The 56,752-nt window shown below is 64.5% G+C and carries 54 protein-coding genes (1 of these 54 cut by a window edge); 24 read left to right on the top strand and 30 right to left on the bottom strand.

All coding sequences use genetic code 11. From position 1 onward, the window contains the following. The first annotated feature begins 538 nt into the window (after positions 1-538). The 4 genes from QEG70_RS10370 (at position 539) to spt (ending at position 5,129) form a co-directional block, all read left to right on the top strand. Complete coding sequence (locus tag QEG70_RS10370; protein ID WP_308720594.1) at positions 539-1,672, top strand: sensor domain-containing protein; 1,134 nt, start codon at positions 539-541, stop codon at positions 1,670-1,672. Between the two features lie 53 nt (positions 1,673-1,725). Next, positions 1,726-3,468, top strand: coding sequence for a fatty acyl-AMP ligase (locus QEG70_RS10375; protein WP_308720595.1), 1,743 nt, complete (start codon positions 1,726-1,728; stop codon positions 3,466-3,468). A gap of 200 nt (positions 3,469-3,668) precedes the next feature. Next, positions 3,669-3,920, top strand: coding sequence for an acyl carrier protein (locus QEG70_RS10380; RefSeq protein WP_007400085.1), 252 nt, complete (start codon positions 3,669-3,671; stop codon positions 3,918-3,920). Positions 3,921-3,926: 6 nt separating this feature from the next. Then, entirely contained in the window at positions 3,927-5,129 is a 1,203-nt protein-coding gene (spt, locus tag QEG70_RS10385; RefSeq protein ID WP_308720596.1) for a serine palmitoyltransferase, read from the top strand. Here spt and QEG70_RS10390 read toward each other — a convergent pair. Beyond that, positions 5,113-6,075, bottom strand: coding sequence for a hypothetical protein (locus QEG70_RS10390; protein ID WP_374762588.1), 963 nt, complete (start codon positions 6,073-6,075; stop codon positions 5,113-5,115). The two genes, spt and QEG70_RS10390, sit on opposite strands and share 17 nt — an antisense overlap. 12 nt (positions 6,076-6,087) lie before the next feature. After that, complete coding sequence (locus QEG70_RS10395) at positions 6,088-7,080, bottom strand: diacylglycerol/lipid kinase family protein (protein ID WP_308720598.1); 993 nt, start codon at positions 7,078-7,080, stop codon at positions 6,088-6,090. Positions 7,081-7,227: 147 nt separating this feature from the next. Here QEG70_RS10395 and QEG70_RS10400 point away from each other — a divergent pair, with 147 nt between their 5' ends. From QEG70_RS10400 to QEG70_RS10435, 8 genes are all read left to right on the top strand, one after another. Further along, positions 7,228-8,097, top strand: a complete 870-nt coding sequence (locus tag QEG70_RS10400; RefSeq protein WP_308720839.1) for a metallophosphoesterase family protein — start codon at positions 7,228-7,230, stop codon at positions 8,095-8,097. Between the two features lie 44 nt (positions 8,098-8,141). Beyond that, positions 8,142-9,374, top strand: coding sequence for an LptF/LptG family permease (locus QEG70_RS10405; RefSeq protein ID WP_374762589.1), 1,233 nt, complete (start codon positions 8,142-8,144; stop codon positions 9,372-9,374). Beyond that, entirely contained in the window at positions 9,371-10,477 is a 1,107-nt protein-coding gene (locus QEG70_RS10410; protein WP_308720599.1) for an LptF/LptG family permease, read from the top strand. The genes QEG70_RS10405 and QEG70_RS10410 overlap by 4 nt, the downstream gene beginning before the upstream one ends. Further along, a complete protein-coding gene (locus tag QEG70_RS10415) occupies positions 10,474-11,256 on the top strand; it encodes a sterol desaturase family protein (protein ID WP_308720600.1) in 783 nt (260 codons plus the stop codon). The genes QEG70_RS10410 and QEG70_RS10415 overlap by 4 nt, the downstream gene beginning before the upstream one ends. An 8-nt stretch (positions 11,257-11,264) precedes the next feature. Continuing rightward, positions 11,265-12,038, top strand: a complete 774-nt coding sequence (locus QEG70_RS10420) for a nucleotidyltransferase family protein (RefSeq protein WP_308720841.1) — start codon at positions 11,265-11,267, stop codon at positions 12,036-12,038. 18 nt (positions 12,039-12,056) lie between these two features. Further along, the gene (locus QEG70_RS10425) at positions 12,057-12,557 is read left to right on the top strand and encodes an MmcB family DNA repair protein (RefSeq protein WP_308720601.1); all 501 of its coding nucleotides are present in this window, start codon (positions 12,057-12,059) and stop codon (positions 12,555-12,557) included. Positions 12,558-12,583: 26 nt separating this feature from the next. Beyond that, positions 12,584-13,372 carry an inositol monophosphatase family protein gene (locus QEG70_RS10430; protein ID WP_308720602.1) on the top strand — a complete coding sequence of 263 codons (789 nt, stop codon included), beginning with the start codon at positions 12,584-12,586 and terminating at the stop codon, positions 13,370-13,372. A 126-nt stretch (positions 13,373-13,498) separates the two neighbouring features. Then, a complete protein-coding gene (locus QEG70_RS10435; RefSeq protein WP_308720603.1) occupies positions 13,499-14,311 on the top strand; it encodes a lipid-binding SYLF domain-containing protein in 813 nt (270 codons plus the stop codon). A gap of 100 nt (positions 14,312-14,411) precedes the next feature. On the opposite strand, the gene mltG is transcribed toward QEG70_RS10435, so the two are convergent. The 10 genes from mltG to QEG70_RS10485 all read right to left on the bottom strand — a co-directional run bounded on the left by mltG (position 14,412) and on the right by QEG70_RS10485 (position 23,467). Then, entirely contained in the window at positions 14,412-15,416 is a 1,005-nt protein-coding gene (gene mltG, locus QEG70_RS10440) for an endolytic transglycosylase MltG (protein ID WP_308720604.1), read from the bottom strand. A gap of 57 nt (positions 15,417-15,473) precedes the next feature. Next, complete coding sequence (gene fabF / locus QEG70_RS10445; protein ID WP_308720605.1) at positions 15,474-16,757, bottom strand: beta-ketoacyl-ACP synthase II; 1,284 nt, start codon at positions 16,755-16,757, stop codon at positions 15,474-15,476. 74 nt (positions 16,758-16,831) lie between these two features. Then, positions 16,832-17,071: an acyl carrier protein gene (locus QEG70_RS10450; RefSeq protein WP_003618476.1), complete on the bottom strand. Its 240-nt coding sequence runs from the start codon at positions 17,069-17,071 to the stop codon at positions 16,832-16,834. Between the two features lie 256 nt (positions 17,072-17,327). After that, positions 17,328-18,083, bottom strand: a complete 756-nt coding sequence (fabG, locus tag QEG70_RS10455; protein ID WP_308720842.1) for a 3-oxoacyl-[acyl-carrier-protein] reductase — start codon at positions 18,081-18,083, stop codon at positions 17,328-17,330. 67 nt (positions 18,084-18,150) lie between these two features. After that, on the bottom strand, positions 18,151-19,077 hold the full coding sequence (fabD, locus tag QEG70_RS10460) for an ACP S-malonyltransferase (RefSeq protein ID WP_374762590.1): 927 nt from the start codon (positions 19,075-19,077) through the stop codon (positions 18,151-18,153). 117 nt (positions 19,078-19,194) lie between these two features. After that, positions 19,195-19,722 carry a YdcF family protein gene (locus QEG70_RS10465; RefSeq protein WP_308720607.1) on the bottom strand — a complete coding sequence of 176 codons (528 nt, stop codon included), beginning with the start codon at positions 19,720-19,722 and terminating at the stop codon, positions 19,195-19,197. A gap of 6 nt (positions 19,723-19,728) precedes the next feature. Next, positions 19,729-21,003: a class I SAM-dependent methyltransferase gene (locus tag QEG70_RS10470; RefSeq protein ID WP_308720608.1), complete on the bottom strand. Its 1,275-nt coding sequence runs from the start codon at positions 21,001-21,003 to the stop codon at positions 19,729-19,731. An 8-nt stretch (positions 21,004-21,011) separates the two neighbouring features. Then, positions 21,012-21,770 carry a glycine betaine ABC transporter substrate-binding protein gene (locus QEG70_RS10475; RefSeq protein WP_308720609.1) on the bottom strand — a complete coding sequence of 253 codons (759 nt, stop codon included), beginning with the start codon at positions 21,768-21,770 and terminating at the stop codon, positions 21,012-21,014. Positions 21,771-21,807: 37 nt separating this feature from the next. After that, positions 21,808-22,605, bottom strand: a complete 798-nt coding sequence (locus QEG70_RS10480) for a Dabb family protein (protein WP_308720610.1) — start codon at positions 22,603-22,605, stop codon at positions 21,808-21,810. Positions 22,606-22,642: 37 nt separating this feature from the next. Further along, a complete protein-coding gene (locus QEG70_RS10485; protein ID WP_308720843.1) occupies positions 22,643-23,467 on the bottom strand; it encodes an acyl-ACP desaturase in 825 nt (274 codons plus the stop codon). Between the two features lie 185 nt (positions 23,468-23,652). Between QEG70_RS10485 and sucC the strand changes: the two genes are divergently transcribed. The 7 genes from sucC (at position 23,653) to QEG70_RS10520 (ending at position 30,328) form a co-directional block, all read left to right on the top strand. Next, positions 23,653-24,852, top strand: coding sequence for an ADP-forming succinate--CoA ligase subunit beta (gene sucC / locus QEG70_RS10490; RefSeq protein WP_308720611.1), 1,200 nt, complete (start codon positions 23,653-23,655; stop codon positions 24,850-24,852). 5 nt (positions 24,853-24,857) lie between these two features. Then, the gene (sucD, locus tag QEG70_RS10495; RefSeq protein ID WP_308720612.1) at positions 24,858-25,730 is read left to right on the top strand and encodes a succinate--CoA ligase subunit alpha; all 873 of its coding nucleotides are present in this window, start codon (positions 24,858-24,860) and stop codon (positions 25,728-25,730) included. Positions 25,731-25,839: 109 nt separating this feature from the next. Beyond that, the gene (gene bioB / locus QEG70_RS10500) at positions 25,840-26,850 is read left to right on the top strand and encodes a biotin synthase BioB (protein WP_308720613.1); all 1,011 of its coding nucleotides are present in this window, start codon (positions 25,840-25,842) and stop codon (positions 26,848-26,850) included. Between the two features lie 87 nt (positions 26,851-26,937). Further along, positions 26,938-27,573, top strand: a complete 636-nt coding sequence (gene queE, locus QEG70_RS10505; protein ID WP_308720614.1) for a 7-carboxy-7-deazaguanine synthase — start codon at positions 26,938-26,940, stop codon at positions 27,571-27,573. Positions 27,574-27,575: 2 nt separating this feature from the next. Beyond that, the gene (queC, locus tag QEG70_RS10510; protein WP_308720615.1) at positions 27,576-28,316 is read left to right on the top strand and encodes a 7-cyano-7-deazaguanine synthase QueC; all 741 of its coding nucleotides are present in this window, start codon (positions 27,576-27,578) and stop codon (positions 28,314-28,316) included. Continuing rightward, positions 28,309-28,836, top strand: coding sequence for a 6-pyruvoyl trahydropterin synthase family protein (locus QEG70_RS10515; RefSeq protein WP_308720616.1), 528 nt, complete (start codon positions 28,309-28,311; stop codon positions 28,834-28,836). The genes queC and QEG70_RS10515 overlap by 8 nt, the downstream gene beginning before the upstream one ends. Before the next feature lie 31 nt (positions 28,837-28,867). Beyond that, a complete protein-coding gene (locus QEG70_RS10520; protein ID WP_308720617.1) occupies positions 28,868-30,328 on the top strand; it encodes a SulP family inorganic anion transporter in 1,461 nt (486 codons plus the stop codon). Between the two features lie 301 nt (positions 30,329-30,629). Here the strand turns inward: QEG70_RS10520 and QEG70_RS10525 are convergent, their stop codons facing one another. The 9 genes from QEG70_RS10525 to QEG70_RS10565 all read right to left on the bottom strand — a co-directional run bounded on the left by QEG70_RS10525 (position 30,630) and on the right by QEG70_RS10565 (position 39,531). Continuing rightward, entirely contained in the window at positions 30,630-31,526 is an 897-nt protein-coding gene (locus QEG70_RS10525) for a hypothetical protein (protein WP_308720618.1), read from the bottom strand. Further along, positions 31,523-32,473: an MlaD family protein gene (locus QEG70_RS10530; RefSeq protein ID WP_308720619.1), complete on the bottom strand. Its 951-nt coding sequence runs from the start codon at positions 32,471-32,473 to the stop codon at positions 31,523-31,525. Before QEG70_RS10530 ends, QEG70_RS10525 begins: the two co-directional genes overlap by 4 nt. Next, positions 32,473-33,168: a P-loop NTPase family protein gene (locus QEG70_RS10535; RefSeq protein ID WP_308720620.1), complete on the bottom strand. Its 696-nt coding sequence runs from the start codon at positions 33,166-33,168 to the stop codon at positions 32,473-32,475. The genes QEG70_RS10530 and QEG70_RS10535 overlap by 1 nt, the downstream gene beginning before the upstream one ends. A gap of 2 nt (positions 33,169-33,170) precedes the next feature. Next, positions 33,171-34,067, bottom strand: coding sequence for an MlaE family ABC transporter permease (locus QEG70_RS10540; protein WP_308720621.1), 897 nt, complete (start codon positions 34,065-34,067; stop codon positions 33,171-33,173). After that, a complete protein-coding gene (locus QEG70_RS10545; RefSeq protein ID WP_308720622.1) occupies positions 34,064-36,406 on the bottom strand; it encodes an adenylate/guanylate cyclase domain-containing protein in 2,343 nt (780 codons plus the stop codon). Before QEG70_RS10545 ends, QEG70_RS10540 begins: the two co-directional genes overlap by 4 nt. Positions 36,407-36,502: 96 nt before the next feature. Continuing rightward, positions 36,503-37,183, bottom strand: a complete 681-nt coding sequence (gene dnaQ / locus QEG70_RS10550; protein ID WP_308720623.1) for a DNA polymerase III subunit epsilon — start codon at positions 37,181-37,183, stop codon at positions 36,503-36,505. Next, on the bottom strand, positions 37,180-37,809 hold the full coding sequence (coaE, locus tag QEG70_RS10555) for a dephospho-CoA kinase (protein ID WP_308720624.1): 630 nt from the start codon (positions 37,807-37,809) through the stop codon (positions 37,180-37,182). The genes dnaQ and coaE overlap by 4 nt, the downstream gene beginning before the upstream one ends. Positions 37,810-37,814: 5 nt before the next feature. Next, positions 37,815-38,684, bottom strand: a complete 870-nt coding sequence (locus QEG70_RS10560) for a shikimate dehydrogenase (protein ID WP_308720844.1) — start codon at positions 38,682-38,684, stop codon at positions 37,815-37,817. A gap of 28 nt (positions 38,685-38,712) precedes the next feature. Further along, positions 38,713-39,531: an N-formylglutamate amidohydrolase gene (locus tag QEG70_RS10565; RefSeq protein ID WP_308720845.1), complete on the bottom strand. Its 819-nt coding sequence runs from the start codon at positions 39,529-39,531 to the stop codon at positions 38,713-38,715. Between the two features lie 249 nt (positions 39,532-39,780). On the opposite strand from QEG70_RS10565, the gene argH reads away from it, so the two are divergent. Together argH and QEG70_RS10575 are read left to right on the top strand one after the other, a co-directional pair. Then, positions 39,781-41,211, top strand: coding sequence for an argininosuccinate lyase (gene argH, locus QEG70_RS10570; RefSeq protein ID WP_308720625.1), 1,431 nt, complete (start codon positions 39,781-39,783; stop codon positions 41,209-41,211). After that, positions 41,208-41,369: a hypothetical protein gene (locus QEG70_RS10575; protein ID WP_308720626.1), complete on the top strand. Its 162-nt coding sequence runs from the start codon at positions 41,208-41,210 to the stop codon at positions 41,367-41,369. Before argH ends, QEG70_RS10575 begins: the two co-directional genes overlap by 4 nt. A gap of 15 nt (positions 41,370-41,384) precedes the next feature. On the opposite strand, the gene QEG70_RS10580 is transcribed toward QEG70_RS10575, so the two are convergent. Next, positions 41,385-41,783, bottom strand: coding sequence for a cytidine deaminase (locus tag QEG70_RS10580; protein ID WP_308720846.1), 399 nt, complete (start codon positions 41,781-41,783; stop codon positions 41,385-41,387). A gap of 78 nt (positions 41,784-41,861) precedes the next feature. Here QEG70_RS10580 and lysA point away from each other — a divergent pair, with 78 nt between their 5' ends. Continuing rightward, a complete protein-coding gene (gene lysA / locus QEG70_RS10585; protein ID WP_308720627.1) occupies positions 41,862-43,232 on the top strand; it encodes a diaminopimelate decarboxylase in 1,371 nt (456 codons plus the stop codon). After that, the gene (locus QEG70_RS10590) at positions 43,229-45,976 is read left to right on the top strand and encodes a DUF4175 domain-containing protein (protein WP_308720628.1); all 2,748 of its coding nucleotides are present in this window, start codon (positions 43,229-43,231) and stop codon (positions 45,974-45,976) included. The genes lysA and QEG70_RS10590 overlap by 4 nt, the downstream gene beginning before the upstream one ends. 112 nt (positions 45,977-46,088) lie before the next feature. Here QEG70_RS10590 and QEG70_RS10595 read toward each other — a convergent pair whose 3' ends face one another. The 7 genes from QEG70_RS10595 to glmU form a co-directional block, all read right to left on the bottom strand. Then, positions 46,089-48,710 (bottom strand): cation:proton antiporter, encoded by a 2,622-nt coding sequence (locus tag QEG70_RS10595; RefSeq protein WP_308720629.1) that lies wholly within the window; start codon positions 48,708-48,710, stop codon positions 46,089-46,091. A 226-nt stretch (positions 48,711-48,936) separates the two neighbouring features. Next, positions 48,937-49,560: a thiamine phosphate synthase gene (locus QEG70_RS10600; RefSeq protein WP_308720630.1), complete on the bottom strand. Its 624-nt coding sequence runs from the start codon at positions 49,558-49,560 to the stop codon at positions 48,937-48,939. Beyond that, entirely contained in the window at positions 49,557-50,333 is a 777-nt protein-coding gene (locus tag QEG70_RS10605; RefSeq protein ID WP_174520901.1) for a thiazole synthase, read from the bottom strand. The genes QEG70_RS10600 and QEG70_RS10605 overlap by 4 nt, the downstream gene beginning before the upstream one ends. Further along, positions 50,333-50,533, bottom strand: coding sequence for a sulfur carrier protein ThiS (thiS, locus tag QEG70_RS10610; RefSeq protein WP_308720631.1), 201 nt, complete (start codon positions 50,531-50,533; stop codon positions 50,333-50,335). The genes QEG70_RS10605 and thiS overlap by 1 nt, the downstream gene beginning before the upstream one ends. A 22-nt stretch (positions 50,534-50,555) precedes the next feature. Beyond that, entirely contained in the window at positions 50,556-51,551 is a 996-nt protein-coding gene (gene thiO / locus QEG70_RS10615; RefSeq protein WP_308720632.1) for a glycine oxidase ThiO, read from the bottom strand. Between the two features lie 68 nt (positions 51,552-51,619). Continuing rightward, positions 51,620-53,443, bottom strand: coding sequence for a glutamine--fructose-6-phosphate transaminase (isomerizing) (gene glmS / locus QEG70_RS10620; protein WP_308720633.1), 1,824 nt, complete (start codon positions 53,441-53,443; stop codon positions 51,620-51,622). Beyond that, on the bottom strand, positions 53,443-54,810 hold the full coding sequence (gene glmU, locus QEG70_RS10625; RefSeq protein ID WP_308720634.1) for a bifunctional UDP-N-acetylglucosamine diphosphorylase/glucosamine-1-phosphate N-acetyltransferase GlmU: 1,368 nt from the start codon (positions 54,808-54,810) through the stop codon (positions 53,443-53,445). Before glmU ends, glmS begins: the two co-directional genes overlap by 1 nt. 291 nt (positions 54,811-55,101) lie before the next feature. Between glmU and gph the strand changes: the two genes are divergently transcribed. Continuing rightward, positions 55,102-55,782, top strand: a complete 681-nt coding sequence (gene gph, locus QEG70_RS10630; protein ID WP_308720635.1) for a phosphoglycolate phosphatase — start codon at positions 55,102-55,104, stop codon at positions 55,780-55,782. Between the two features lie 6 nt (positions 55,783-55,788). On the opposite strand, the gene gyrB is transcribed toward gph, so the two are convergent. Beyond that, on the bottom strand, positions 55,789-56,752 hold the 3' end of the coding sequence (gyrB, locus tag QEG70_RS10635) for a DNA topoisomerase (ATP-hydrolyzing) subunit B (RefSeq protein WP_308720636.1). 1,505 nt of this gene lie beyond the right edge of the window; only the last 964 of its 2,469 coding nucleotides appear in the window; the start codon falls outside the window, past its right edge; it ends in the stop codon at positions 55,789-55,791.

The raw sequence follows: 56,752 nt of genomic DNA on the forward strand, positions 1-56,752 counted from the left end.
CTTGTCAAAGAACCGCCGGAGCAGCATCGCCGTCCGGTGAAGGGGCTTTTACGGATATTAGCCCCCCCTGTCAACGCCATGCCAAAAACCCGAAAAACACACGGTATTCAGCCATAAAACACACTTAACATTCACAATCCGCACCAAAAAAAATGCACGCAAAGTGAAAATTATACGAAAAAAGGAGGGGCAAGCCCCTCCTTTCCTCAAATCCGGGGCCACTACCATGAGAACAGCTCTCCATCACGCTGGGCACGCCAGACAGTTCACTCTACCCAAACCACGCGACGGGCACTGATAAAGCGCGCCACTCGCGCGGCAAGCATCGGGCATTGAAACATATTTATATAATAAGACCCGAAAGCGCCCGCGGACTCACTCCGCTTCGAATTGATTTATCGCAAGGCAGATTTCATTAAATGTCACACCCTTATAGGTGGCAGTTTGTGCTACCTTGCAAAACCTTCTTTATAGGGTTGGCAAACAGGGATAGAACCATGTCATCTTGTCTTTAAGCGCGCTGACAGGCTTACTTTAAGTGTATCATATCCTTTTTCCGTATATTGCCCAGCCTCATCAGGAGTTCCATTCATTCCCGATCGCGCTGGAAATGGCGCGCCTGTATAAAGATGTTCGGGTTCACATTGCCAGCCTGACAGATGAACGCGCAGACCGGCTTCACGAGCTTTCGCGTCTCTATCCGGAGTCTTCCGTTACCTTTGATATGCTGGCCATGCCCCAGTGGATCCGCAACCACATAAAGCAGCATGGGCCGACGCCACTGAGCAAAATGGCCGTGCTTTTTCTGAACAGAAATTATTTCAACAAGTTTCAGGCCATTGTCATTCCCGAGCGCACCTCGCTCTATTTACGCAAGATGGGAGTGCACAACCCCCGCCTTATCTGGACCCGGCATGGCGCCGGAGACAGGGCCATCGGCTTTACCAATGACGTGCGGAAATTCGACTATATCCTGATGGCGGGCCACAAGGTTGAAGAGCGGCTGCTCCATGCGGGCACATTGCGCAAGGGGCACTATACCACTGGAATCTATGCAAAATTTGACATGGTGCGACGACTTCACGTTCAGGCACGCCCGCTTTTTGATAATGGGCGCCCCACGGTTCTCTACAACCCGCACTTCAGTCGCAGCCTGTCTTCATGGCCACGATTTGGCATGAAATTGCTGCGATATTTTGCGCAGCAGGAAAAATATAACCTCATCTTTGCCCCGCATTACCGGCTTTTCGATACAAATCGTGAGAAAAGCATGGAAATCCTGGCGCCTTTTACCCAGTTTCCCCATATGATCATTGACCTTGGCAGCGACAAAAGCGTCGACATGACCTATACCATGGCTGCCGATCTCTATCTGGGTGATGTCAGCAGTCAGGTCAGTGAATTCCTTATAAAACCGCGCCCCTGCCTTTTCCTTAACGCGCACCGGACCCCATGGCGCGGCGACCCCAATTATGAGAACTGGACCCTTGGCCCGGTCGTGGAAAACGTGGAAACAGCAGGCAATGACCTTGACAATGCTTTCCTGTCACATGCAAATTTCCTTGATCGGCAAAAAGAGTATATACACGACACATTCGGGTTTGAGCCGCCGGCAGATACGGCGGCCAAAGGCGCGAAATCGATTATTGACTTTTTGAGGGTAATTGGTTGAACACCGCCCATTCGCCGTTTCAAGATACGTCTGTGGAAGTCAAATTACCGGAAATGATAAGCCTCCCGACCCCCTCCGATTCTGGTCTGCCTCGTCGTTACGGCGATTTTTCGTCGTTTCCGGCTGCGCTGGACTATGCCGCCCAGGGCAAGAGCGGCTTCAACATCTATTCCGGCAAGGGCGTCCTGCTCGAAACGCTGCCTTACAGCACGTTGCGCGAACAGGCGATCGAGACCGGCAGGCGCCTACTGTCACTCGGGCTTGAACCGGGCGACCGGGTGGCCGTCGTAGCGGAAAGCGATGGTGACTTTGCCCGTATCTTCTTTGGCTGCCAGTATGCAGGCTTGGTGCCCGCGCCCCTGCCGCTGCCGGTCGCCTTTGGCGGGCGCGAGGGCTATGTCGGCACCCTGCGCGGCATGATCGAGGGCGCTGCGGCATCGGCCGTGGTCATCGCCTCGATCATCGCATCATGGACTGATGAGATCACGACCGGGCTGGACCTGAAGTTCTCCGGCACGCCAGCCGAACTGCTGCAAACGCCCATTACGGTCGAAACCCTGCCCCCGGTCGGGCCGGATGACCTGTCCTATTTGCAGTTTTCCTCGGGTAGCACGCGTTTCCCCATGGGCATTGCCGTAACCCAGCGTTCGGGCATGGCCAATGCACACGCCATTGCGCTCAACGGGCTCAAGGTGCGCGAAACCGGCGATCGCTGCGTGTCGTGGCTGCCGCTTTATCATGACATGGGACTCGTTGGTTTTTTCTTAACGCCCATGACCTGCCAGCTCAGCGTCGACATGCTACCCACGCGTGAGTTCGCCCGTCGCCCCCATGTATGGCTGGACCTGATCAGCCGCAATCGCGGCACGATTTCGTACAGCCCCTCCTTTGGCTATGAGCTGTGCGCGCGTCGCGCCACCTCGATCGAGCTTGATCTCTCATCGTGGCGCGTGGCGGGCATTGGCGGCGACATGATCCGCTATCATATCCTTGAGGATTTCGCCCAGCGCTTCGCGTCCGCCGGTTTTGACAGCGGTGCCTTTACCGCCAGCTACGGCATGGCCGAGGCGACGCTGGCCATCAGCTTCGCTCCGCTTGGCAAGGGCATCTGCACCGATACGATCGACCTGCGCGCGCTCGAGACACAGGGCAAGGCCGTAGCCTCCAATGATCCGGCCCGCGCGCTGCGCACCTTCGTGCTTTGTGGCGAGGTGCTGCCGCATCACGAGCTTGAAGTCCGTGATGCGCAGGGCCGTGTGCTGGGCGACCGCGAGATCGGCACCGTCTATGTGCGTGGCCCGAGCCTGATGCAGGGCTATTTCCGCCGCCCGCAGGAAACCGCCCGCGTGGTCGATGCCGAAGGCTGGCTCAATACCGGCGATCTTGGCTACATGCTCAACGGGCAGGTTGTCATTACCGGGCGCGCCAAGGATCTGATCATCATTAACGGTCGCAACATCTGGCCGCAGGATCTGGAATGGTCGGCCGAGACCGAGATCAGCACGCTGCGCAGCCGTGACGTGGCCGTGTTCTCAGTTGATGAGGATGAAGGCGAAAAGATCGTGGCCCTCGTGCAGTGCCGCGCGACCTCGCCCGAAGCCCGTGAAACGCTGAAAACCGAAACAGCCAGCCTGTTCCGTCGGCAGCATGGGGTGGATGTGTCCATCATCTTGGTGCCGCCCCACACCCTGCCGCAGACTTCATCGGGCAAGCTGACGCGGGCTCGGGCTCGGGCCATGCTGCTTTCCGGGGCGTTCCAGCCGCTGGAAACATCCTCTTCCGTTTCCGTGGTCTGACAAGTCTGGCAACGCATCTATATGCGTTGCCATGTCAGTTCAGGATGGAAAGCAGGACTGGCCAAAAACCTGTTTTTCGCGCATAAGGCTTTGCAATGAAGGGGACCGGTTGCAGTCCCCGTCCCCGCCGCATGCGCGGGGCGACCATTCATGCTGATCCGCTGCCTCTGGCAGGCTGGACATGCCATAAGGATGTAGGAATGAGTGAAACGGTAGCGAGCGTCTCCGCGCTGATCGTGAAGACGCTGCTGGCGAACCCGAAGGTTCCCCGTGATATCAATGGCAGCAGCAAGATCGTTGAGGATCTGGCCTTCGATTCACTGGCCGTCATGAATTTCGTCATGGAAATCGAGGATACCCTCGATGTTTCCGTGCCGCTTGACCGGCTGGCCGATATCCGCACCATTGATGACCTGGCTGCCTGCATCGTTTCCCTCAAGCAGGCTTCCTGACGCATCATGTCGATTTTTTCCAAATATGAAGGGCTGGCCTCCGCCCTTGCGTCCGTAACCGCTGGTGGCGGCCGCAACCCCTTCAATGTCGTGATCGAAAAGCCCATTTCCTCAACGGTGGGGCTGATCGAAGGGCGCGAGACGCTGCTGTTCGGCACCAATAACTACCTGGGGCTGAGCCAGTCACCTGCGGCAATCAAGGCTGCGATAGCCGCAGCAGAAGCCTATGGCGTGGGCACGACCGGCTCGCGCATTGCCAATGGCACGCAGGGCCTGCACCGCCAGTTGGAGGAACGGCTTTGCGCCTTCTTCCGGCGCAGGCACTGCATGGTATTCTCCACGGGCTATCAGGCCAATCTTGGCACCATTTCCGCCCTTGCGGGTAAGGATGACTACCTGCTGCTCGATGCCGACAGCCATGCCAGCATCTATGATGGCAGCCGCCTTGGCCATGCGCAGGTGATCCGCTTCCGCCATAACGATGCCGATGACCTGCACAAGCGCCTGCGCCGCCTTGAGGGCACGCCGGGTGCGAAGCTGGTTGTGGTTGAAGGCATCTATTCCATGATGGGCGATGTGGTGCCCATGGCGGAATTCGCTGCCGTCAAGCGCGAGACCGGGGCCTGGCTGCTGGCCGATGAAGCCCACTCCGTTGGCGTGATGGGCAAGCATGGGCGCGGCGTGGCCGAGGCCGATGGCGTGGAAGATGATGTGGACTTCGTAGTCGGCACCTTCTCCAAAAGCCTGGGCACGGTGGGGGGCTACTGTGTCTCCAACCATGACGGGCTGGACCTGATCCGCCTGTGTTCACGGCCTTACATGTTCACGGCCTCGCTGCCGCCGGAAGTCATTGCCGCAACCATGGCGGCCCTGACCGAACTGGAAAACCACCCGGAGCTACGCACCCGCCTGATGGACAATGCCCGCAGGCTGCATGCGGGCCTTCAGGCGGCGGGCCTGCGCACTGGCCCGCAGGCAAGTCCGGTCGTATCGGTCATTCTGGATGACGTGGCGGTTGCCGTGGCGTTCTGGAACCGGCTGCTTGACCTTGGGGTTTACGTCAACCTCAGCCTGCCGCCCGCAACGCCGGACCAGCACCCGCTGCTGCGCACCTCCGTCATGGCAACGCATACGCCTGCGGAAATTGACAAGGCTGTTGATGTCTTCGCGACAGTCGCGCGCGAGATGGGACTCAGCCACGCCGCCTGAAGAATCCTGCCTGCCGGAGCTTCCATAACAGGTACGGCAGGCAGATCAGCGGATGCTGCTCGGAAAATGGTCCAAGCGGCAGTTCAATGCCGGAGTGCCGCCTGATCTTCCAGGCAATATAGCGCGCGCCCCCTTCAAACGTGAAGGCGCCCTTGAACAGGCGGCTGACATTGAGCACCCGCCCCAGCCGACCGCGCAGCCACCAGCCTTCATGCATGCTGCGCCGCAATTGCGGGGTCAGGCGCGGGGCAAGGCGATCCCCCTCTCGCGAGAACGGCAGGCCATCGGCCAGCCATATATCAGGCAGCAGCGCGCGATAACGCGCTTCACGCCCCTCAAGCAGGGCGGATGGCCTGCGCCCGTTCTCCACCCGCAATTCCGCGCCATAGGTGTGCGCGAACAGCGCCAGCCAGAATGCATCCGCCGTGCCCTGTTCAGGGCCAAGAGCCGCCGCCCAGCGCCCGGCCTGCCCCATGGCGCGCACCAGGCAGCCCAGTATGGCGTCAGCCGCCTCTGGCCCACGCACCCAGACCAGCCTGACCGGCTGGCAGAACCGCGCCCAGATGGTGGTGTCAAGCGTGGCCCGCCCCGTCATGCGCCGGAACTGGGCAATCGACAGGATGGCCACCTTGGCGCGGATGATGCGCCCGCCCACCGGGATCTCGTGGTATTCAACATTGGGCGGCAAAAGGCGATTGGCCTCACGCGCGAAGTAACCAGAGGTCCAGTCTTCCAGCCGTTCCACGATGACATAAAAGTCCAGCACGCCATCAGGGTCGGGTTCGCGCAGCACGGAGCCGTAAAACAGCACGCCCAGGGGCTGCGTCTTACCCAGCAGCTCGCATACAAACTGCGTGACAAAGGCAGGAACCGGCTGGACCAGTTCATTGGCCAGCGTATGGGCAATGCGCCCTGCCGCGGCAAGGCGGCTGGAAGGATCAGCCATGGTCAGCATTCCTCAGGCGTGGATAAAGTCGATGGGTGCCGTGGCGGACAGCATGATCCGGCCAGACGCGCCGGGGGAAAAGACTTCCCCATCCAGCACGAAATCGGATTCAAGCGCCATTTCGATCCGCTCTTCGCAACCGCTGCAGTAATCCGGGTTATGACGCAGCCAGGCCGGGTGCCGCCCCCGCAGCAGCGCCCAGGCCGCAGCACCGAGGCGCGAGGGCTGGCCTGCCACATGCAGGTAATTGATTACATCGGTGCGCCCGCCCGCCACGTTCCAGAACGGCCATATGCCATGCGGCAGGCGCTGGAGCGTGCTGGACAGGAACAGAAAGCAGTTTCCATGCCGCACCGACTTCTCACCCGCCCTGAGCGTAATCGGGTTGCCCTGCATCCATTCCCGCCGTGAGCGACGGGTGAACAGATGCGCGACCGAAGACAGGAACGAGACGACAACCGCCATTTCATGGGAGTAATTGTTCAAGATGGCGGGCTGGTGGGCGAGTTCAATGCCGCGCGTAAAGGCGGCGGCCCCGTGGAACATGCCTACGACCGCAGGCTTGGCCTCGGCCTCGGGCCATTCCACAACAAGCCCGCAACGCCTGCGCACCTTCTGCCGCAGCGTGCCCGCCTCCGCAAGGCTGAGCAGCAGGTCAAGGGCCTTGCGCCCGCGCAGGCCAAAGCCCACGTCACCCGCGATCAGGTTGGTATTGCCCGAAGGCAGGATGGCAAGGGCAGGGAAACGCGCGGGGTCGTAATGGCGATGGATGGCGGTCAGCACATCGCTGACCGTGCCATCCCCCCCATCGACCACGATACAGCCCATGTCGCGCGCGGCCAGTTGCGCGATTGCGGCATCGAGAAGGGAACGGTCGGCCGGATCAATGAAATTCTCTCCCAGAAGGCTACGGGCCATCGGGGCATACGAACTCTTGTCGCCCATATTCCGCCGGCTGCGCGGGTTATAAACAAGCGCAAAACGTCCGGTCACTGATGATTCCATCCCTGTCTGAAATTTGACTTACAGGCCATAAGCAACCATCTGCCTTCTATTGCAAGGCACGAAACGATGGAACGCATCACCACACTGGCAGGCATAACACCGCCCGGCCCGGTTACTGACCGGCCTGATGCAGGGAAAGACACCAGCTTGAACACCATCACCATAGCCCATCTTTCTGACCCGCATCTGCCGACGGAAATGTCGCCCCCGCGCCTGCGCGAGAAGCTGAACAAGCGCGTGTTCAGCCATCTTTCATGGAAGCGGCGCCGCCGTTTTTTGCACCGCCCGGAAATTCTGGCCCGCGTGATGGCCGATATCGGCAGCGCCCATGTGAACATGATCGCGCTGACTGGCGACCTGACCAATATGGGCCTGCCGGGAGAATGCCGCCACGCCCTGCGCTGGCTTGAACAGATGCCCGCCCCATGCACAGTCATACCGGGAAATCATGACACCCTTGTGCATGATAACTGGCAGCAGACCGTAGGCCTGTGGCAGCCATGGATGGGCGCACTACCCTTTCCGTTCGTGCGCCGGGTGGGCCCGGTTGCGCTGATCGGGGTCAGTTCGGCGGTGCCGACGCCCTGGTTCAGGGCCACAGGCCGCGTGGGCGCGCGCCAGGCTGCCCGCCTGGCCGCAATACTGCACGAAACAGGCAGGCAGGGGCTGTGCCGCATTGTCATGATCCACCATCCGCCCGTGCCGGGCCTCGCCATTGCCCGCAAGGCGCTCAAGGATCCCCAGCTTTTCGCCCATGGCATTGCGCGCGAAGGTGCCGAGATGGTACTCCATGGTCATATCCATACCTCCACCCTGTCTTCCCTGCCCGGCCCCGCAGGCGCGGTGCCGGTGCTGGGCATTGCGTCGGCATCGGCACGGTCACATGATCCGCTGCGCGCGGCGGCATGGAACCGGATTACCATCACGCCACGCGATGGAGGGTATACGCTTGGTGTTACAAGGCGTTTCTTTCCGGCGGGGGAACCGGCGGGTACAACGCGGGAAACTATTTTTTGAATGAGTCCTCCTCCGTATCGTTTTTTGGATATAAGCACGCCTAGATGAGCCGCATGTCTTTACAGCACGGGATTCTGGCCAAGCTGCGTCCCACAACCATGGACCGCTACCTGCTGCGGCAGGTCGTGCCGCCGTTTTCCATCGCGCTGGGCGTGGTCATGTCCGCCCTGCTGCTGGAGCGGCTTCTGGTGCTGTTCAACATGCTGGCTGCCAATGGCAGTTCCATGAAGACATTCTTCGGCCTGCTCAGCGACCTGATCCCCCATTACCTGGGGCTCGCACTCCCGGCGGCCATGTGCGTGAGCGTGTTTTCCATTATCCGGCGCATGAGCGCCAACCATGAAATTGATGCCCTGACGGCCAGCGGGGTCTCGATCTTCCGCATCTGCCAGCCCTTCGTGCTGACAGGGGCGGTGTTTGGCGTGCTGGCCTTCTCGCTCTATGGCTTCATCCAGCCTTACGCGCGCTACGACTACCGCTCGGCCTTCTATTTCGCCAGCCATGCGGGCTGGACGCCGCACCTGCAGTCCAAGATGTTCGCCATATCCGATGACATCATGCTCACGGCCGAGAACGTGGACCATGCGGGGTCGCGGCTGTTCCATGTCTTTATCCGTGACAATTCGGACAAGTCGCGCGTGCGCTACATTACCGCGCAGAAGGGTTACCTGTACAATCCCGCCGACGGCTCACGCATGCGGCTTGACCTCGTCAACGGCACCATCGTAACCGACACGCCCGACAAGCCCCCCACCATCACCGGCTTTACCCGCACCACCCGCCTCATTTCCGGCGAGGCCAAGCTTGATGATGAAGCCTATCGCAAACGCGGCGAGACAGAACGCGAACTGACCTTGCCAGAACTGTATTACGGCATACGGCACGGCTACCCCGGCATCAGCCCGTCCTACATGCTGGCCGAACTGCACTTCCGCCTCGCGCGCACGGCCGCCATTCCGTTCATTCCCATCCTGGCCTGCGCGCTTGCGGGCGTGCGCAAGCGCCAGAAGGGCAATCCCGGCCTGGCCATTGCCGCCATCACGCTGGTCAGCTTTGACCACACGCTGCAGATGGGCATGAGCTTCGTCGCCAACATGCACATGTCGCCGCTGCTGGTCATCTGGCTGCCTACGGTCATTTTCGCCGTAGTGTGCGTCGGCATGCTGATCCGGCAGGCAGGCGGCCTGCGCACCCTGCTCTCGCCGGGGCCGCGCCTGCCGCCACGCCAACTTTCGGCAGATGGCCTGCCGCGACGGATGCAGGAAAAAGAGGCATGAAGCTACGCCTGCGCCTGGCCAGCGGCACGGTCCTGCTCGGGTATATCTCGCGTGAGTTGCTGGCCAAGGTGTTCACCACGACCATCATCGTCGTGGCGCTGATGGAAATCCTGGCCCTGCTGGAACAGGTGACCGAAATCATGCACCGTCACCTTGGCCTGTCCGGGGTATTGTACTACGCGGTCATGCACCTACCGCTCCTGTTCGGCAACGCCATGCCCATAGCCGTGCTGATTGGTGCGCTGCTGACGCTGCTGCAACTGACGACATCGAACGAAATCTCGATCATGCGGGCGGCCGGCCTGTCCACCCCGGGGCTGATCAAGCTGTGCCTGCCCACCATACTCGGCCTTGGCGTGCTGTGCGGGGTGGTCAATGACCAGATCACGCCGCGCTCGGAGCAGCACCTCGCCGAATGGTGGAACGCCACGACCCCCGATGCCGCGACGGTATGGCACAACTACTGGCTGCGCGCGCATGATGACCTGATCAACATCAACTACCTTTCGCGTGGCGGGCAGGCGCTTGACGGGGTCTCGGTCTATCACCGCGACCACCAGAGCCTGCTGCAGAAGGTCACCACCCTGCGCGACGTGCATTACATCCATGGCCACTGGTATGGCACGCCCACGCGGGTGGTAAGCGTGATCAGCCCGACCCACGTCGAACTGCTCGACACGCCTGCGCAGCCCGTGCGCCTTGACTGGCCCGATACGCTCACGCCCGGCTACGTGATGCAGATTACCGTCAGTTTAACCCAGTCCATCGGCACCATGCTGGCCGAGCAGAACGATACCATGCCCTCCAGCCAGTCGCCCTCGTTTTTCATAACCGAAATACTGGGACGCATCATGTTACCGGTCACGTTCGCGGTAATGCTGTTACTCGCCGTGCCGGTGGTCTATATCCCCCCCCGGGCTGGCACGCGCAGCTGGTTACCCATATGGTGCCTTGGCGCGGGCCTGCTGTTTGTCGTGTTCCAGGGGCTGCTCCGCGCGCTTGGCAATGCGGGAACATTGCCCTCGCTTATGGCGATATTCGTCGGGATCCTGATTTTCATCCTTGGCGTCATCACCGTGCTACTGAGGATCGAAGAGCGATGATTACAAATACCCTGAAGAACAGTTCCATCCGCACAGGCCGCAGCTTCGACCTGGGCAAGATGAACCTGTCCCAGCTCTGGATTGCCTACCTCACCTACCCCACCATCATCCTGTATTTCGTGCTGGCCATCGCCAGTTACGCGGTCATGGTGCACACCTACACGTCGTTCGCGCCGGTCGCCATCAGCATCGCGGCGGTGATGCTGGTCTACCCGCTGGTCTGGTATGGCATCCATCGCTTCATCCTCCATGGGCGGTTCCTGTACCGCATGAAATGGAGCGCCACCCTGTGGAAGCGCATCCATTTCGATCACCATCAGGATCCCCACCTGCTTGACGTGCTGTTCGGCTCGCCGCTCAACACCATTCCCACCATCGCCATCGTCACCATTCCCATCGGCTACGCCATTGGCGGGCTGGCAGGTTCGGGTGCCGCCTTTGGCGCGGGGCTGACCATTACGTGCATCTATGAATTCTTCCACTGCATCCAGCACCTGAACTACAAGCCGCGCATGCGCTGGATCCAGTTGATGAAGCAGCGCCACGTTCTGCATCACTTCCATAACGAGAACGGCAATTACGGCATCACCAGCTTCGTGGCCGACCGCATCTTCCACAGCTATTACCCCGATGCCCGTGGCTGCCCGCGCAGCCCCACCGTGTTCAACCTTGGCTATGACATCGAGGAAGCCCATCGCTACCCCTGGGTGATGGAAGAGACCGGCTCCCCCCCGCGCGACCGCCCCGATGGCGCCAACACCACCCGGAACGCGGCGTGAGCACGGACATGGCGCTGAATGTTCTCATCCTGGCGGGCAGCAGGCCGGGGCGGCCCGACCCCATGGCGCAGGCGGCGGGTATTTCGCACAAGGCCCTGCTGCCGGTTGGCGGCAGCCCCATGATCAGCCGGGTCATCACCGCCCTCCAGTCGGTCGAGGCCATTGGCAGGATCGCCATCTGCATCGAGCGCCCCGAGGTGCTCGCGGGCATCGTGCCCGACAACGTGACCTTCATCCCCCCCGCCTCCGGGCCGAGTTCCAGCGTGATGAAGGCGCTGGACACGCTGGGCACGCCGCTGCTGGTCACCACCGCCGACCATGCCCTGCTCGAGCCCGCCTGGGTGCGCAGCTTCGTGCTCAAGGCACAGGAAAGCGGGGCCGACGTGGCCGCAGGCATTGCGATGGAACGCGATATCCTGCGCGATGTGCCGGGCACCAAGCGCACCATGATCCGTCTGGCTGATGGCGCCTTCTCGGGCTGCAACATGTTCCTGTTCCGCACGCCTGCCGCGGCCGGCGTGATCCGGCTGTGGCAGAAGCTCGAGGCCGACCGCAAGAACCCGCTTAAAATGGCGCGTACGCTTGGCCTGGGCATCCTGCTGCGCTTTGTGCTGCGCCGCCTGACCCGTGCGGATGTATGCCGCCGCATCGGCCAGCTTTCACACGCGCGGGTGGCCATGATCGAGCTGCCCAACGGGCGCGCCGCCGTGGATGTGGACAAGCCCGCCGACCTTGAACTGGTCACGCACCTGCTCGCATCCCACCCCCTGCCCGCGACCTGATGCCCACGCCCTGACGCCATGCACCGTCCATCCGCGCCACAGCTTCAGTCCGCCATCCGCACGGGTGTCAGCCAGATGTGCCGGATGCATGGGTGGGCGGTCCTGCATGAATTCGTCCTGCCTGATCGCAGGCGGGCCGATATCATGGCCCTGACACCGCAGGGCGACCTTTTATGCATCGAGATCAAGTCCGGCCTGCCGGATTTTCGCGCCGACCATAAATGGCCCGATTACCTGCAATGGTGCGACCAGCTCTATTTCGCGGTCAACCAGGACTTTCCCCACCACATCCTGCCGCAGACAGCCGGGCTCGTGATCGCCGCCACCCGGCCTGCTGCCGCGCAGGCAGCCACCTGCATGGACTGCGCCATCATCCACCACCCGCAGCGCAGCCCGCTTGCCGCCGCACGCAGGCGCAAGCTCACGCTACAGTTCGCCATGCAGGCCGCCGAACGGCTGGGCCGGGTTGACATGCCGCAGGTGGAACATGCGGTGAAAACGGCGTTACGTGTAGAATAGAGTTCCTTCCACAAGAAAGGTTACCCATGTCACAGGCCATCCTGACCCGCTTTGAAGCCGCCCGCTCCGTCGTGCGCGATGCCGCCGCCCTCGCCATGAAAATGCGCCCTGCCCCCGGCGGCCCCAAGGGCACCCAGAAAAGTGCTCAGGACTGGCTGACCGAAACCGATGGAGCGGTGGAAGCCTTCATCTCCGAGCGAATCGGCATGCTGTTCCCCGAGGATGGCTTTCAGGGCGAGGAAGAAGGCCGCACCCGTACCGGCAGCCTGCGCTGGGTGGTGGACCCGATCGATGGCACCTCAAACTACGCGCGCGGCCGCAATCGCTGGTGCATCTCGCTGGGCCTGATGGATGGCGACACCCCCGTGGCCGGCATTATCGAGGCCCCGATGCTGGGCGAGACCTATACGGCGGTAAAGGGGCATGGCGCATTCCTTAACGGCGCGCGCATCCAGGCCTCCCCCGTGACCGACCCCGCCACCTCCCTGATCGAGATGGGCTGGAGCAACCGGGTGCCGCCGGGCGTGTTCCAGGAAAAGATCGACGCCATCCTGAACCTTGGCGCCATGCCACGCTCGGGCGGCTCAGGCGCCATTGCCCTGGCTGAGGTCGCCTGCGGGCGGCAGGACGGCTATCTGGAAATTCGCATCAACCTGTGGGATGTGGCCGCCGCCCTCGTGCTGCTGGAGGAGGCAGGGGCGAAGGTCTCACCCTTCCTGCGCGATGGCGGGCTTGAGGATGGCATCCATATCCTTGCCGCAGCCCCCGGCATTGCCGATGCCCTGTCGCAGGCGGTAGGCGTCTCCCTTAAATAACGGCAATATAGGGCTGGATCATGCCACGCAGGCTTGCCTTGAGAGCCATGATTCAGCCATGAACACAGACCACTCCAGTGCACGGACCGTTTTGTTGGATCAGCCGTGACGAATCGGAAAGGGAGCATGGGTTTGCACAAGTTTCATCTCATCAGGACGTCACTCGCCACGCTGGCCCTGATGATGCCGCTGCACGCCGCGATGGCCGCCAGCATGGAAGAAGAACAGAGCCTGGTGGACCGTGCCACGCTGACCGTGCGCGACATGTTCTCAGGCGCCACGGCGGGCAGCAAGGTTACCCGTTATCTCGCCGAATCGCGTGGCGTGATTGTCTGCCCCTCGGTGTTCCGCATGTCGATCGCCTTCGGCGGCGGCGGCGGCGGTTGCGTGTTCCTGACGCGTGATGCCCATGGCTCGTGGTCCGACCCGGCCTTCTACCGCATGTCATCGGCCAATTTTGGCCTCCAGCTCGGCATGCAGGATGTGCAGGTGATGCTGTTCGTCATGACGGATCAGGGCGTGCAGTCGCTGCTCGACAGCCAGATGAAGCTGAGCGCGGATGTCGGCACGTCCTTCGCCTCATCAGGCTCGGGGCTTGAAGCGGGCACGGCGGGCGAGCACAACACATCCATCAAGGGCGTGCAGAAATCCAAGGGCCTGTTTGCAGGAGCCGCCCTTGGCGGCTCCAAGATGCGGGTCAACAGTGCCGCCAACCGCGCCTATTACAACCAGATTGTAGGCCCTGAGGATATTGTTGTGTCCATGCGGGTGAACAATTCGGGGGCTGACCCGCTGCGCTCCGCCCTGACCGAGGTGCTGGCCACCGCGCAAAGCCGCCCGGACAAGAATGGCCAGACCAGTAATACGACGCAGACCCAGCAGCCGATGACAACCGCGCCGTCTGGCTCGGTAAGCAGCCAGAACCTGCCTGCTCAGTAAGAGATTACCTGAAAACCAGAGAATATTCGGGTGCCGCCTTTATTTAAAAGGCGGCATTCCTTTTGAAGCCTGATGAAAAAGCTTCACCAGACACTTTCTGTCATTGGTGCTCAGACTGGCCCGCGACTGCGCGCCTGCTGGCCCGGAAGGCCGCCACGTGGCGATTATGGTCATCGAGCGTGCTGGTAAAATCATGCCCGCCCAGACCATTGGCCACGAAATAAAGCTGGTCGCCCTGAGCCGGATGGGCGGCGGCATAAAGCGCTGCCATGCCAGGCGAGCAGATCGGCCCCGGCGGCAGGCCAGCAATCACGTAGGTATTGTAAGCCGTAGGCTGCTGCAGGTCGGCACGGGAGAGCGCATGCCCCAGCGGCCCTGCCCCCTTGTTCAGCCCATAAACCACGGTCGGGTCGGACTGAAGCCGCATGCCCTGATGCAGGCGGTTGAGAAACACACGCGCCACCACGGGGCGTTCGGAGGCGATGGCCGTTTCACGCTCGATCATGGAGGCCAGCACCAGCAGGTCATGGCGGTTGACGATGGCCGGATCCACCTCGCGGTTTTCCCATGCCTGGTCAATGGCGCGGTCCATGGCGTGCTGCATGCGCGCCAGCATCTGCGCGCGCGGCATGCCCCATTCGTAATCATAGGTCAGCGGCATGACCGATCCCTCATCGGGGAAGGGAAAGCTGCCATCCATAAAGGGCGCATGTTCCAGCAGGTTCGCGATCTGGATGGCGGAGAGCCCCTCCGGCACGGTCAGCCTGTGCACGACCGGCTTGCCATGCCGCAACACCAGCAGCACCTGATGGATGGAGGCATGGGCGGGAAAGACCAGCTCGGCAGCATGAAACGCGCCATCCACCCGTGTCAGCACGGTAGCGGCCTCGAACACCTTCTGCGCAAGCCAGCCCTGCTCGATGATACCCGCCGCCTGCAGGCTGGTCAGGACCTGTTCTGTCCCGCCATGGGGCACGACCTGCGTGCGCTGCTGTGCCAGCGGGCCGGGGGCATTGTACTGCCGCACGCCGATGAACAGGGTGCCCAGACCTGACAGCACCAGCACGAGAAATGCCAGCCCACATACCGCCAGAACCCTGCGCACACCCGCTCCTTCGCCCTATGCCTGAAATAAAAAGGGGCGCCCTCAGGCGCCCCGGTCCTACACGCCGCGCAGGATGATGCTGGCGTTGGTGCCGCCAAAGCCGAAGCTGTTGGACAGGATGGTGTCGATCTTGCGCTCCTGCGCCGTGTGCGCAACCCGGTCGATCACGCTCTCGCGTGAGGGATTGTCGAGGTTGAGCGTGGGCGGGGCCACATTATCGCGAATGGCGAGGATGGAATAGATCGCCTCGACCGCGCCTGCGGCACCAAGCAGATGCCCCGTGGCCGATTTGGTGGACGACATGGCCAGCTTGCGCGCATCATCGCCAAACAGGCGCTCGACGGCATCAAGCTCAAGGTCATCGGCCATGGTGGAGGTGCCATGCGCGTTGACGTACTGAATGTCAGCCGTGGTCAGGCCCGCGCTGCGCAGCGCGTTCTGCATGGCGCGGAACGCCCCTTCATGGCCTGCGGCAGGCGCCGTGATGTGGTGCGCATCGCCCGACATGCCATAACCGATCACCTCGGCATAGATCTTGGCACCGCGCGCCTTCGCGTGCTCGTATTCTTCCAGCACCACGATACCCGCACCCTCACCCATCACGAAACCATCGCGGTCACGATCCCACGGGCGGGAAGCCTTTTCCGGGGTGTCATTGAAGTGGGTGGACAGCGCCTTGGCGGAGCAGAACCCCGCAATGCCCAGCGGGCACACGGCGGCCTCGGCACCACCAGCCACCATCACGTCGGCATCGCCGAGCATGATCATGCGCGCGGCATCGCCAATGGCGTGCACGCCGGTGGCGCAGGCGGTCACGACCGAATGATTCGGCCCCTTGAATCCGTATTTGATCGAGACATGCCCGGAGACCAGGTTGATCAGGGCGGACGGAATGAAGAAAGGCGAAAGCCTGCGGGCCCGGCCTTCCTTTACCGTCACGGATGCCTCGTAGATGGTCTGAAGACCGCCGATGCCTGCGCCGATCATAACGCCGGTGCGGCAGCGATCCTCTTCCGATTCCGGCTTCCAGCCTGAATCCTCGACCGCCTCGGTAGCCGCGACAAGACCGAGATGGATGAAGCGGTCCATCTTCTTCTGGTCCTTGACGGGCACCCAGTCCGAAAGGGTCAGGCCGCCACTTTCCGTAGGCCCTGCGGGCACTTCGCCCGCAACCTGCGCGGGCAGGTCAGAGGCATCGAACGATGAGATACGGCCAAAGCCGTTCTCTCCGGCCACGATACGCGACCAGTTGCGCTCAACACCCAGTCCGAGTGGGCTGACCATACCCATACCGGTTACGACAACACGCCGCTGTCCAGACATTGATCCGGTAGACTGCATCAACCCGCCCTGCTTCCTGAAAGTAACGATACCTGACTGAATTCGTAATAACTATTGATCGACAAACGGGTCGATCAGGCAGCTTTCTGCTTCTCGATGTAGTCGATCGCGTCCTTCACGGTCGTGATCTTTTCAGCGGCATCCTCGGGGATCTCGACGCTGAACGCTTCCTCGAACGCCATGACCAGCTCGACCGTGTCGAGGCTGTCGGCGCCCAGATCGTCGATGAAAGAGGCATCCGGGGTGACCTTGCTTTCGTCAACACCAAGGTGCTCGACTACGATCTTCTTAACCTTATCGGCGATTTCGCTCATCTGTCTCTGCTTCCTGTCTGCCCCTGAAGAAACGGGCGGTTCGAAACGTGTTCGTCCTGTAACGTCCCTGCAAACCGATGACGTACACCGGCCCGCTTCGGACGAAGCTGCGGGCGATTAGCACGGTTTTGATGCAATCGCCAAGGCGGCGTTTGCATTTCCTGTCCGCACGCCCCGCAATGAAGGGGACAGCTGGGCTGTCAGGACTATCTTTTTTGTCACTTCAGGCCCGCTGTCCAGCAAAATATCACATTGCTCAGACCATCGCCATGCCACCATTGACATGAAGCGTGGCCCCCGTGACCCATCCGGCCTCGTCCGATGCCAGATAGACCACCGCGGGTGCGATGTCACCGGGCTGGCCCATGCGGCCGAGCGGGATGGAGCCGACCAGCTTTTCCTTCTGTGCCTCGGGCAGCACGTCGGTCATGGCGGTCTGGATGAAGCCCGGCGCCAGCGTATTGACGGTCACGCCACGGCTGCCTGCCTCCTGCGCCAGCGACTTGCCCATGCCGATCATGCCCGCCTTGGCGGCGGCGTAGTTGGCCTGGCCTGCATTGCCCGTCACCCCCACCACCGAGGCGATGTTGATGATGCGCCCCGCCCTGCGGCGCAGCATGCCCTTGAGTGCCGCGCGGCACAGGCGGAAGGGGGCGGCGAGATCCACGTCAAGCACGCGGCTCCAGTCCTCGTCCTTCATGCGAATCGCAAGCGTGTCGCGCGTCAGCCCCGCGTTGTTGACCAGAATGGACAACGGCGCACCGGCCTTCTCCTCGGCTGCGGCGACCAGCGCGTCGGCCGCCGTGGCATCCGACAGGTCAGCGGGGCACACATGCAGGCGGTCAGCACCACCCTCGGCCCCGATGCTGGCCGCAACCTCCTCCAGCACGGCCTGGCGCGTGCCTGACAGCACGACCGTAGCCCCCTGCGCATGCAGCGCGCGCACGATCTCGCGCCCGATTCCCCCCGATGCGCCGGTCACCAGCGCAACTTTTCCATCCAGCCTGAACATGAGCTGTCCGTTCCCTTCGGTATCCATCAATCAGAATGCCCCCGGCACGCGGGCCGGAGGCGTTGTTTCAGCGCGTGGCCAGATAGGCTTCGATATCCGCCGGCGTGCCGACCGAGCGGGTCGCGACATCGCCATTGATGCGCTTGACCAGCCCCGCCAGCACCTTGCCCGAGCCGATCTCGACAAAGCTGTCCACGCCCATGGCCACCATGGCGTCCACGCTTTCGCGCCAGCGCACGGTGCCGGTAATCTGGCGCACCAGCAGGTCGCGGATCGTGGCCGGGTCGGTCACCTTGGCTGCCGTCACGTTGGCCACTACCGGCACGACGGGGGGCTTGATCTCGGCCGCGTCCAGCGCCGCGCGCATGGCCTCGGCGGCAGGTTCCATCATCGAGCAGTGGAAGGGCGCGGAGACCGGCAGCTTGAGCGCGCGCTTGACGCCCTGCGCCTTGGCCAGTTCGATCACGCGGTCAATCGCCGCCATCTCGCCCGCCACGACCACCTGGCCGCCGCCATTGTCGTTGGCCACCTCGATGATCTGTCTGTGGGTCTTGCCCGCCTCATCGGTATAGGTCGCGGCCTCGGCGCACAGGCTGGCGGCACGCGCCATGTCCATGCCTACACCAATCAGCGCCGCCATGCCGCCCTTGCCCGGCGGCACGGCGGCCTGCATGGCGTTGCCGCGCAGGCGCAGCAGGCGGGCGGTCTGGGCGATGCCCAGCGCACCGGCAGCGGCAAGGGCCGAATATTCGCCCAGCGAGTGACCGGCCACCAGCGCCACGTCGCGCCTGAGGTCCACGCCGCCTTCGCGCTCGAGCACCCGCAGCACGGCCAGCGAGACGGCCATGAGCGCGGGCTGGGCGTTGTCGGTGCGGGTGAGGTCCTCCATCGGGCCTTCGAACATGAGTTTGGAGAGATGCTGGCCCAGCGCCTCATCAACTTCCTGAAACACTTCGCGCGCCGGGGCGAAGGCCTCGGCGAGGTCGCGCCCCATTCCAACTGACTGACTTCCCTGACCGGGGAAAACAAAGGCTTGCACAGGCATGACTTCCATCCAGACTAACTATGGTTCTTGGGTTCATCCGCGTGATGCGGGCTGGGGCGGGCAGTGTCAATCACCATCACGCCCGGCGCGCAGCAGGTGGCAGCCAAGCAGCAGCACATCCCACGGCAGGGCCGCGACCTCACGCACGCGCCAGAACCACCGCTTGTGCCAGCGCCGCGCGGCGGGCACGGATGGCGGCGGCACGCGCATGACCTGCCAGCCCATCATGCGCATGAGCACAAGGCAGCGTGGCAGGTGATAGGCGCTGCTGGCCACCGCCACCGGCCCTTTATACCCGCGCTGGCGCAGCAGCCGGGTGCAGGCGATGACGGAGGCCAGCGTGTCGGGTGCCGTGCCTTCCACCAGCACGGCATCAGGTGGCACGCCCGCGGCTTCCAGCATGGTGGCCATGACATCGCCCTCCCGCAGGCCCGAAGGGCGCGACAGGCCGCCAGTCGGCATGTACAGCACCGGCGCACGGGCTGCGCCAAAGGCATGCGCGGCCGACAGACGCAGCCACAGGGTGCGGCCCGGCGCGCCATCAGGCTGGAGCCTTGCGCCGAATATGACGATGGGCAGCGGCGGCTGTGGCATGGTCCCTCAGGCAGGCGCGCGCAGCAGCACCCGGTTGAGCGATTCCAGCGTGGTGAACATCTGCGCCCAGATCTTGGCAAAGCGGCTGGCCGAGACACCCCGCGTTTCCATGATGGCGGCAAGGTCGGCCACCGTGCGCTCGCCATCGATCAGCGGCAGGATGCCACGCGCCTGCGGCGGCAGGGCAACGGCGACCTGAAGCGTGCCGAATGCAAAGGGCAGCCGGTCATCACCCCCCATCATACGGGCGAGTTCAAGACCGGGAATCTCGCGCATGACGGGCACGGCACCGGGCGCAAACGGGTCCGCCCGCGTAACCGGCTCGCTCACGCGGCGCACATAGGCGACATGGGTGGCCATGTTGCCTGCCACGTCCTCCGCCACGGCCTGGCGGGCGCGTTCGGGCAGGGCTGCAATCCGCTCGCGCAGGCGCGGGTCGGGCAGCAGCAGGGCGGGGTCGTAGCGGGCGGGTTCCATCAGGCAGCTCGCCGCAAGCCCCGCGCGGTCGAGCAGGGCATGGAAGGCGGTAATGTCATAGGCCCGGTCACGCGGGTTGAGCAGCAGGTCATACAGCCCCGCGTCGCCCCCGGTCAGGTGATCGCCAAAATTGGTGTTCTGCCGCAGCCAGGCGGTGGCGGGCAGATGGCGCATGACACGGCGGGCCACGTCGAGCCGCCCCTTTGGGGCCTCATCCACCGGGGCAAGGCGCTCAAGGGCATCTTGCAGCATGTACACGCCCGTGCGGCCATAAGGCGCATAGACCATCAGCCCCATGCCGCCACCAGGGGCCAGCACGCGCTCAAGGGCCGCAAGCCCGGCATCGGGGTCGGGCAGGTGGTGCAGCACGCCGCAGCAGTCGATGTAGTCGAACGGGCCGGGGGCCACCTGCGCGATATCGGTCAGGTCGCCGCGCACGAAGCGCATGTTCTCCAGCCCGCGCGCCGCGGCACGCTGGCTGACAATATCGAGTGCCGCGGGCGAACGGTCGAGGCACAGCACCTCGCCCGGCCGCCCGGCCCGCGCCATGTGGGTGGCCAGCATGATCGCGCCATCACCCGTGCCGCACCCTGCCACCAGCACCCGCAACGGCTGCGAACGCGGGCGGGTGGCGCCAAACACCCAGTAATCGATCTCGCGCAGGTGGCTGGGGCTGCCGATCAGCAGCCTGCTTTTTTCCTCGCGCGGGTCGCGGGCGGGATAGGGGTACTGCTCGTACTGGGCCACAAGCCCGGCATCACGCCCGTCATGCGGGGCGGGAATGGCGCTTTCATCGCGGGTCATGACGGGCCTCAGCGCGGCAGCAGCTTGCCGCGCTGCCAGGCCTCGGCGGCGTCTTCAGCGCTCATGCCTTCAAAACGCATGGCATGGTCAAGCGCGCTGACCACCTTGTTGCCCAGCGTCAGTTCATCAAGCTCGTCGATCAGGTCGCTGTCCATGTCGCCACGAATGGCGGAACGCAGCAGGATGCGGGCATCCTGCTCCGCGCCATAGCTGCCCTTGGGGTCATCGAGCGCGAGCAGCTTCTGGCCGTAATGCACGAAGGAAGGCTGCCAGGCGGGAATGATCTCGGGCAGGCTGGCCTCAAGCACGTGGGCTGCGTGGTCATGGGCCTCCGCGTCGGGGCGGGCGGCAATGGTGTAGCCTGCCTCGGTCAGGTTATAGGCGGCCACGACCTGGCGCACCCGGTCGAGCAGCGATGCGGGGGTCACGATCTCGCGGCTGACGGGGCAGTCGGTCGCGGCCAGCCCGGCAACCGAGGTCACGCCCGTGGCGGCGGCCTCGGGCACGCCCCAGCCAAAGACGGGACGATAAAGCTGCCCGAAGGCTTCCATGCCCAGTTCGGGGGCCAGGAAGGCTGCATCCACCTCAGGCAGCCAGGCCGAGACGAACAGGTCCACATCGCCACGGCGCATGTGCTCGATCATCTCCGCGCGCGGGGCAACGACGTATTCAATTTCCAGCTCATAGGCTTCAAGCACGCGGGCGACAGCGGCGGCGGAGGCCTGCTGCACGGTTTCATCAAGGTGCCCGAGGGTCACGGTGGTCATGTAGTTTCACTCCTTGGTGGCAAGTGTGCCCGGCCCGTCAGCCCTGCTGCTGGGGAACCTGCGCTGCGTGCCCGGTCTGGACCGGCGCCACGCGCTGGGGGTGCGCGGGTGCAACGGCATAGTCAAATACGAGGGTGGTGACGATATAGGGTGCGGCGAATTTCTTGAAGGCTTCATGCGCGGGGTCGAAATAGGCCGGGTCGGTCACGACCGGGCGGCCCACGTAATAATTGCGATCCCCCTCCGAGCGGAAGGTGACCACGAAGGCCTGCTGCAGCCCATCATCCACGCCCTCGCCGCTGATCTGGGCGCCGGTCTCGATCGAGACCACCACGGGCGCACCATCCTCGCGGCGCGAGGTGCGGGCCAGCGCCATGAACCGGCGCACCACCTCGGCACGCTGGTCATCGGTAATGGTGGGCAGAAAGCGGAACAGCACGATATGGCGCACAAGGCCACGATGAAAACCCGCCGAGGTAAAGCGCAGCAGCCCCACCTGCGAGGCCATGAGCCGCTCGGCCCGCGTGGCGTCGCTCAATGGCGGCTCGGCTGGTGCCTGCGCCGCGCTGGCCGGAGCGGGAACCGGCACGGCGGCCGGGGCCTGGGCTGGAACCGGGGCCGCAGGAGCGGCTGATGCCGGAGCCGGAACCACGGGCGCCGTCGAGGCCGGGGGCTGGGCCGGAACCGAAGCCGCAGGAGCCGTCGCGGTCGGGGCCACGGTCGCGTCCGGGGTGGGTGTTGCAGGCGCGCCATCCGCCCACGCGGCTCCTGCCAGGAACAGGCAGCCCGCCGCGATGATGGCAGCCTGTCCCGCCCTGATGTCACGCACCTTCATTCAGTCTTCATTCCTTTCATGCAGCAGCCATTGGAGGTCAGGCTGCGGCGGTCATCCGCGCGAATTTGCGCTGGCGCATCATGAGCAGGCGGTACACCGCACTGCTGATCAGCCCGCTCAGCCGCCCGTGGGGCGTCCAGCCAATGGTTTTCAGAATCATGCCCGTGACCCGCACGGCATGGCGCGGCTTGTAAAGCCGCAGCACGCGCGACATGTAGGCCGCGATGCAGCGGCGGTGGTCATAGGGCATGGAGGCGGGCTCGTTGGTGGTGTGGAAGGCGGAAGCCAGTTCGTCATCCTCGCTTTCCGTCACCCGGCCAAGGGCGATGCGGGTGCGCTGCCATGCGCCCAGGCGCTCACGCCGCAGGTAGCGCCGCATATGATCATAGAACAGCTTGAAATGCCGGTATTCATCAGCGGCAATCTGCTTGCATATGGCCTTGAGCAGCGGCTCGTCGGTGGCATCGGCCAGCGCGGTGTAGAAGGACGACGTGCCCGTCTCGACCATGCACCGCGCGATCAGTTCCCCCGTGCGTGAGCCGCGTATGGAGGCATCAACCTCAAGGTCGAGGCTGTAGGCCTGCCGGTAGCGGTCGAAGGCGGCCATGTAGTCCCAGTTCGGGTCGGCCAGCATGGCCCAGCGGCCCAGCGCATCGCCGTGCTGCACTTCCTCCACCGCCCAGTTATCCGCCGCACGGGCAAAGGCGGGGTCATCGGCAAAGACATTTTTCAGGTAGCGGGCGTAATCAAGGCCATTACGCTCCACGACCGATGCCGCCTTGATGACGGGTATCATGTCAGGGTCCACCCGTTGCGGGTCGAAACTGTTCCAGTTCATCTGTTCAATGCGCCAGTGTTTCATCGCAACCTGCTCTTGTGCTTTTTCTCCATGAAGGCCCGCCCAGCGCGCCATTGATGAAGAGGACATGACACATGTTTCATGTTTACGCCAATCCTGACACCATCCCACCCCTGTCATTGCGCTGCCAAATCATGCTAGGGGCCTAGCCCGACACCGCCAATAAGAACGACAGATTGGGTCGCCACATGAATATTCATGAATATCAGGCCAAGGCGCTCCTGCGCTCCTACGGCATGCCCGTGCCTGAAGGACATGCCGCCACCACCGCCGATGAGGCCACCACCGCGGCAGAGGCGCTTGGCGCGCCGGTTACCGTGGTCAAGGCGCAGATCCACGCCGGTGGGCGCGGAGCCGGGCATTTCGCGGGCAAGCCCGAGGGCAAGGGCGGCGTGCGCCTTGCCCGCACCCCTGCCGAGGTGGCGCAGGCCGCCCACGCCATGCTGGGCGAGGTGCTTGTAACCAAACAGACAGGGCCTGCAGGCCGCCTCGTGCGCACGCTGTATGTCGAATCCGGCTGCGATATCGCGCGCGAGCTGTATTTTTCCATGCTGGTCGACCGCGTGACCGGGCGCGTGGTCATTGTCGCCTCGCCTGATGGCGGCATGGAGATCGAGGACGTCGCCGCCCGCACGCCAGAGCGCATCTTCAAGGAATACATCGACCCCGCAATGGGCCTGTGCGACTACCAGTCGCGCGCGCTGGCCGTGCGCCTGGGCCTGAAGGGCCGCGAGATCCGCGCGTTCCAGAACGTGGTGCGCGCGGCCTATACCGCCTTCACCAGCCTTGATGCCGCCATTGTCGAGATCAACCCGCTGGTCGTGACCGGATCGGGCGACCTGCTGGCACTCGACGCCAAGATGTCGTTCGACGAGAACGCGCTCTACCGCCACCCCGAGATAGCGAAGCTGCGCGACGTGCACGAGGAAGACCCCCGTGAGCGTGAGGCGGCGGAATACGGCCTGGCCTATGTGGGGCTGGACGGCAATATCGGCTGCATGGTCAATGGCGCGGGCCTGGCCATGGCCACGATGGACATCATCAAGATGGAAGGCGAGGAGCCGGCCAACTTCCTCGATGTTGGCGGCGGCGCCACGAAAGAGCGCGTGGCGGCGGCCTTCCGCATCCTCATCGGCGACCCCAAGGTGCGCGGCATCCTGGTCAACATTTTTGGCGGCATCATGCGCTGCGACGTGATTGCCGAGGCCATCATCGCCGCCTCGCACGAGACCGGGCTGAACGTGCCGCTGGTGGTGCGCCTGGCGGGCACCAATGTCGATCGGGGCAAGGCACTGCTGGCTGAATCCGGCCTGACCATCATCCCCGCCGATGATCTGGGCGATGCCGCCCGCAAGATCGTAGCCGCCGTCCGTAACGCGGGAGCCTGAAACCCATGTCCATTCTCGTCAACAAATCCACCAAGGTGATCACGCAGGGCTTTACCGGCGCGCAGGGCACCTTCCACACCGAGCAGGCGCTGGCCTACGGCACCCACATGGTCGGCGGCGTGACCCCCGGCAAGGGCGGCAGCGTGCATCTGGGCCTGCCGGTGTTCGACACCGTAGCGCAGGCGCGGGCCGCAACCGGGGCCGATGCCTCGGTCATCTACGTGCCGCCCGCAGGTGCCGCCGATGCCATCCTTGAGGCCATTGCCGCTGGCATCGGGCTGATCGTGTGCATTACCGAGGGCATTCCCGTGCAGGACATGGTGCGCGTGCGCGCCGCGCTCGAGCAGTCGGCCAGCCTGCTCATCGGCCCCAACTGCCCCGGCATCATCACGCCTGATGAATGCAAGATCGGCATCATGCCCGGCCCCATCCACCGCCGCGGGCATGTGGGCATCGTCTCGCGCTCGGGCACGCTGACCTATGAGGCCGTGGCCCAGACCACCGCCATCGGGCAGGGCCAGAGCACCTGCGTGGGCATTGGCGGTGATCCGGTCAAGGGCATGGACTTTACCGACGTGCTCGCCCGCATGATCGAGGACCCCGACACGCATTCCATCGTCATGATTGGCGAGATCGGCGGCACGTCGGAAATCGACGGGGCGGAACTGATCCGCGCAAGTGGCACGCACAAGCCGGTCGTGGGCTTCATTGCCGGCGCCACCGCCCCTCCCGGCCGCCGCATGGGCCATGCGGGCGCCGTGATTACCGGCGGGCACGAAACCGCAGGCGCCAAGATCGAAGCCCTGCGCGCAGCGGGCATCCATGTCGCCCCCAGCCCCGCTGAACTGGGCACGACGCTGGCCCGCGTGCTGGGCTGACCCCTGTTTCCGGCGATGGCCCCATAGCAATAAAAGTGTGGTCATCGCCGGTTTTGTATGGCACAGCCGGAAGCGTTTTTTCCACCACCCGCCAGAGGACCAAAGCCCGATGCCCGATGGGAGCAGCCCGGATACCCTGCCCATGCATGGCGCCGCCATGCCCCCCGTCCGCACGGACTGGACGCGCGATGAAGTCGCGGCCCTCATGGCCCTGCCCTTCCCCGACCTGATCTACCGTGCCCAGACCGTGCATCGCGCACGCTTTGACCCCATGGAAATGCAGATCTCCACCCTGCTGTCGATCAAGACCGGCGGCTGCCCCGAGGACTGCGCCTACTGCCCGCAGAGCGCCGTGCACGAGGATGGCGGCGTCAAGGCCAGCCGCCTCATGGCGGTGGAAGAAGTGCTGAAGGAAGCCCGCGCCGCCAAGGCCGCGGGTGCCGCGCGCTTCTGCATGGGGGCGGCGTGGCGCAGCCCCAAGGAACATGACCTCGAGACCGTGTGCGCCATGGTCGAGGGCGTGAAGGCGCTGGGGCTGGAAAGCTGCGTGACGCTGGGCATGCTCGACAACAGCCAGGCGCACAGGCTCAAGGATGCCGGGCTGGACTACTACAACCACAATATCGATACCTCGCCCGAATATTATGGCGACATCATCTCGACCCGCACCTTCCAGGACCGGCTCGATACGCTCGAGAACGTGCGCGACGCGGGCATCAATGTCTGTTGTGGCGGAATCGTGGGCATGGGCGAGGACAGCACCGACCGCGCGGGCATGATCGCCACCCTGGCCAGCCTGCCCCGCCACCCCGAGAGCGTGCCGATCAACATGCTCGTGCGCGTGGAAGGCACGCCCCTGGCCGACAAGGCCGAGGCGGTCGACCCGATCGAATTCGTGCGCACCATCGCCGCAGCCCGCATCACCATGCCCGCCAGCCGCGTGCGTCTTGCCGCAGGCCGCGAGGACATGACCGATGAAGCCCAGACCCTGTGCTTCCTGGCCGGGGCCAACTCCATTTTCTATGGCGAGCGCCTGCTGACCACGCCCAATCCCGCAGCCCTGCGCGACCGGCAGTTGCTGGACCGGCTGGGCATGCATACATCCCACAAACAGGGCTGAACCCGACGCGGCCGGGCGGGGACCGGCCGGGGCATTTTCCCGTGCTGGCCCCTGTTATCTGGCCATGTGCATCACGAAATCTGGAATATGTCCTATACCGTAAAGGAAATCTTCCCCACCCTGCAGGGTGAGGGCGCACAGGCTGGCCGCACCGCCGTATTCTGCCGCTTTGCAGGGTGCAACCTGTGGAGCGGGCTGGAGCGTGACCGCGCGCAGGCCACCTGCCGGTTCTGTGATACGGATTTCATCGGCACGGATGGCCCGGGCGGAGGCCGCTTTGCCGGGGCTGACGCCCTGGCCGATGCCATTGCAGCACAGTGGCCCGGCCCTGATGCCGGGCGGGCCTTCGTGGTGTTTACCGGCGGCGAGCCGCTGCTCCAGCTTGATGCGGCGCTGATTACAGCCATCCATGCACGTGGCTTTGAAATTGCGGTGGAAACCAACGGCACCCTGCCCGCCCCCGCAGGCATTGACTGGCTGTGCGTCAGCCCCAAGGCCGGTGCGGCACTGGTGCAGAAATCGGGGCATGAACTCAAGCTGGTCTACCCCCAGCCCGACCTGCTGCCTGAGCACGTGGCGGGGCTGGATTTCGGGCAGTTCTGGCTCCAGCCCATGGATGATGCGCGTCGCAACCACAACACGGCGGCAGCGGTTGATTACTGCATGCGCCACCCGCAATGGCGGCTGTCGCTCCAGACCCACAAGCTGATCGGGATCCCCTGACCATGAGCGTTTCCCCTCCTCCCCCCTCACGGCCCGAGAATGAAGCAGCCCTGGTCCTGTTTTCCGGCGGGCAGGATTCAGCCACCTGCCTGGCGTGGGCGCTGGCGCGGTTTGGCCGGGTGGAAACGCTGGGTTTCGATTACGGACAGCGACACGCGGTGGAACTGGAATGCCGCGTCACGCTGCGCGATGGCATGGCGCGGCTCAACCCTACATGGGCGCAGCGCCTTGGTGCTGACCACACGCTCGACCTCGCCGCCCTTGGCACCGTTTCGGACACGGCGCTGACGCGCGAGGCGGAAATTGCGCTGACCGAGGGCGGGCTGCCCAACACCTTCGTGCCCGGCCGCAACATCATTTTCCTCACCTTTGCCGCAGCCCTGGCCGCGCGGCGCAATATCCGCCACATCGTGACCGGCGTGTGCGAGACGGATTATTCCGGCTACCCCGACTGCCGCGATGACACGATCAAGTCCCTGCAGGTCACCCTCAACCTGGGCATGGCCAGCAATTACATCCTCCATACCCCGCTCATGTGGATCGACAAGGCCCAGACATGGGAGCTGGCCGAACAACTCGGTGGCAACGCGCTGGTGCAACTGATCAACCGCGAGAGCCATAGCTGCTACCTCGGCACGCGCGGCGTGATGCATGAATGGGGGCATGGGTGTGGCACATGCCCGGCCTGCCTGCTGCGCAAGGCGGGGTGGGAGCGGTTCATGGCACAAAAACACCATGTTTGAACTGGTTTTCAGCCGTCGCTTTTCCATGGCGCACCGGCTGCTGGCAGGTGGCAGCGAGCGCTGCGCCCTGCCGCATGGGCATAATGAATATGTGCGCGTGCACCTGCGCGCCACAAACCCCGCACCGCTTGATGGCCGGGCCAACATGGTCCTGCCCTTCGAACGCGCCAAGAAAGTATGGCACGCCTTCATAGACGGGCATGTCGACCACGCCCTGCAACTGGGCGAGGATGATCCGCTGCTGCCATGGTTCCGCCAGCATGAGCCCCGGCGCGCCGCCCGCATCCTGATCACGCCGGGCGACCCCACGACCGAGATGCTGGCCTGCCTGCTCATGGCCAAGCTGAACGCCTTCCTTGCCGCCGATGGCGGAGCGCTGACCTGTGCCGCCATCGAAATGGAAGAAACACCCACCAACACGGTCCGTTACACCGGCGACCCGCTTGCGGTCCTGCCCCAGCCCCGCGCGGCGCCCCAATGCTGGTGGCGGCGTGCGGACATGACCATAGCCGACACCTGATCCCCCTACCCTGAAAGGCCCCGTTTTTTTCATGTCAGCACTTGCCCGCTACCGCCACGAATGGTTCGGCAACATCACGCGCGACACTCTGGCCGGGATGGTCGGAACGTTCGCGCTGATCCCCGAGGTCATCGCGTTTTCCTTCGTAGCGGGGGTGGACCCGGCCGTTGGGCTTTATGCTTCCTTTGTCATCAGCGTGGTCATTGCGTTCACGGGTGGTCGGTCGGGCATGATCTCGGGAGCCGCGGGCTCGGTGGCGCTGGTCGCGGCGGCGCTGGTGCGCGGGCATGGCGTGCAGTACCTTCTGGCGGCCACCCTGCTGTGCGGCCTGTTGCAGGTTCTGTTCGGCATCCTCAAGCTTGACGTGCTCATGCGCTATGTCTCGCGCCCTGTGCGCACGGGGTTCGTCAACGCGCTGGCCATCCTGATCTTTTCCGCCCAGGTGCCGCACATGCTGCATGTCACGTGGCATACCTATGCCATGATCGCGCTGGGGCTTGCCATCATCTACACGGTGCCGCGCTTCTTTAGCGCCATCCCCTCGCCGCTCATCTGTATCGTGGTGCTGACGGTGGTGGCCATGGCCTGCCCCATGCCGCTGCACACGGTAGCCGATCTTGGCCGCCTGCCTGACAGCCTGCCACATCTGGTCTGGCCCGATGTGCCCTTCTCGCCTGATACGCTGGGCATCATCGCCCCCTATGCGCTGGCCATGGCCAGCGTGGGCATGCTCGAGTCCATGATGACCGCCCGCGTGGTCGATGACCTGACCGATACCCACAGCAGCAAGAAACAGGAATGCATCGGCCTTGGCGTGGCCAATATTGCAGTCGGCCTGTTTGGCGGCATTGCGGGCTGCGGCATGATTGGCCAGACGGTGGGCAACCTGCGCTATGGCGGGCGGGGCCGGCTTTCCACCTTCGTGGCGGGCGCGTTCCTGCTGCTGCTGATGGTTGTCCTGCGCCCGTGGGTGGCGCAGGTGCCGGTGGCGGCACTCGTTGCGATCATGATCATGGTCTCGGCCAGCACGTTCTCATGGGGGTCGCTGCGTGACCTGGCGCACCACCCGCGCACGACCAGCATCATCATGCTGGCCACCGTAGCGGTTGTGGTGGGCACGCATGACCTTGCCGCGGGTGTTGCCGCGGGCGTGCTGCTCAATGGCCTGTTCTTCGCCTTTCAGGTGTCGAACATGCTGTCGGTCACCAGCACGCTTTCCCCCGATGGCCTCAGCCGCACCTATATCGTGAACGGGCAGGTGTTCTTTGCTTCATCCGACGGGTTTACCGATGCGTTCGACCTGCATGACACCGCACGCGACATCACCATAGACCTCACCCACGCCCATCTGTGGGACATGACCGCCGCTGGCGCAGTGGAAGAACTGGTGGGCCGGATGAAGGCGCAGGGCATGCAGGTGCGCCTGACCGGGCTGAACACGGCCAGCGCCACGCTGATCGAGCGGCACACAGGGCTGGAAAGCCTGACCTGAAAGAGAGCTGGCAGGAGGGCATGACCCTCCTGCCGCGCCAGATTCAGACCCGTTTGGCCTGTGTCATGCACATGGTCACGGCAAGGAATAAGAGAACCATGCCTGCATGGACCGGCCTTGCCCGATCCAAAGGTTCACCGCCCTGCATGTCTGCCGTTATTGACGCGGCAGGATGCGCGGATCATTCCGGCCTGGAGGCATGGTAAGATGCTGGCCTTCCGTTCACGGTCCATGTCAGCCCGGGTATAGATAGATTGCCCTCCCACCAGTCCTCCGGCCTGGGCGCGTGCTATCGAGGGCGTTATTTTTTGCTTTTGCCCGTGGCCGAAGTGGCGGCTGGCGGGGCGAAAGGATCGGCCACCGTGCCTGTGCCCGCCAATTTGGCCCACTGGTCGGCTGCCGTCGTATCACCGGCCTGCCGCGCGCTCTGGCTGGCGCGGGCATAAAGCTCGGCTGCGGCCTGTCCATTGCCTGCCTTGGTCGCTGCACGGGCAGCCACGCCAAGGGCGCGGGCCATGTCACGGTAATGCACCTGTGTCTGGCGGATGGTCGCAGCCTGCAGCGCATCCTGCCAGGCGGTCTGGGCGCTGCCGCCGGTGGCGAGCAGGTTGCGGGCTGCCATCTCCTTGGCGTCGGCACTCCAGCTATCGGGCAGCTTGCCGGTCAGCGTCTCGAAATAGGCCGCGACCGAGGCAAGGGTTGCGCTATCGCCGCTTTCATCGGCAATCAGCCCACGGATGAACTGGCCTTTCTCGGCAATGTCAGGGTCCTGCGCGCCTGCGGCAAGGGCGGCCTGTCTTGCGGCTTCTGCCTCGCGGCCCAGCCGGTGCAGCGCACCGGCCTGCACCAGGTCCAGCCCCGTATCATCCGTCGTCTGCCCACGCAGCGCCACCGCCGCGCGGGTTGAGGCGATGGTGGCCAGCGCATCCTGCGGCCTGTTTTCATCAAGCTGCACGGTGGCCAGATTGTAGCCTGCATCGCCTATGGCCGTGACGTCATCACGCGCCACGGCACGCTGGCCTGCCGCGCGGTACTGCTGCTCGGCCACCGCAAGGCGGTCAAGCCCCACGGCATCGTGCCCGGTATCCATGTCCTGCGACAGGGTGCTGTCGGTTGGCGGCTCGGGCTTCTGTGCCCCACCGCAGGCGGCAAGGCCGATGACCAAGCCCAGCGCCGCGTAGTTCTTCTTCATCTTCATGGCTGCACCTTCTGCGCGGGGAGACGGGCGTGGCTTTTCTTCACCTTGTTGCCGCTGCCGCCCAGCAGCCACATGCCCCGCATCTGGTCAACCAGCTTCTGCAGGCTGCTGGCCGTGGTCTGGGCCTGCACCAGGAGCACCGGCAACTGCTGGCTGGCATCCTTGAGGTTGGCGGTAATGGCGGGCGAAGCGTTGCTCAGGTCGCCCGTTGCCTTCTGCACGTTGCTCATCGAAGCATTGGCCTTTTCCATCACGGTGCCAAGCTGCTTCTCGATCGGGGTCAACTGGCTGACCGTGGCATCAAGGCTGGTGATCATCTGTTCCGCCTGGCGGATCAGGTCATCATTGGTCATGAGCCGCCCGATGGAGCCCTTGCCCGCATGCATGTCGGTAATGGTGGCATCGAGCGTTGCCATCATGTGCTGGGCGTTATCAAGAACCGGGATCACACGGTCGCGGATGTCGCTGAAGGTCTGGGTAATGGTATCAGCCGGGTTGGGCGCGTTGGTGGCGCTGAGCACGGCGTAGCTCCAGTCCAGCTTCTCGCCCACGCCCCGCGAGATGTCGATATAGCTCGCACCCGCCACCACGAAGCGCTTGCGGATGATGGCCGTGCTGTCATGGCGGATATAGGGTTCGATATCGGGGTCGATCTCGGCAATGGCATACATGCCACCCGAGGGGTTGATGCGCACGCGGCGCACCGTGCCCGCATGGATGCCCATCACCTCGAGGTCATCGCCAACGGAAAGGCCGCTTACTCCATCTTCAGGCAATACGATGCGCAGTCGGCCCGCGGGCGTGAGCCAGTCACGCAGCACGCCCGCCTCGATCACCGCGCCAAACAGGATGATCAGGGCGACAAGAACGAGGATACCCACCCATTCATCGGCGTAACGGACGCGCACAAGCTGCCGGATTCCGTCTGACTGTTGTTTCTGCACCATTACACCACCCGCAGGGAAAAAAGACCTTCGTCGAGAAGGCGCATGTGGATATTCACCGCCTTGCGATATTCATGCCACGCCGCAGTGGAGCGGACGAACCACAGCACCCCGCAGCCACGGTCGCGCGCGGCGGTCATCGTTTCAAAAAACGGCAGGACCGTCTCTTCTGGCAGCATGTCGGAAATATCTTCCAGTATCAGCAGGTCAGGCCGCCCCATGAAAGCGCGCACGCAGGCCGCCCGCGCCAGATCCGCGCCGGAAAGCCGGTCCGGCGCGGTAATGGGCAGGCCGGGAAAGCCGAATGTATGCCCAAGCTCGGTCGCGCGCTGGACCACGTGATCAAACGGGTCGGTCGTATGGTACAGGTGTGGCAGCATGATGTTGAGATGCGTGCCGAACAGGCTCAGCCAGCTACCATGGCGCGAGATGCGGCCAATACGCCCGCGCAGTGCGTTGAGCTGGCGGTCATACAGCGTGCTCCAGTCCAGCCCCATGAACTTGATGCTGCCCTGCGTGAGCGGGATCATGCCCGTGCACATGTCAGCGAACATGGCGGCGCGCTCGAAGTCACGGCAGTCGATCACCGCGCATTCACCCGGCATGATGCGCAGGTTGTAGGGCGCGGGCATGAGGCCGCTTTCCTCGAACGAGGGCACGGCGTCGCGTAGTTCCAGCAGGGGCGCGTTTGCTGCCATGGTCAGAAATCCAGCATGAAGAGGATATTGACCACCAGCACCAGCATGATTCCGCGGGCGAAGCCGCGCGGCATGATGGTGGCCATCGTATCGTTACTGCTTACGGTCAGCCCCGAAATGCACGCCCCCAGTCCGACAAAGAAACCGACCAGCACGAATTTGAGCGGGATGATGAGATAATCCCACGTGGTCATGGCCACCAGCACGTTGAAGAAGAACGTCCAGACCGATGACGTGATCGCCCCGCTGGCATGCGCCACCACGAAACCCATGAGCAGCGAAACCACCGCAAAGATCATGCCCAGCGTAAAGCCACCCACCGTAAAGGCGAAGGTGCGCGGCATGACCAGTGCCAGAAAGGGATCGATGCCACGCGCCTGCAGGCCGCGCACCTCGCCGCCAAGCACCATCATGCCGATCTCGGTCAGCGACAGCATGCCGCTGCGGCCCATCAGGATGATGCCCACGAGAATGGGCGCGATTTCACGCACCAGCACCGAGACCAGGATCGAGCCGGTCATCTGCGCCATGCCGGCATAACCCAACCAGTACGCCGCCTGCGACACGACCATGAGGCCCGCGAGCGTTGCGGTAATGACAATGCTCAGAAAACCGCCGCCAATCACCTGCCGCAAGGTGGCGCGGAATTCGTAGATGACCGGCCTGCGCCATGAATTGGGCCGCAGACTCTCGCGCAGAGTGCCCCACCCGGCCCCGATCAGCAGCAGCGTAAAGCGGACCTGATGGCGCGTCAGCCGCCCGATGGCGGCAAGCCACGGCGCAAAATGCCCTGCCAGCGTGGCGAAGCGGCCCGTGTCCCTGCTCTCCTCTGGCGGGGCCATCTGGGCCAGCACGCCTGATGCCTCCTGTTCGGGCGGGGGGGGAGCGTTCTCTGTCATCGCCGCCCGGCCAGCACATAGGTGCGCGTCAGCCCCGCGCCGGGAATGAAGAACCGCCCGCGCTCACGGAACAGGAAGTTCTGACGCAATGCGTGGTAGACATCCTCCGTCACCTGAATGGTGCCGACATCGGGCGCACCCTGGGCCATCATCTCGGCCATGCCCATGGCATCGCCCCACAGGTTGAAGGCCTGCGGCGCCTTGCCAAGCATGCCGCCAAAGACGGGGCCAACATCAATGCCGATGCGGAAGACGGGGTCGAGGTCCTCCTTGGCCAGCACGGCCAGCGTGTTTTCACGCATCATCAGCGCCGCATTGGCCATGCGGAAGATAGCCCCCTTGTCGGGGGTGTGCGAGCAGCCCGCCACGCACACCACGCGGTGGCCAAGCATGCGGATGGAGAACAGCCCGCACTGCCGGGCAATATCCTGCAGCATGCCCGCCATCGCATCAATCAGCTTGAGGTTGGCCATCGGGTCGTTCTGGGCCGTCATGACCATGTCGGACAGGCTGATGACCATGATGGCCACGGCCGGGAAGAACCCTTCCATATTGGCCAGGTCCTGCGCCGATGCCTGGCCGTTCATGCCCAGGCTGCCGGGCGCAAGCAGGAAGCCTTGGTTGGGGTCTTGCGCCACTTCATCAGGCGAAGGCTCGGATTCCAGTTCCTCGCGCGCGGCGGCGACCGCCGTGTAATGCTGTGCCGAGAAGCGTGCCGCCGTAACGCCTGCCATCATCTCCACAAAATGGGAGACCACCCCCGCCCGCGGTGCATCCTCGAGCGTGATGACGCCCACGGGGCCGCTGCTGCCCAGAATGGGGCTGCAGAACAGCGCATGGCTGCCAAACGAGCGCATATAGACACGGTAGAACGCCCCGGCCCGCTCATCGGCTGCCGCATTTTCGGTTATCAGCGCATCACCATGCGAGACGGCATCGAAAAAGGTCTTGAGTTCGGTAGTGGCCATCTCGAAGCCACCCGAATGCACATCTTGCTGCCGGTCGTAGGAATCGATGCACATCAGCGTGTGCCCGTCATGCAGGATGCGCCAGATGGCGGCCCGGCGGGCATGGGACTGATCGGCCAGCGTCTCGGTCAGCAGCAGGGCGTTATCTTCGGGGTTGAACAGGTCCGGATAGGTCGCGACCGACTGCAGGGCATGGCTCTCGTAATTGGCTACGGCGCGCGAACTGGCAATCTGCGCGCGCATGCGGTCAGCCCGGCGCGCCTGCAGGAACAAAAGCAGCCCCAGCCCCGAGGCCAGAATCACGACCAGAACGATGAAGAGCAGGTTCTGCCGCCCATCCGCCATGGCGAACTGCGAGAAATCATCCTCCGGCGCCACGAGCAGCAGCACCCAGCTATCGGTGCCAACGGGCAGGTTGGCGGTGATGGTGACGTAATTCTTGCCCTTGACCTTGACCGTGCGCGCGCCCTCGCCGTGAACGCGATATTCATCAAACGCCTTGGTCATGACCGGAAAGTGCTGCGGGTCGAGCTTCATCCTGTCGGGGTCGCCCCCTGCGGCGGCCTCGGCCTCCTGCATGCCGTGCCCTGCGAGCACATGCCCGTCGCGGTCCATCAGGATGGCGTTACCGCTTTCACCGATGCGCAGGGAATTGAGGAATTTGTTCAGATGCGCGAGCGACATGTTGATGGCATAGACATAGGTCTTGTCATCCTGGCCCTTATAGGGAATGGCCGCCGTAAGCGTGAGCTGGCGGGTCACTTCCACGATATAGGGGTGGGTCCAGTGTAACTGCCCTGCCTTGACCGTATCGGCAAACCAGGCATGGCCGCGCGGGTCATAGCTGCCCGCCGGTGTCTGCCACTGCCGGAGCGTCTTGCCGTTGGCATCGCGCAGTTCATGGGTGAAGACGGGGGGCTTGTTCGCTTCCCGTACCAGTGTGGTCAGGGCCACTTCCTGGTCGTTCTCGCCATGTTCGAGCGTGCTGAAATTCCCATCGCCATCAGCAATGTAGAAAGACTGGATCTGCGGCACGTTGCGCATCATGGTGCTGCTGTAGCCCATGAATATCTTCTGTTCCACCGCGGGCGCGCCATGTTCGAGCATGTCACGCGCCACCACGCTGCCAGCCGATGCCGGGGCGAGGAAGGAATTGACTTCCTTGGCGATGTAATCCTGCTGGCTGACCAGCAGTTCATGTGTCAGGGCAAGGGCGCCGGTGCGCACCGTGCGGTAGGAGTGCCAGCCAAAGCCTGCGATGATGGCAATGATGCCCACCACGCCCGCCACGGGCACGCCCACATGCAGCAGGAAACGCTTGGCCTGATCGGAAGGGGCAATCGTGGGATCGACAATCTCGTCCGTGGACAATGCTCTCTTCCTGTTCAACACATCAGGGCCAGTGGAGTGGCAAGACTAGACCAAAGCCACCCGAACGGCCACTCCCTATTGTTACATACCGCCTATTCAGGTCAGCCACACGGGGTCGGACAGGGTGGCCACAAAGGCCTGATGGGCCTCGATTTCCGCTGTGTCGGGCCTTACCCGCACCGCCACATGCCCTGGCGGCCGCACATAGGTGTAGCTGGCGATGCCCCCGCCCCCTTCATCCACCGACAGGCCAAGCCCGCGCTGGCGGCCGCCGGTCAGTTCAAGATAGACCTCGGCGAGCAGCTTGCAGTCGAGCAGGGCGTTATGGGTGGTGCGGGCCGAGAGGTCGATGCCAAAGCGGCGGCACAGCGCATCAAGGCTGTTGGGCATGCCGGGAAAACGCTCGCGCGCCATATCCAGCGTATCGACCATGCGGCCCATATCAAGTTCCGGCAGGCGGGCGCGGGCGAGTTCCGCATTCAGGAAGCCGAAGTCGAACCGCGCGTTATGGGCGACCAGCGGGTCGCTGCCCACGAATTCGAGGAAACCGGGGGCAATCTCGGCAAATTTCGGCTTTCCCTCAAGGTCGGCATAGGTAAAGCCATGCACGCGCGATGCCTCCTCGGGCACGTCGCGCTCGGGGTCGATCAGCACATGGAAATTATTGCCCGTGGGCAGGTCACCCATCAGTTCCAGCGCTGCGATTTCAATCACGCGGTCGCCCTTGAGCGGGTCAAGTCCCGTGGTTTCCGTATCGAACAGGATGGAGCGTTTCATGCGGGTTTTCCCCTGTAGGCCGCCCATGCGGCGGGGCTGGCCGCGTGCATGGCGCGCAGCAGGCGCCTGACCTGCCGCAGCGTGTCATGCCGCGACAGCCCGGTTTCAATCACGATATCGGCCCTGCGCCGCCGGGCGGCATCGGGCATCTGGCGGGCCAGCACGGCATCAAGCTGCGCGGATGTCATGGTGCCGCGCTTCAGCACGCGCGCGCGCTGGATGGGGGCGGGCGCGCTGACCACCACAACCCTGTCACAGATCCGCTCGGCCCCGGTCTCGAACAGGAGCGGAATGTCCAGCACCACCCACCGGCAGCCGTCACGCCGCGCACGCTCGAGGAAGCGCGTGCGCGCGGCCCGCACCAGGGGGTGCAGAATGCCTTCCAGCCCCCGCATGACGGCGGGTTCGGCCAGTGCTGCGCGCCGCAGCACCGCCCGGTCCAGCACGCCATTGCGCACGCAGCCGGGCACCAGCCTTTCAATGGCGGGCAGCGCGCGGCCATGCGGGGCCTGAAGCGCGCGGACTTCGGCATCGGCATCGAACACGCGCAGGCCCGCGCGGCGCAGCAGGGCCGCCATGGTGGACTTGCCCATGCCGATCCCGCCCGTAAGGCCGAGCACCCGCATTGCATTCAGCCCCCCGCGTGGGCCGCGCGCAGGTCGGCATCGAGCAGGGCTTCAACCTCGGGGCCGATGGCAGGCCGCGCGCCAAACCATTTTTCAAACCCCAGCCCGGCCTGATGGATCAGCATGCCCAGCCCATCAACCGTGCGCAGGCCGTGGCGCGTGGCAAGTTGCAGCAGCCCGGTCTGGCGCGGCACGTAAACGATGTCACACACCACAAGCCCGGCATCGGCCCGCACCAGATCAAGCGGAAAGGCGGCGTCATCAGCACCCTCCATCCCGATCGAGGTGGTATTGACCAGCAGCGTGCAGCCCACCAGCGCCTCACCGGCCCGCGCCCAGTCAATGACCTCGATTCCCTCAAGCAGGGCTGCCAGGGCCTCGGCGCGGGCGCGGGTGCGGTTGGCAACGATCACCTGCACGCCACGGTCGAGCAGGCTTGCGGCGATGGCGCGCGCAGCTCCCCCTGCGCCAAGCAGAAGGGCGCGGCCACCACGCACCGCCACGCCATGCGCCTCGACATTGGCCACGAAGCCATCGCCATCGGTGGAATAGCCTTCAATCTGGCCATCGGCGGCAAAGACCAGCGTGTTGACCGAACCCGAGCGCTGCGCCGAACGGTCAAGACGGTTAACGATGCGATAGGCGGATTCCTTGTGCGGGATGGTCACGTTCACCCCCCTGAACCCCGCTGCCTGCAACCCTTTCACCGCCGTATCAAACGCGCCGGGCTGCACGGGCAGCGGCACGTACGCGCCATTGATTCTGCCCTGCGCCAGCCAGAAATTATGCATGAGCGGCGAGCGTGAATGCGCCACCGGCCAGCCGATTACCCCCGCAAGCATGGTGTGCCCGTCAATGCGGGGGCTGCGTTCCATCGTGTTGTTCATGAACGGCGTATCCTGCTCAGTGGCGGTATTCTTCCCACGCGCGGGGCAGGATGCGCGCAAGCCGCGCGGCCCATTCGGCCTGCCCCTCCGGGGTTGCGATCAGGTCCTGCCTGATCTCGATTTCCAGATACGGCAGGCCGCGTCCTTCGGCATGGACCGGCACGGTGTAGTCATTCACGTCCGTCAGCGCATAAGGCTCGTTGCTGCCCACCACCAGCCCGTCTTCCGCCGCCAGCAGGTCGCGCACGCGCAGGCCGAAGGCGGGGTTGCGGTTGTGCAGCACCCCCGTATGCCACGGCCGCGCCTGGCCATTCATGCAATCGGTAAAGCTGTGCAGCGAGACCAGCACCACGGGCAGCCCGGCCTCGAGCCGCGTGGAAATCTCGCCGCGTATCTTCTGGTGATAGGGCAGGAAAATTTCCTCCACCCGGCAGCCTTCCGCATCGGCGCTGAGGTCGGCATTGGCGGGCACCGGCGTGCCGTCGCTTTCGCGCACGATGGAGGTGGGGTGCCCCGGCGCGCGGTTACAGTCGATGACAAGGCGGGAATAGGCCTGCTCGATCAGCACGCAGCCCAGCTTTTCAGCCAGAAGACGGCCGGTTTCAGCCATGCCCAGGTCACAGGCGATATGGCGCGCGCGGTCCTGCGCACTCACCCCCATGTCGCCCAGTGCGGCGGGAATGGCCTGGCCCGCATGGTCGCTGACCAGCACGAAGGGCAGCCCGCCTGCCGTGGCCACGCCATCGAGCGCCGACGGGCCGAACTGGATGACCGGCGACGGGTCGGTCGGGGTCAGCAAACGTGACGGCTCCTGTGCAAGGGCTGCATGGTGCATTGTGGCGTAACGTCCTCTGCCATGGGCGGGTTGGGAGCCGACATTACAGCCCCGGCCCGCCAAGTGAAAGACCCCGCCGGAGCAGCGCGCCGCATCCCCGCCCCGCGCCATGGCCCCATGCCCGCAGGATTGCGGCGCGCCACGATTGTATCTGCCGCGCCGCGCCGGTAGGGTGCGCTGCGCGCGGTGGCATTTTGCCATGCAGGCGCGCCATAATCCTTTTCACACTTGGGGTAGCTGGAACACAGGATGCCGGGGAACGCAAAAACGCTGACGGATCAGGACGCGCACGAGGCGAACGCACAATGGGGCGGCCGCTTTGCCGGGGGGCCTGCGGCCATCATGCAGGACATCAATGCCTCTATCGGCTTTGACAAGGCACTGTGGCGGCAGGACATCGCGGGCTCAAAGGCCCATGCCGCCATGCTCGCGAAAACCGGCATCATTTCCGGCGAGGACGCCAAAGCCATTACCGAGGGGCTGGACCAGATCGGCCGCGAGATCGCGGCAGGTACGTTCGAGTTCAGCACCGCCCTTGAAGATATTCACATGAATATCGAGGCCCGCCTGTCCGATCGCATTGGCGAGGCGGGCAAGCGCCTGCACACCGCACGCTCGCGCAATGACCAGGTGGCGACCGATTTCCGCCTGTGGGTGCGCGATGCGATTGACGGGCTGGACCAGCAGGCCGCCGCCCTCATGCGCGCACTCGCCCGCCGCGCGCTCGAGCACGCAGCCACTCCCATGCCCGGCTTCACCCACCTGCAGACCGCCCAGCCCGTGACCTTCGGCCATCACCTCATGGCCTATGTCGAGATGCTGGCGCGTGACCGGGGCCGCCTGAACGATGCCCGGCGCAGGCTCAACGAATCCCCGCTCGGCTCGGCAGCGCTTGCGGGCACGTCCTTCCCCATCGACCGTAAGATGACGGCTCAGGCGCTGGGCTTCGACCGGCCCACCGCCAATTCGCTCGATGCCGTATCGGACCGCGATTTCGCGCTGGAATACCTTTCGGCCCTGTCCATCATGGCTATGCACCTCTCGCGCCTGGCGGAAGAAATCGTGATCTGGTGCTCGGCTCCCTTCTCGTTCATCCGCCTGTCCGATGCTTTCACCACCGGCTCGTCCATCATGCCGCAAAAGCGCAACCCGGACGCAGCCGAGCTGGTGCGCGCCAAGGGCGGGCGCATTACCGGCGCGCTGGTGGGCCTGCTTACGGTCATGAAGGGCCTGCCGCTGGCCTATGCCAAGGACATGCAGGAAGACAAGGAACCCGTCTTCGCCGCCACCGATGCCGCCACCCTGTGCCTTGCGGCCATGGATGGCATGGTGCGCGACCTCACGGTCAATGAAGCACAGATGCGCGCCTATGCCGGGTCCGGCTTCTCCACCGCCACCGACCTGGCCGACTGGCTGGTGCGCGTGCTCAAGGTGCCCTTCCGCACCGCGCACCATGTGACCGGCCGCCTCGTGGGCAAGGCGGAAGCAAAAGGCGTGGGGCTGGCCGAGCTGAGCCTTGCGGAAATGCAGGAAGAGGAAGCAGGCATCACGCAGGACATCTTCTCGGTGTTGAGCGTCGATTCCTCCATCGCCTCGCGCACCAGCCTCGGCGGTACGGCGGCCGATAACGTGCGGGCACAGGCCACGCGCTGGCTTGACACACTGGGAGCACAGAAATGAACACGCTGACCATCCTGCGCCAGCGCGCGCCCCGCTTCATGCTCATGCTCGCCATGCTGGCGGCCATGGGCACAACGCTCGGGGCCTGCGGGCGCATTGGCAACCCGCACAGCCCCAGCAAGGCGATCTACAACAACTACCCCGACAAGGACCGCTAGGCCGGCCCGCGCCGGTCAGGCCAAGTTGCCCGGCCCGAAACTGTCGGGCAGCAGGTCGGCCAGCGTGTGAACCACCAGCACCGTGCCCTGGGGCGAGATCATGGTGATCTCGGCCTCGAGCGGGGCGAATTCGCGTATCTTCTGGCGGCATCCCCCGCATGGCGTGCAGGCTGCCCCCGTGCCGCCACACACCACCACGCGCCGGATGCGGCGCGCGCCTGCCGCCACCATGGCCGCAATGGCGCCTGCCTCGGCGCAGGTTCCCTCGGGGTAGGCCGCGTTTTCAACATTGCAGCCGGCAAAAACCCGGCCATCCGCGGCCTCGACCGCGGCCCCTACCTGAAAGCGGGAATAGGGCGCATGGGCATGGGCCCGCACGGCCATTGCCGCCCGTGCCACGGGGTCGTAATCCATCATGGGGCTGTCCTTCCTGTTCTTTCCTGCGTCAACCACCTTGGAAGGGATGCGGCAAGGCGGTATCGTGCAGGCATCATGGCTGATACTCCCCTCCCCTGTCCCGGACAGGATCCTTCCGTCGCCGACCTTCTGGCCGTCCGTCCCGCGCTGTCAATGCACGCCATGGACGGGCTCGTGCTCGAGGACGTGCCGCTCAACGCCATAGCCGATGCGCTGGGCACGCCCACATGGGTCATGAGCGCGGGCACGCTGCGCGCGCGCTACCGCAGGCTGGCCAATGCCTTTGCCGCGACGGGCGGCCCGGTTTCCATCCATTTTGCGGTCAAGGCCAACGACCATCTGGCCGTGCTGCGCGTGCTGGCGGCGCAGGGTGCCGGGGCGGACGTGGTCAGTGGCGGCGAACTGCGCCGCGCCATGGCGGCGGGCATCCCGGCGGGCAAAATCGTATTCTCGGGCGTGGGCAAGACTGCTGACGAGATGCGACTGGCGCTGCGCGCGGGCATTTTGCAGATCAATGTGGAAAGTGCGGAGGAACTCGAACTCCTCTCCGCCACGGCGCAGGCCGAAGGGCTTGAGGCGGCGGTTGCCCTGCGCATCAACCCCGATGTCGATGCGGGAACGCACGCCAAGATCACCACGGGGCTGGCCAACAACAAGTTCGGCATTCCCTATAACCGCGCGGTCGAACTTTATGCCCATGCCGCAGCTCTTCCGGGCATCCGCCCCGTGGGGCTGGCCATGCATATCGGCAGCCAGATCGTGCGCATGCAGCCCTACCGCACCGCCTATGCCCGGCTGGCCGAACTCGTGCATGCCATACGCGCGCGCGGGCTGGTGGTCGACGCGCTGGACTGTGGCGGCGGCCTTGGCATTTCCTACCGCGATGAAACCGAAGGCGCGCCCGAAGCGCTGGCCGCAGCCATTCATGCCGAACTGGGCGGGCTGGGCACGCGCCTTGCCATCGAGCCAGGCCGCTGGCTGGCCGGGCCTGCGGGCGTGCTGCTGAGCACCGTCATTTTGCGCAAGCGCGGCTATGACGGCATGCCTCCCTTCCTGGTACTCGATGCGGCGATGAACGACCTCATGCGCCCCAGCCTGTATGATGCATGGCACGGCATTCTCCCGCTTTCGGCCACGGATGCGAACGCCCCGGCCGAGACGGTGCATGTGGTCGGCCCCGTGTGCGAAAGTGGCGACACCTTCGGCAATGACCGCACCCTGCCCCACATGGAGGCAGGCGCGCGCGTGGCCCTGCTCGACTGCGGCGCCTATGGCATGGTGATGAGCTCCACCTATAACGATCGCCCACTGGCGGCGCAGGTGATGGTTGATGGCAATCGCTGGGCGGTCATCCGCCCGCGCCAGCCCGTTGAGGAACTCTGGGCCGCCGACCATGTTCCCCAATGGGTGGACCAGACCCTTACCCCCGCTGGCGGAGGCCTATGACCGTCGGGCAGGACAGTATCCGGACGAACGGCGACCTGCCGCAACGCCTCGCGCGCGCGCGCGTTCAGGCACGCCGCGCCCTGTGGGCCGAGCGCCTGTGGCCGCTCATGCTGCCTGCCGCAAGTGCCGCCATGGGCGTGGCCCTGCTTGGGCTGGCGCGCGTGCCCCAGCGCCTGCCCGACAGCGTGCACGTGCTGGCGCTGCTGGGGCTGGCTGGTGCCGTATCATGGCGCACCTGGCGGCTGTGGCAGGCCGTAAGCCCTCCCACCGCCACCGAGACCGACCGCCGCGTGGAGCAGGCCTCCGGCCTGACGGGGCAGCCACTGCGCACCCTGCACGACCAGCCCGCCAATACCGGCACCCCCGCCCTGCATGAACTGTGGCAGCTCCACCTGCATCGCACGATGGCGGCCCTCGACCACCTGCGCGGTGGCTGGCCGCACCTGCGCCTGCCTGCCTCGCAATGGGTACGCGCCGCCCCCGTGCTTGCGGTGCTGCTTGCCGGAGGGCTTGTCTGGACCGGCCCCCATGCCGCAAGCCGCATCACGGCTGCCTTCCTGCCCGGCATGGATGATGCCGATACTCCTGCCCCGCAGGTCAATGCCTGGATCACCCTGCCCGACTACGCGCCCGGCGCTCCGGTCTTTCTTGATGCAACCCATGCCACCGCCACCATTCCCGCAGGGGCCGTGCTCAGTGTTACGCTCAACGGGCTGGACGGCACACCCGCCCTGCGCATGCAGGCCAGCCAATCTGGTCCCGCCATCGGCCCCCACGGCTTTCACGCGCTGGGTAAGGCAAGCTGGAGCGCGCAGGCCACCCTTCTGGCCAGTGGCACGCTGCGCCTGCGTGGCCGGGGGCGCACGCTGGCGCAATGGAGCCTGCACGTTACCCCCAACCCGCCACCCGATGTGGCCTGGGGGCCAAACCCCGGCAGCAGCGAGGGGGAATGGCGCACGCGTCTGCCCTACCATGTGGCCCAGCCCTACGGCATTGCCAGCCTGTACGCCGAACTGGTCATGCCCGACAGCCCGAACGACACCATGCGCGTGCCCCTGCCGCTCAATGGCCAGCCCCGCACGGCTGATGGCGTGGCAACGCCCGACCTGTCAGACAACCCGTGGGCGGGCGAGGACGTAACCGCCCGCCTGGTGGCCACCGGCCACAGCGGCACCACCGCAACGTCCGCCCCCGTAAAGCTGCGCATTGGCGCGCGCGCATTCAATAACCCGGTCGCCAAGGCCATTCTGGACATTCGCAAGCGCCTCGCCCTGCACCGCGAGAACCGGGCGCAGGCCGCGCGTGAACTGGTGGGGCTGGGGCAGGCCGACACCGTGCTGACCCACCATGTCGGCCTGCTGCTGGGCCTGACCAGCACCGCCGCCCTGCTGGGCAGCGAGGATGTAAGCGATGAGGCCGCCATTGCCCAAGCCACCGCGCGGCTGTGGTTTCTGGCCCTCGATGTGGAACACAACCGCCGCGACATTGATAACGAACAGGCAGATTTTGGCGTAAAGGCCGCGCAGGAAGCCGTGCGCCAGCAGCTTGAGCATATGCGCGAGATGGGCCCCAAGGGGCAGGATGCCCAGCAGCAGGCCGAACTCCAGCACCGCATGCAGGCGCTCAAGGATGCAATCTCGCGCAAGATGCAGGCCCTTGGCCAGCAGGCCATGCGCGAGCATTCGGCCATTCCCGCCCTGCCGGAAATGACCCAGCAGGGCGAGCAGAATCTGGGCCAGATGATGCAGCAGCTGCAAGATGACGCCGCATCGGGCCGCGATGCCGACGCCATGCAGAAACTCCAGCAGATGGAGGACATGGCCGACGGCATCCGCAACGCAACCCCGCAGGACATGATGCAGCTCGCCCAGCAGATGCAGGCCCGACAGCAGGCCCGTGAACTGCGCCGTGACCTGCGCGATCTGGTTACCCGCCAGTCGCAACTGCTCGATCATGCCCAGTCGCGCCTTGACCAGGACCAGCGCCAGCGTGAACGCGAGGCCGCCAGCCGCCAGACCGACATGGATGAGGATGATGGCGACCTGTCCTCCATGTCCACAACCGATCTTCTGCGCCAGCTTGGCATAACGCCCCAGGGTGGCATGCCACCGGCCGCAGCGCAGGCAGGCCCGCCCCCGCCACCCAGCCTGACGCCCGAGGCCCGCGCGGCCCAGCAGCATGTCGACCGCGCCGTGCAGCATGCCCTTGCCCGCGCCCTGCATGAGCTTCAGCGCGAGTTCAAGCAGGCCATGGGCAAGGACATGCCCGCCCTCGACAAGGCCCAGACCGACATGAAGGCGGTGCGTGCCGCCCTTGGTGCGGGCAAAGACCCCGAGGCTGCGGCAGCGGAGAAAAAAGTGCTGGCCGACCTGCAGCAGGGCAACCAGCAGATGCGCCAGTCCATGCGCAGCCAGAGCAGCAGGGGCACCGTCAGCGTGCTGCTGCCCATGCTGTCTGATGATGGCAAGGGCAAGGGTTCCCACGGCAGTGGCGGCAACCAGTCCGGCGACCCGGATGATGAGGATGACGAACAGCAGCAGGCCGGTGACAAGGGCGATCGTGACCCGCTCGGCCGCAAGAGCGGTGGCACCCATAGCGGGATGGATAACGATACCCACCTGCCCGACAATGCCAGCCGGGAACGCGCGCGCGAGATCGAGCAGGAACTGCGCCGCCGCGATGCCGATCGCACCCGCCCGCCAGAGGAACTGGAATATCTCGACCGCCTGCTCCGCCCGTTCTGAACAACGGTTTGAAAACAACGCCCGGGCGCTGCCTTTGTTTTAAAAAAGGCGGCGTTCCCAGAAGCTGTTTGCAAAAAGCTTCACCAGAAACTTTCGTCTGTTTCCTGCGGCTTCAGGCGTTGCCTGCGTCGCTGCCCCGCACCGGTATGGCCTGTGTCACCGGGGCCGTGGCGAGGTCGATCGCGTCATAGGAAGGCGCGCGGCCTGCCATCTCCGCATCATCGCCGGGCAGAAGCTGGGCATCGGGCAGTTCGCCCTTGGCGCGGGCCTGTATCAGACGCTCGAGATTTTCACCGATACGGGGATAATCCTCGACCAGCTTGCGGAAGTCGCGCGCGCTCATGGTCATGAAATGCCCGAACTGCAACGACCGGCTGGTGGCCGCCACGCGCCCGTCCTTCAGCGCTTCCTCCCCGCCAAGCACGGCCCCGGCCCCGAAGCGCACGTCATGCTTGGGGTAATGCGTCTCGGCCAGGCCTGCGCTGATGAAATAGACCGTGCGCACCTTCTGCCCCTTGCGGTACAGCCGCTCGCCCGGCGTGGAGAAATGGATCGACATCTTCATGGCAATGTCATGCAGCACGCCATCGGCCACGCCCTCGAAGAGGGGGAAATTGTGGATACGGCTTTCAATACCCGCGCGGATGTTGAACTTGAGTCGGAAATCAAGCTGCTCGCGGCGGTGTTCCACATCGCGGTGCAGTTCGCGGTGCAGTTCCTCGCTCAGCAGCGATTCCGACATCAGGGTATCGTATTTTTCCTCTTCCAGCCTGAGCGCGATCTGGCGCAGCATCCGGTTTTCCAGCGCCTCGGAATAGCCATGATAATGCAGCCGCAGGGTCTGTAGCGCCTCGTCAAGCAGCTTGCACTGCCGGCCAAGCACCTCGCCCACGATCTCGCTGATACGCACGCCCAGCGTCGGCTCCATGCGCTGGCGCATGAAACGCGTAAGCGACAGCGAGACGAAATAGCCGATCATCAGCATCTCGAAACGCTCCATCATGCAGTACATGAGGGGGGTGTCGAAATTGAAGCGATGGTGGATGAACTGCGCCACGCGAAAGCGCAGCGAGGGCCGCAGCCTGCGCCGCAATGCGCGCACATAGCCAAAGCGGCCTTCAAGGCGCGCGCCATCCACCATGGCCTCGGCCGAGCGCAGCAATGTTTCCATCACCCGGCGCGACAGGCCCTGAATGCGGAACAGGTCGAGCAGGATGGAACGCTCGCGGTTGGCAACCACGATCAGTGCCAGCGTCACGCGCTGGCGGTCGCCGAGTGCGGTATCGAATGTATTGGCCTGCTCCTCCGAATGGACGCGCCGGTCGAGCACATCGACCACCGTGCTGGTCACGTTGGGCGAAAAGCCAAGCTCACCCGCCACGTCGCGCGTCTGGTCGCGCACTTCGCCAAGGCCGATGGCCAGGATCTGGTGGCGCAACGCCTGATCGATCAGCGGCAACTGGTCAAGCTTGAGGAACAGCACGAGGTAGCGCAGCGACAGCCCGTTGACGAACAGCGTGATCAGCACGAACCCCGTGGCAATAATGCCGATGAAGTGCGCAATGCTGCTCGAGACATGCTCGTTTTCCGTCACCGCCAGCGCCAGCGCCAGCGTGATGGCCCCGCGCAGGCCACCCCACACCATCGTCACCTTGAACGGCGTGGGCACCGGTGGCGAGAGCTTGGTGGCCGCAAGGACGGGCAGCATGCCAAACACCACCGCCCCGCGCGCAAGCAGCCCCGCACCTGCAGCCACCAGGATCAGCACGCAGTCCCACTTCGTCATGCCCACCAGCAGGCGCGGCACGAGCATCGACGCCAGCACGAACACCAGCGAGCCTGCCCAGAACACAAGCTGCTGCCACAACTCGTTGAGGAAGCGCCAGGTCTGGGGCCGGAAGGTGGACGGGCCATAGATGGAGATGGTCAGCCCCGAGGCCGCCGTGGCCACCACGCCCGAAAACCCGAGGAATTCATCGCACACGATATAGGACAAGTAGGGCAGCGCTACTGTCAGCGTAACCTCTGCCGCAGGAGCCGCGCCAAGGGCCGGGATCATCATGAGCACCAGCCGCCCGAACAGGATGCCGATGATGAGCGCGCCAACGAACGAGACCAGAAACTCCAGCATCGCCCCGCCCAGCATGATCTTGTGGTGCGACGTAATCGAGCCGAGCAGGATGGTGAAGATGGAAATGGCCGCCGCGTCATTGAGCAGCGCCTCACCTTCCACCAGACGGGTCAGGCGGCTTGCCGCTCCGATCTCCTTGAAGATGCCCGCCACCGCCGAAGGGTCGGTCGTGGCCACGATGGAGCCGAGCAGCAGGCATACCGCAAGCGGCATGCCCGCCAGCGGGTAAAGCGCGAAACCGATGGCAGCGGTGGACACGGCAACCGCCACTACGGCCAGCAGAAGCACAGTGGCAGTTTCATGCGCGAGCCTGCGCACATCAATGCCAAGTGCGCCCTGAAACACCAGTATGGGCAGGAAAATGAGCAGGAACGCTTCGCTGTTAAGCGGAAAATCCAGCAGCGTTTCCGCCGCGCCATTGAATATTTCCAGATGGCTGTTGCGCAGCACCAGATCGGCCGCGCCACCGATCACGATGCCCACGATGGCAAGCAGCACGGTCTCGGACAGTTCGAGGCGGCGGGCAAGCGGCTGGACCGCGCTGACCACGACAAGCAGCACGGCAATCGCCATCAAGATTGCTGCCAGACCCGCTATCTCCATTCAAAATCCCCGCCTTCCGGCCACATCACTATATAATAGACCAACCCTAGCGACCGACCATGAACAGATTATGTTCATAACGTATCGGTACTGCAGAATCCGGCGTGCTGAACTCAATATCTGGCCGCAAAAGGTATTCCTTCAAGGACCAGAAATGTCAGTATCAATAATGCCACATAAGCGTTGCATGAACAACACAGCACCGATCACATTATGTTCCACTTTTTCACAAGGCCTGTCCCGTGCGGGTTGCGGCAAGCCAGGCCTTTACCTGCCCTGCCGGGTCAGGCATGCGAATGAAATCCGACACCGCCGAGACACAGTCCGCGCCCGCCGCGATGCATGAAGGGGCGCGCGCGAGCGTAATGCCGCCAATCGCCACGAGCGGCAGATCACCGATGCGCTGCTTCCACGCCGTCAGTTTTGCCGTGCCCTGCGGCCCCCACGGCATTTTTTTCAGTTTCGTGGGCCAGACCGGGCCAAGGGCCACGTAATCGGGGCTGACCGAGAGCGCACGCTCGAGTTCCGCCTCGCTATGGGTGCTGACCCCCAGCCTGATCCCGGCAGCGCGGATGGCGGGCAGGTCCGCCGTATCAAGGTCTTCCTGCCCGAGATGGATGTAATCCACCCCCTCCTCGATCGCGATGCGCCAGTAATCATTGAGCACGAGGCACACGCCGTGCTGCCGCGCCTGCGCAATCCCTGCACGGATTTCGCGCAGCAGGGCGTCAGGCGGCATATCCTTGAGGCGCAGCTGGATCAGCTTTGCACCTGCCTGGCCAAGCTCGCCCACCCAGCGGGCTTCATCAACAACCGGGTAAATGCGCGAGGGTAGCGGGGCGGCGTTCATAGCACCGCCTGCCCGATAACGGGGGTGGAAGGCACGGCCATGTCGCGTTCCTCCATCGGGTCGGCAATATAGGCCATGCGCCCGGCCTCGACCGCCATGGCGAAGGCGCGCGCCATTTCAGCCGGGTCGCCCGCCTTGGCCACCGCCGTGTTGATCAGCACCGCATCATAGCCCAGTTCCATGGCCTGTGCGGCATGCGAGGGCACACCTATGCCTGCATCGACCACCATCGGCACATCGGGGAAGTGCGCGCGCAGCGCGCGCAGGCCAAACAGGTTGTTCAGCCCCTTGCCCGAGCCGATCGGCGCGCCCCAGGGCATCAGCACCTCGCAGCCCGCGCGCAGCAGGCGCTCGGCCCCCACCAGGTCCTCAGTCATGTAGGGGAAGACCTTGAAGCCGTCTTCGGTCAAAATGCGTGCGGCTTCGACAAGGGCGAACATGTCGGGCTGCAATGTGTCGGATTCGCCAATCACCTCGAGCTTGATCCAGTCGGTGCCGAATACCTCGCGCGCCATCTGCGCCGTGGTCACGGCCTCGCGCACGGTGTGGCAGCCCGCCGTGTTGGGCAGCACGGGCACGTCAAGCCCGCGGATCAGTTCCCAGAACGCCTGGCCCGCACGCGCGCCTGCCGCCTCGCGCCGCAGCGAGACGGTGACAACCCCGGCCCCGGCCCGGCGCACGGCATCCGCCAGGATTTCAGGCGAGGGATACTGCGCCGTGCCCAGCATCAGGCGCGAGGCGAGTTCGGTGCCATAGAAAAGGGTCATTGCCATTATCCTCCCTGCATGGGGGCCAGAATTTCCACCTGCGCGCCCGCGTGCAGCGCCAGGGCCGGACGCTGGCTGGCCGCGACAAAGCAGCCATCCACCGCCGTGGCGATGCGGGCCGTGGCGTCATAGCCCATTTCGTCAAGCAAGGCGCTCAGGGTTGTGGCCTGAACGTCATGGCGTTTGCCATTTACCGTTATCTGCATGGAACGCTCCTGTAGGGGCTGCTCACGCCGCGCCGAACACGATATCGGCCGCCTCCGCCGCCCGCACGGGCGAGAGCAGGAAGCCGTGGCGATACATGCCGTTGATATGGATATGCCGCCCCTCATGGCGCACGGCGGGCATGTTGTCAGGGTAGGAGGGGCGCAGGCCGGTGCCGGTCTCGAGTATCTCGGCCTCGCCAAAGGCGGGATGCAGCGCATAGACCGCGCCCAGCATTTCCACCATCGAGCGCAGGGTCATGGGGCCTGCGTTTTCACTCTCGATCATGGTGGCCCCCACCATGTACACATGGTCCGCGCGCGGCACGATGTAAATGGGAATGCGCGGATGCAACATGCGCACCGGGCGGCGCAGCGTTACATCCGGGCAGCGTAGCAGCAGCATCTCGCCGCGCACGCCGCGCATGCCGGCCAACTTGTCGCGGGCGGCAATGCCGGTGCAGTCCACCACCCAGTCAAAGCCCGCAGGCTGTTCATCAACCGGCACATTGAAACGGATTTCACCGCCCATTTCAACCAGTCGGGCAGCAAGGGCCGCGAGCGCATCACGCGGGTTGACGTGGCCCTCGCCGGCAAAGAACAGCGCGCGCGAGAAGCGATCGGCCAGGTCCGGCTCAAGCTGCGCAATCTCGGCCTCGCCAATGGTCTCGTAATGTGATGTGCGGCGACCAAAGCGCATGATCTCGCGCATATCACGCGGGGGAGCCAGCACCAGCGTGCCGTTGCGGTCCACGCCGGGCACGTGCGCATCCCACCAGTCGAGCGAGGCAAGGGACTGGGCGGTGACCTCCGGCGTTGCGGATTCGGCCTCGCACCACGGGGCCAGCATGCCGCCTGCCTTCCATGACGCACCCCAGCCCACGCGCGGGCCACATTCATGCACCACCACCCGCGCGCCCCGCTCGGCCAGGGTCACCGCCGCCGTCAGCCCCGAAACCCCGGCACCGCGCACCAGAACGCGCGGACCCGGACCCTGGGGGAATGCCGTTGGTGCTGTCATGTGCCTGCCGTGCCCCTGTGCTGGTTCAGTCCTGCTGGCGGCGAGTGTGCCAGCGTGCCTGCGCGTGTCTATTCAACAGTAACGGATTTGGCCAGATTGCGCGGCTGGTCCACATCCGTGCCTTTGATCAGCGCCACCTCATAGGCCAGGATCTGCACCGGAATGGTCTGCAGGATGGGGGCCACGAACTCATCTACCGTCGGGATCGCCACCACGCATTCCGCAATCTCGCGCAGGCGTGGCGCGCCCTCCATGTCGGTAAACACCAGCAGGCGGCCGCCACGGGCCTTGGCCTCCTGCAAGTTGGACAGCGTTTTTTCAAACAACGGCCCCGACGGCACGGTGGCCACAACCGGCACGGTACTGTCGATCAGCGATATGGGGCCGTGCTTCATCTCGCCCGCGGCATAGGCCTCGGCGTGGATATACGTGATTTCCTTGAGCTTGAGCGCGCCTTCGAACGCTACGGGGAACATCGCACCGCGCCCCAGATACAGCACATCACGCGCTTCAGCCACGATGGCGGCCATGCGGCGGATCTCGTCATGGCGCTCGAACACCTCGGTGGCCTTGCTTGGCAAGTCGAGCAGGTTGGTGACCATGCGCTCTTCCTGCACGGCGTCAATGGTGCCGCGTGCGCGTGCGAAGGCTATGGTCAGGCACGCCAGCACCGAGAGTTGGGCTGTAAACGCCTTGGTGCTGGCCACCGAGATTTCAGGGCCTGCCACGGTGCCGAGCACGGCATCGCTTTCACGCGCCATGGTGCTCTGCTCAACATTGAGCACCGAGACGATATGCTGCCCCGCCGCCCGCATGCCGCGCAGGGCGGCCAGCGTATCCGCCGTCTCGCCCGACTGCGAGATGAGCAGCCCCAGCCCGCCATTGGCCAGCGGCGGGTTGCGGTAACGCATCTCGCTCGCCACGTCGATATCGACCGGCAGGCGCGCGTACTGCTCGATCCAGTAGCGCCCGATCATGCCCGCATAGAAGGCCGAGCCGCAGGCGGTAATCACGGCGCGGGGAATGCTGGCCAGGTCAAACGGCAGGTCGGGCATCACCACGCGGCGGGTGGCGGGGTCGATCAGGCGCTGGAGCGTCTGGCCGATCACCACCGGGTGCTCGTGCAGTTCCTTCTCCATGTAATGGCGGTAACCATCCTTGCCCACCGAGGCCGCGATCAGCGCCGTCATCCTGACTGGACGTTCGACCGGGTTGCCCGCCATGTCAAAGAACGTGGCGCCAGCGGGTGTGATCACCGTCCAATCGCCATCATCGAGATAGGCGATGCGGCGGGTGAGCGGCGCGAGGGCCAGGCTGTCGGAGCCGAGGAACATCTCGTTATCGCCAAAGCCCACCACCAGCGGCGCGCCATGCCGCGCACCGATGACCATGCCGTCATGCCCTGCAAAGATCATGGCCAGCGCATACGCGCCTTCCAGCCGCTTGAGGCATTCATGCGCGGCTTCACGGGGGGAGAGGCCACGCTGCAGGTGGTAGTCAACCAGTTGGGCGATGGTCTCGCTATCAGTATCGGTCGAGAAGACCTGGCCTGCCGCCTCAAGCTCGCGGCGCAGTTCCTCGAAGTTCTCGATAATGCCGTTATGCACCACCGACACGCGCTCCGTGCCATGCGGGTGGGCGTTGTTCTCGGTGGGCGCGCCATGGGTGGCCCAGCGCGTGTGGCCGATGCCGGTCACACCCGGCAGCGGCACGCGCGCGAGCAGCGAGGCGAGATGGTCGAGCTTGCCTGCCGCCCGGCGGCGCTCGACATGGCCGTGCTCAAGCGTTGCGATGCCGGCGGAATCATAGCCCCGATATTCCAGCCGCCGCAGGGCATCGAGAATGACCGGCGTGGCCTGATTGCTACCCACAACCCCTACAATGCCACACATCAGCCCTGTTCCTTCCTGTTCTTCAGCCGCTGGCGGAACACGCTGGCATAGCCCGCCTTGTCCGCCTGCCGTGCCCGGCCAATGGCCAGGGCATCATCGGGCACATCATGCGTAATCACGCTGCCCGCTGCCGTAATCACCCCTTTACCCAACCGCACGGGGGCGACAAGCACCGAATCCGACCCGATGAAGCTTTCGGCCCCGATTTCCGTGCGGTGCTTGAACACGCCATCATAATTGCACGTAATGGTGCCCGCGCCGATATTGGCCTTTGCCCCCACAGTGGTATTGCCCAGATAGGTCAGGTGGTTGGCCTTGGCGCCCGCGCCGAGCGTGGTGGCCTTGAGTTCGACGAAGTTACCCACGCGCGCGCCCTGCCCCACATCGGTGCCCGGGCGCAGGCGGGCATAGGGGCCGATCTGGGCATCAGGCCCGACCGTTGCCCCCTCGATATGCGAGAAGGCATGGATTTCCGTGCCGCGCCGGACATGCACGCCCGGCCCGAACACCACATGGGGGTGGACCACCGTATCAGGCTCGAACACCGTATCGGCGCACAGGAACACGGTATCGGGCGCCACGAGGGTAGTGCCACCCGCCATGGCGGCAAGGCGCAGGCGGGCCTGCACGCAGGCCTCGGCCTGGGCAAGTTCGGCCCGCGAGTTGATGCCGCGCAGTTCATCCTCGGGGGCGACGACAGCCCGCACCTTGCGCCCTTCTGCCACGGCGCGCGCCACCACATCGCCCAGATAGTATTCGCCCTGCGCGTTATCGTTATCAATCTCGGCCAGCCAGCGGCAGAAATCGTCAGTGGCGGCGCACAGCACGCCCGCGTTGCACAGGCCGATGGCGCACTCGGCAGGGGTTGCATCCGCCCATTCCACGATCCGCTGCACCAGCCCGTCGCGCGTGACCACGCGGCCATAGCGCGCGGGATCGGCAGGCTCCATGGCCAGCAGGGCAAGGCCCGTGTCATCGCTGCGGCGCTGGGCCAGCAGGGCGCGCATGGTGCCCGGCGTAATCAACGGGTTATCGCCATACAGCACCGCGACATCACCGGTGCCAAAGGCGGCCTCGGCCTGACGGGCCGCGTGGCCGGTGCCCAGTCGGTCATGCTGCACCACGACCGTGTGCGGGGCGGCAAGGGCTGCCACGTCATCCATGCCCGGCCCGGCGACGACAATGATGCGGTCAAATACCTGGGCCGCATTATCAATCAGGTAGCGCAGCATGGGCTGGCCCGCGAGCGGATGCATGACCTTTGGCCGCTCCGATTTCATGCGCGTGCCGCGACCTGCCGCCAGGATGACAGCGGTTGACAGGGGCGCGGCGGAGGCGGGCTGGTCGGTCTCTGTGTCGGTGTTCATGGCAGTGTGCGGGTACTCCGCACCTGACTACCCTGTCAAACCCTTATCCGCACGCAGGCGCATCACTTAGAATGTCTGCATGCTACGGGATGGCGACCAAAAATCCCTGAAATTATAAAAGGTTCTGGTGAAGCTTTTTTCAAAAAGCTTCGAAGGAACGTCATCTTCCCGGGAAAAGGCGATACCCAAAACTTTTCTTTTTTATCAATGACCTGTTTTAAAACAATCTCTTATGACTTGCGGGGCAGCCCACGGTGAGGCTTGCTGAACGCCAGACAGTCAAAGGCATTCATGATGACATCCTCCCCTCCCCGCCTGGCGGTTTTTGATATGGATGGCACGCTGATCGACAGCCTGCCCGACCTTGCTGCCTGCGCCGACTGGCTGCTGGCGCAATACCACCTGCCGCCCGTAACACCCGAAGCCGTGCGCCCGATGATTGGCGATGGCGTGGCCGCCCTCGTCAGCCGCCTGCTCGACCATGCCGGCCCCGCAGCCGCCCGCATCAACCGCGCCGAGGCCACGGCCCGCTACATGGAACGCTACACGCCCCATTCAACCGACCATTCCCGCCCCTTTCCCGGCACGGTCGCGACGCTGGCAGCCCTGCACGCGGCAGGCTGGCGCATGGCGGTCTGCACTAACAAGCCCGTGGCGGCGGCGCGGCATATCCTTCAGGTCATGGATCTGGAAAAATGGTTTGTCGCCGTGGGCGGGGGTGACAGCTTTGGCGTGCGCAAGCCCGACCCGCGCCACCTGCTGGGCACCATTGAACAGGCAGGCAGCACCCCGGCCCGTGCCATCATGACGGGCGACCACCATAACGACGTGGCCACCGCCACCGGCGCCCATGTGCCGGTCATTTTTGCCCGCTGGGGCTACGGGCGGCCGGAAATGGAAGCCGGGGCCACGGTGGGCGCCGATTCCATTACCGAATTACCGCATCTGGCAGGCGAACTGGTGCCTGCCTGAAGCCAATCACACGTCGAGATTGGCGACCTTGAGCGCATTGCCCACGATGAAGTCACGGCGCGGTTCGACCACATCGCCCATCAGGGTGGAGAAGACCTGCGCCGCGTTTTCAATATCACCCACCTTGACCTGCAGCAGCGTGCGCATGGCGGGGTCAAGCGTGGTCTCCCACAACTGCTCGTCATTCATTTCGCCAAGGCCCTTGAAGCGGTTGATCGACAGGCCCTTGCGGCCCTGCGCCAGAATCCGCTCATACAGCGAGGCCGGACCGTGGAAGGGGTGCGGCACCCCATCGAGCACGAGGCTGACAGGCCCGGCAAAATCCTTCACCAGCCGCTCATGGCGCTCGGCCAGCCAGCGCACTTCCGCGCTGCGCAGGGTGGTGGCCTCAAGCCGGTAGACCTCGCCCACGCCGCGCACGCTGCGCGCCATCTCCAGCCCGCTCTCGCTTACAGCCACCTTCCACCCGCGCTCGGTGGGCGGCGAGATGGCGTCAAGCCGCGCCTGCAGGTCCACAATGCGCTCGGGCACCGTGTTCAGGTCAGGCCGCAGCACGCCCGCAATGGCCGCCTGCTCCAGTATCCATACCGGCACCCGGGCTGACAGGCGCGAGAGCGCGCGGGTTACGTCGCGGATGAAGTGCACATCCGTCCGCATGGCCTCGCCCTGCACCTCTCGCCCATCGGCATAATGCAGCGCCGCATTGGCCAGCGCCTTGTCGAGCAGATAGGATTCAAGGGCCGCGTCATCCTTGAGGTAACGCTCGTCATTGCCGCGCTTGGCGCGGTACAGCGGCGGCTGCGCGATATAAAGATACCCGTTCTCGATCAGTTCGGGCATCTGGCGGAAGAAGAAGGTCAGCAGCAGCGTGCGGATGTGCGAGCCATCCACGTCAGCGTCAGTCATGATGACAATGCGGTGATAGCGCAGCTTCTCGATCGAGAAGCCGCCATGCTCCACGTCGCCCCGC

It is taken from the genome of Komagataeibacter xylinus (assembly GCF_031081985.1).
Taxonomy (GTDB): Bacteria; Pseudomonadota; Alphaproteobacteria; order Acetobacterales; family Acetobacteraceae; genus Komagataeibacter; species Komagataeibacter xylinus_E.

What these genes read in the sequence shown, in the direction of transcription:
- QEG70_RS10425 (WP_308720601.1), top strand. Translation starts at nt 12,057, where the DNA reads ATGCACCGTCCATCCGCGCCACAGCTTCAGTCCGCCATCCGCACGGGT.
- sucD (WP_308720612.1), top strand. Translation starts at nt 24,858, where the DNA reads ATGTCCATTCTCGTCAACAAATCCACCAAGGTGATCACGCAGGGCTTT.
- glmS (WP_308720633.1), bottom strand. Translation starts at nt 53,443, where the DNA reads ATGTGTGGCATTGTAGGGGTTGTGGGTAGCAATCAGGCCACGCCGGTC.
- QEG70_RS10450 (WP_003618476.1), bottom strand. Translation starts at nt 17,071, where the DNA reads ATGAGCGAAATCGCCGATAAGGTTAAGAAGATCGTAGTCGAGCACCTT.
- QEG70_RS10465 (WP_308720607.1), bottom strand. Translation starts at nt 19,722, where the DNA reads ATGCCACAGCCGCCGCTGCCCATCGTCATATTCGGCGCAAGGCTCCAG.
- fabF (WP_308720605.1), bottom strand. Translation starts at nt 16,757, where the DNA reads ATGCAGTCTACCGGATCAATGTCTGGACAGCGGCGTGTTGTCGTAACC.
- QEG70_RS10485 (WP_308720843.1), bottom strand. Translation starts at nt 23,467, where the DNA reads ATGAAACACTGGCGCATTGAACAGATGAACTGGAACAGTTTCGACCCG.
- dnaQ (WP_308720623.1), bottom strand. Translation starts at nt 37,183, where the DNA reads ATGAAACGCTCCATCCTGTTCGATACGGAAACCACGGGACTTGACCCG.
- QEG70_RS10595 (WP_308720629.1), bottom strand. Translation starts at nt 48,710, where the DNA reads ATGGAGATAGCGGGTCTGGCAGCAATCTTGATGGCGATTGCCGTGCTG.
- QEG70_RS10480 (WP_308720610.1), bottom strand. Translation starts at nt 22,605, where the DNA reads ATGAAGGTGCGTGACATCAGGGCGGGACAGGCTGCCATCATCGCGGCG.
- QEG70_RS10380 (WP_007400085.1), top strand. Translation starts at nt 3,669, where the DNA reads ATGAGTGAAACGGTAGCGAGCGTCTCCGCGCTGATCGTGAAGACGCTG.
- QEG70_RS10430 (WP_308720602.1), top strand. Translation starts at nt 12,584, where the DNA reads ATGTCACAGGCCATCCTGACCCGCTTTGAAGCCGCCCGCTCCGTCGTG.
- QEG70_RS10420 (WP_308720841.1), top strand. Translation starts at nt 11,265, where the DNA reads ATGGCGCTGAATGTTCTCATCCTGGCGGGCAGCAGGCCGGGGCGGCCC.
- queC (WP_308720615.1), top strand. Translation starts at nt 27,576, where the DNA reads ATGAGCGTTTCCCCTCCTCCCCCCTCACGGCCCGAGAATGAAGCAGCC.
- QEG70_RS10575 (WP_308720626.1), top strand. Translation starts at nt 41,208, where the DNA reads ATGAACACGCTGACCATCCTGCGCCAGCGCGCGCCCCGCTTCATGCTC.
- QEG70_RS10435 (WP_308720603.1), top strand. Translation starts at nt 13,499, where the DNA reads ATGGGTTTGCACAAGTTTCATCTCATCAGGACGTCACTCGCCACGCTG.
- argH (WP_308720625.1), top strand. Translation starts at nt 39,781, where the DNA reads ATGCCGGGGAACGCAAAAACGCTGACGGATCAGGACGCGCACGAGGCG.
- queE (WP_308720614.1), top strand. Translation starts at nt 26,938, where the DNA reads ATGTCCTATACCGTAAAGGAAATCTTCCCCACCCTGCAGGGTGAGGGC.
- glmU (WP_308720634.1), bottom strand. Translation starts at nt 54,810, where the DNA reads ATGAACACCGACACAGAGACCGACCAGCCCGCCTCCGCCGCGCCCCTG.
- QEG70_RS10565 (WP_308720845.1), bottom strand. Translation starts at nt 39,531, where the DNA reads ATGCACCATGCAGCCCTTGCACAGGAGCCGTCACGTTTGCTGACCCCG.
- thiS (WP_308720631.1), bottom strand. Translation starts at nt 50,533, where the DNA reads ATGCAGATAACGGTAAATGGCAAACGCCATGACGTTCAGGCCACAACC.
- bioB (WP_308720613.1), top strand. Translation starts at nt 25,840, where the DNA reads ATGCCCGATGGGAGCAGCCCGGATACCCTGCCCATGCATGGCGCCGCC.
- QEG70_RS10530 (WP_308720619.1), bottom strand. Translation starts at nt 32,473, where the DNA reads ATGGTGCAGAAACAACAGTCAGACGGAATCCGGCAGCTTGTGCGCGTC.
- spt (WP_308720596.1), top strand. Translation starts at nt 3,927, where the DNA reads ATGTCGATTTTTTCCAAATATGAAGGGCTGGCCTCCGCCCTTGCGTCC.
- QEG70_RS10395 (WP_308720598.1), bottom strand. Translation starts at nt 7,080, where the DNA reads ATGGAATCATCAGTGACCGGACGTTTTGCGCTTGTTTATAACCCGCGC.
- QEG70_RS10515 (WP_308720616.1), top strand. Translation starts at nt 28,309, where the DNA reads ATGTTTGAACTGGTTTTCAGCCGTCGCTTTTCCATGGCGCACCGGCTG.
- QEG70_RS10410 (WP_308720599.1), top strand. Translation starts at nt 9,371, where the DNA reads ATGAAGCTACGCCTGCGCCTGGCCAGCGGCACGGTCCTGCTCGGGTAT.
- fabD (WP_374762590.1), bottom strand. Translation starts at nt 19,077, where the DNA reads ATGGGGCGCGACCTCGCCGAGGCCTTCGCCCCGGCGCGCGAAGTGTTT.
- fabG (WP_308720842.1), bottom strand. Translation starts at nt 18,083, where the DNA reads ATGTTCAGGCTGGATGGAAAAGTTGCGCTGGTGACCGGCGCATCGGGG.
- QEG70_RS10405 (WP_374762589.1), top strand. Translation starts at nt 8,142, where the DNA reads ATGAGCCGCATGTCTTTACAGCACGGGATTCTGGCCAAGCTGCGTCCC.
- QEG70_RS10525 (WP_308720618.1), bottom strand. Translation starts at nt 31,526, where the DNA reads ATGAAGATGAAGAAGAACTACGCGGCGCTGGGCTTGGTCATCGGCCTT.
- QEG70_RS10535 (WP_308720620.1), bottom strand. Translation starts at nt 33,168, where the DNA reads ATGGCAGCAAACGCGCCCCTGCTGGAACTACGCGACGCCGTGCCCTCG.
- QEG70_RS10590 (WP_308720628.1), top strand. Translation starts at nt 43,229, where the DNA reads ATGACCGTCGGGCAGGACAGTATCCGGACGAACGGCGACCTGCCGCAA.
- QEG70_RS10520 (WP_308720617.1), top strand. Translation starts at nt 28,868, where the DNA reads ATGTCAGCACTTGCCCGCTACCGCCACGAATGGTTCGGCAACATCACG.
- QEG70_RS10560 (WP_308720844.1), bottom strand. Translation starts at nt 38,684, where the DNA reads ATGGAACGCAGCCCCCGCATTGACGGGCACACCATGCTTGCGGGGGTA.
- QEG70_RS10580 (WP_308720846.1), bottom strand. Translation starts at nt 41,783, where the DNA reads ATGGATTACGACCCCGTGGCACGGGCGGCAATGGCCGTGCGGGCCCAT.
- QEG70_RS10540 (WP_308720621.1), bottom strand. Translation starts at nt 34,067, where the DNA reads ATGACAGAGAACGCTCCCCCCCCGCCCGAACAGGAGGCATCAGGCGTG.
- thiO (WP_308720632.1), bottom strand. Translation starts at nt 51,551, where the DNA reads ATGACAGCACCAACGGCATTCCCCCAGGGTCCGGGTCCGCGCGTTCTG.
- sucC (WP_308720611.1), top strand. Translation starts at nt 23,653, where the DNA reads ATGAATATTCATGAATATCAGGCCAAGGCGCTCCTGCGCTCCTACGGC.
- gph (WP_308720635.1), top strand. Translation starts at nt 55,102, where the DNA reads ATGATGACATCCTCCCCTCCCCGCCTGGCGGTTTTTGATATGGATGGC.
- QEG70_RS10475 (WP_308720609.1), bottom strand. Translation starts at nt 21,770, where the DNA reads ATGACCACCGTGACCCTCGGGCACCTTGATGAAACCGTGCAGCAGGCC.
- QEG70_RS10605 (WP_174520901.1), bottom strand. Translation starts at nt 50,333, where the DNA reads ATGGCAATGACCCTTTTCTATGGCACCGAACTCGCCTCGCGCCTGATG.
- QEG70_RS10415 (WP_308720600.1), top strand. Translation starts at nt 10,474, where the DNA reads ATGATTACAAATACCCTGAAGAACAGTTCCATCCGCACAGGCCGCAGC.
- coaE (WP_308720624.1), bottom strand. Translation starts at nt 37,809, where the DNA reads ATGCGGGTGCTCGGCCTTACGGGCGGGATCGGCATGGGCAAGTCCACC.
- QEG70_RS10375 (WP_308720595.1), top strand. Translation starts at nt 1,726, where the DNA reads ATGATAAGCCTCCCGACCCCCTCCGATTCTGGTCTGCCTCGTCGTTAC.
- QEG70_RS10470 (WP_308720608.1), bottom strand. Translation starts at nt 21,003, where the DNA reads ATGACCCGCGATGAAAGCGCCATTCCCGCCCCGCATGACGGGCGTGAT.
- QEG70_RS10600 (WP_308720630.1), bottom strand. Translation starts at nt 49,560, where the DNA reads ATGAACGCCGCCCCGCTACCCTCGCGCATTTACCCGGTTGTTGATGAA.
- QEG70_RS10390 (WP_374762588.1), bottom strand. Translation starts at nt 6,075, where the DNA reads ATGGCTGATCCTTCCAGCCGCCTTGCCGCGGCAGGGCGCATTGCCCAT.
- lysA (WP_308720627.1), top strand. Translation starts at nt 41,862, where the DNA reads ATGGCTGATACTCCCCTCCCCTGTCCCGGACAGGATCCTTCCGTCGCC.